54 protein-coding genes and 1 tRNA gene (1 of these 55 only partly in view) are annotated in these 55,860 nt (G+C 70.6%); 29 read left to right on the top strand and 26 right to left on the bottom strand.

Features of this window, described 5'->3' with window-relative positions:
• The 4 genes from PYR72_RS21955 to PYR72_RS21940 all read right to left on the bottom strand — a co-directional run.
• Window positions 1-582, bottom strand: partial view of an RHS repeat-associated core domain-containing protein gene (locus PYR72_RS21955; RefSeq protein ID WP_275460485.1) — the beginning only. It extends 5,619 nt beyond the left edge of the window; the window shows 582 of its 6,201 coding nt (coding positions 1-582); it begins with the start codon at window positions 580-582; its stop codon lies beyond the left edge, outside the window.
• 508 nt (window positions 583-1,090) lie between these two features.
• Window positions 1,091-1,918 (bottom strand): glycoside hydrolase domain-containing protein, encoded by an 828-nt coding sequence (locus tag PYR72_RS21950; protein WP_275456887.1) that lies wholly within the window; start codon window positions 1,916-1,918, stop codon window positions 1,091-1,093.
• A 569-nt stretch (window positions 1,919-2,487) separates the two neighbouring features.
• Window positions 2,488-3,069, bottom strand: a complete 582-nt coding sequence (locus PYR72_RS21945; protein WP_275456886.1) for an HD domain-containing protein — start codon at window positions 3,067-3,069, stop codon at window positions 2,488-2,490.
• A 13-nt stretch (window positions 3,070-3,082) separates the two neighbouring features.
• Entirely contained in the window at window positions 3,083-4,198 is a 1,116-nt protein-coding gene (locus PYR72_RS21940; protein WP_275456885.1) for a helix-turn-helix transcriptional regulator, read from the bottom strand.
• Between the two features lie 308 nt (window positions 4,199-4,506).
• Between PYR72_RS21940 and PYR72_RS21935 the strand changes: the two genes are divergently transcribed.
• The 5 genes from PYR72_RS21935 to PYR72_RS21915 all read left to right on the top strand — a co-directional run bounded on the left by PYR72_RS21935 (window position 4,507) and on the right by PYR72_RS21915 (window position 8,284).
• Complete coding sequence (locus PYR72_RS21935; protein WP_275456884.1) at window positions 4,507-4,914, top strand: ATP-binding protein; 408 nt, start codon at window positions 4,507-4,509, stop codon at window positions 4,912-4,914.
• A 392-nt stretch (window positions 4,915-5,306) separates the two neighbouring features.
• A complete protein-coding gene (tgmA, locus tag PYR72_RS21930; RefSeq protein ID WP_275456883.1) occupies window positions 5,307-5,534 on the top strand; it encodes a putative ATP-grasp-modified RiPP in 228 nt (75 codons plus the stop codon).
• A complete protein-coding gene (gene tgmB / locus PYR72_RS21925) occupies window positions 5,531-6,502 on the top strand; it encodes an ATP-grasp ribosomal peptide maturase (protein ID WP_275456882.1) in 972 nt (323 codons plus the stop codon). Before tgmA ends, tgmB begins: the two co-directional genes overlap by 4 nt.
• Before the next feature lie 2 nt (window positions 6,503-6,504).
• Window positions 6,505-7,662, top strand: a complete 1,158-nt coding sequence (locus PYR72_RS21920) for a protein-L-isoaspartate(D-aspartate) O-methyltransferase (protein ID WP_275456881.1) — start codon at window positions 6,505-6,507, stop codon at window positions 7,660-7,662.
• 76 nt (window positions 7,663-7,738) lie between these two features.
• Window positions 7,739-8,284 carry a flavoprotein gene (locus tag PYR72_RS21915; protein WP_275456880.1) on the top strand — a complete coding sequence of 182 codons (546 nt, stop codon included), beginning with the start codon at window positions 7,739-7,741 and terminating at the stop codon, window positions 8,282-8,284.
• Here the strand turns inward: PYR72_RS21915 and PYR72_RS21910 are convergent, their stop codons facing one another.
• The 4 genes from PYR72_RS21910 to PYR72_RS21895 form a co-directional block, all read right to left on the bottom strand.
• Window positions 8,285-10,000: a mobilization protein gene (locus PYR72_RS21910; protein ID WP_275456879.1), complete on the bottom strand. Its 1,716-nt coding sequence runs from the start codon at window positions 9,998-10,000 to the stop codon at window positions 8,285-8,287.
• Window positions 9,997-10,650: a plasmid mobilization relaxosome protein MobC gene (gene mobC, locus PYR72_RS21905; RefSeq protein ID WP_275460484.1), complete on the bottom strand. Its 654-nt coding sequence runs from the start codon at window positions 10,648-10,650 to the stop codon at window positions 9,997-9,999. Before mobC ends, PYR72_RS21910 begins: the two co-directional genes overlap by 4 nt.
• A gap of 172 nt (window positions 10,651-10,822) precedes the next feature.
• Entirely contained in the window at window positions 10,823-11,707 is an 885-nt protein-coding gene (locus PYR72_RS21900; RefSeq protein WP_275456878.1) for a DUF2637 domain-containing protein, read from the bottom strand.
• A gap of 203 nt (window positions 11,708-11,910) precedes the next feature.
• Window positions 11,911-12,993, bottom strand: a complete 1,083-nt coding sequence (locus PYR72_RS21895) for a DUF3631 domain-containing protein (RefSeq protein WP_275460483.1) — start codon at window positions 12,991-12,993, stop codon at window positions 11,911-11,913.
• A gap of 514 nt (window positions 12,994-13,507) precedes the next feature.
• Here PYR72_RS21895 and PYR72_RS21890 point away from each other — a divergent pair.
• The 3 genes from PYR72_RS21890 (at window position 13,508) to PYR72_RS21880 (ending at window position 16,070) form a co-directional block, all read left to right on the top strand.
• Entirely contained in the window at window positions 13,508-14,023 is a 516-nt protein-coding gene (locus PYR72_RS21890; protein ID WP_275456877.1) for a helix-turn-helix domain-containing protein, read from the top strand.
• A 157-nt stretch (window positions 14,024-14,180) separates the two neighbouring features.
• Window positions 14,181-14,525 (top strand): helix-turn-helix domain-containing protein, encoded by a 345-nt coding sequence (locus tag PYR72_RS21885; protein WP_275456876.1) that lies wholly within the window; start codon window positions 14,181-14,183, stop codon window positions 14,523-14,525.
• A 27-nt stretch (window positions 14,526-14,552) separates the two neighbouring features.
• Window positions 14,553-16,070, top strand: a complete 1,518-nt coding sequence (locus PYR72_RS21880) for a LacI family DNA-binding transcriptional regulator (protein ID WP_275456875.1) — start codon at window positions 14,553-14,555, stop codon at window positions 16,068-16,070.
• A gap of 73 nt (window positions 16,071-16,143) precedes the next feature.
• On the opposite strand, the gene PYR72_RS21875 is transcribed toward PYR72_RS21880, so the two are convergent.
• The 3 genes from PYR72_RS21875 to PYR72_RS21865 are packed head-to-tail and all read right to left on the bottom strand — an operon-like array spanning window position 16,144 to window position 17,451.
• Window positions 16,144-16,503 carry a GntR family transcriptional regulator gene (locus PYR72_RS21875; protein ID WP_275456874.1) on the bottom strand — a complete coding sequence of 120 codons (360 nt, stop codon included), beginning with the start codon at window positions 16,501-16,503 and terminating at the stop codon, window positions 16,144-16,146.
• Window position 16,504: 1 nt separating this feature from the next.
• Window positions 16,505-16,990 carry a hypothetical protein gene (locus PYR72_RS21870; protein ID WP_275456873.1) on the bottom strand — a complete coding sequence of 162 codons (486 nt, stop codon included), beginning with the start codon at window positions 16,988-16,990 and terminating at the stop codon, window positions 16,505-16,507.
• Complete coding sequence (locus PYR72_RS21865) at window positions 16,987-17,451, bottom strand: DUF1648 domain-containing protein (protein WP_275456872.1); 465 nt, start codon at window positions 17,449-17,451, stop codon at window positions 16,987-16,989. The genes PYR72_RS21870 and PYR72_RS21865 overlap by 4 nt, the downstream gene beginning before the upstream one ends.
• A gap of 316 nt (window positions 17,452-17,767) precedes the next feature.
• On the opposite strand from PYR72_RS21865, the gene PYR72_RS21860 reads away from it, so the two are divergent.
• The 4 genes from PYR72_RS21860 to PYR72_RS21845 all read left to right on the top strand — a co-directional run bounded on the left by PYR72_RS21860 (window position 17,768) and on the right by PYR72_RS21845 (window position 20,459).
• Complete coding sequence (locus tag PYR72_RS21860; protein ID WP_275456871.1) at window positions 17,768-18,376, top strand: sporulation delaying protein family toxin; 609 nt, start codon at window positions 17,768-17,770, stop codon at window positions 18,374-18,376.
• 120 nt (window positions 18,377-18,496) lie between these two features.
• On the top strand, window positions 18,497-19,096 hold the full coding sequence (locus PYR72_RS21855) for an SdpA family antimicrobial peptide system protein (RefSeq protein ID WP_275456870.1): 600 nt from the start codon (window positions 18,497-18,499) through the stop codon (window positions 19,094-19,096).
• A complete protein-coding gene (locus tag PYR72_RS21850; protein ID WP_275456869.1) occupies window positions 19,093-20,142 on the top strand; it encodes a sporulation-delaying protein SdpB family protein in 1,050 nt (349 codons plus the stop codon). The genes PYR72_RS21855 and PYR72_RS21850 overlap by 4 nt, the downstream gene beginning before the upstream one ends.
• Window positions 20,142-20,459 carry a hypothetical protein gene (locus PYR72_RS21845; RefSeq protein ID WP_275456868.1) on the top strand — a complete coding sequence of 106 codons (318 nt, stop codon included), beginning with the start codon at window positions 20,142-20,144 and terminating at the stop codon, window positions 20,457-20,459. Before PYR72_RS21850 ends, PYR72_RS21845 begins: the two co-directional genes overlap by 1 nt.
• Window positions 20,460-21,096: 637 nt before the next feature.
• On the opposite strand, the gene PYR72_RS21840 is transcribed toward PYR72_RS21845, so the two are convergent.
• From PYR72_RS21840 to PYR72_RS21830, 3 genes are all read right to left on the bottom strand, one after another.
• Window positions 21,097-21,170 (bottom strand) — tRNA-Pro (locus PYR72_RS21840).
• 29 nt (window positions 21,171-21,199) lie between these two features.
• Window positions 21,200-22,033: a Pr6Pr family membrane protein gene (locus tag PYR72_RS21835; protein WP_275456867.1), complete on the bottom strand. Its 834-nt coding sequence runs from the start codon at window positions 22,031-22,033 to the stop codon at window positions 21,200-21,202.
• A 145-nt stretch (window positions 22,034-22,178) separates the two neighbouring features.
• Window positions 22,179-23,108: a metallophosphoesterase gene (locus tag PYR72_RS21830; protein WP_275456866.1), complete on the bottom strand. Its 930-nt coding sequence runs from the start codon at window positions 23,106-23,108 to the stop codon at window positions 22,179-22,181.
• 383 nt (window positions 23,109-23,491) lie between these two features.
• Here PYR72_RS21830 and PYR72_RS21825 point away from each other — a divergent pair, with 383 nt between their 5' ends.
• Window positions 23,492-23,959, top strand: coding sequence for a GatB/YqeY domain-containing protein (locus PYR72_RS21825; protein WP_275456865.1), 468 nt, complete (start codon window positions 23,492-23,494; stop codon window positions 23,957-23,959).
• 167 nt (window positions 23,960-24,126) lie between these two features.
• On the opposite strand, the gene PYR72_RS21820 is transcribed toward PYR72_RS21825, so the two are convergent.
• The gene (locus PYR72_RS21820; protein WP_275456864.1) at window positions 24,127-26,448 is read right to left on the bottom strand and encodes a transglycosylase domain-containing protein; all 2,322 of its coding nucleotides are present in this window, start codon (window positions 26,446-26,448) and stop codon (window positions 24,127-24,129) included.
• A gap of 688 nt (window positions 26,449-27,136) precedes the next feature.
• Here PYR72_RS21820 and wblA point away from each other — a divergent pair.
• Complete coding sequence (wblA, locus tag PYR72_RS21815) at window positions 27,137-27,475, top strand: transcriptional regulator WblA (protein ID WP_013001830.1); 339 nt, start codon at window positions 27,137-27,139, stop codon at window positions 27,473-27,475.
• 366 nt (window positions 27,476-27,841) lie between these two features.
• On the opposite strand, the gene PYR72_RS21810 is transcribed toward wblA, so the two are convergent.
• Both PYR72_RS21810 and PYR72_RS21805 read right to left on the bottom strand, forming a co-directional pair.
• Window positions 27,842-29,308 (bottom strand): ArsA family ATPase, encoded by a 1,467-nt coding sequence (locus PYR72_RS21810; RefSeq protein ID WP_275456863.1) that lies wholly within the window; start codon window positions 29,306-29,308, stop codon window positions 27,842-27,844.
• Complete coding sequence (locus tag PYR72_RS21805; protein WP_275456862.1) at window positions 29,305-30,282, bottom strand: ArsA-related P-loop ATPase; 978 nt, start codon at window positions 30,280-30,282, stop codon at window positions 29,305-29,307. The genes PYR72_RS21810 and PYR72_RS21805 overlap by 4 nt, the downstream gene beginning before the upstream one ends.
• Before the next feature lie 129 nt (window positions 30,283-30,411).
• Here PYR72_RS21805 and PYR72_RS21800 point away from each other — a divergent pair, with 129 nt between their 5' ends.
• The 4 genes from PYR72_RS21800 (at window position 30,412) to PYR72_RS21785 (ending at window position 32,914) form a co-directional block, all read left to right on the top strand.
• On the top strand, window positions 30,412-30,570 hold the full coding sequence (locus tag PYR72_RS21800) for a DUF4177 domain-containing protein (RefSeq protein WP_005476015.1): 159 nt from the start codon (window positions 30,412-30,414) through the stop codon (window positions 30,568-30,570).
• Window positions 30,567-31,034, top strand: a complete 468-nt coding sequence (locus tag PYR72_RS21795; protein WP_013001826.1) for a RidA family protein — start codon at window positions 30,567-30,569, stop codon at window positions 31,032-31,034. The genes PYR72_RS21800 and PYR72_RS21795 overlap by 4 nt, the downstream gene beginning before the upstream one ends.
• 61 nt (window positions 31,035-31,095) lie before the next feature.
• The gene (locus tag PYR72_RS21790; protein WP_275456861.1) at window positions 31,096-31,968 is read left to right on the top strand and encodes an NUDIX hydrolase; all 873 of its coding nucleotides are present in this window, start codon (window positions 31,096-31,098) and stop codon (window positions 31,966-31,968) included.
• 115 nt (window positions 31,969-32,083) lie between these two features.
• Window positions 32,084-32,914: an MBL fold metallo-hydrolase gene (locus tag PYR72_RS21785; RefSeq protein ID WP_275456860.1), complete on the top strand. Its 831-nt coding sequence runs from the start codon at window positions 32,084-32,086 to the stop codon at window positions 32,912-32,914.
• A 331-nt stretch (window positions 32,915-33,245) separates the two neighbouring features.
• Here the strand turns inward: PYR72_RS21785 and PYR72_RS21780 are convergent, their stop codons facing one another.
• Window positions 33,246-33,920 carry a Crp/Fnr family transcriptional regulator gene (locus tag PYR72_RS21780; RefSeq protein ID WP_005476003.1) on the bottom strand — a complete coding sequence of 225 codons (675 nt, stop codon included), beginning with the start codon at window positions 33,918-33,920 and terminating at the stop codon, window positions 33,246-33,248.
• A gap of 326 nt (window positions 33,921-34,246) precedes the next feature.
• Between PYR72_RS21780 and nth the strand changes: the two genes are divergently transcribed.
• The 3 genes from nth (at window position 34,247) to PYR72_RS21765 (ending at window position 37,414) form a co-directional block, all read left to right on the top strand.
• Window positions 34,247-35,230 carry an endonuclease III gene (gene nth, locus PYR72_RS21775; protein WP_343245533.1) on the top strand — a complete coding sequence of 328 codons (984 nt, stop codon included), beginning with the start codon at window positions 34,247-34,249 and terminating at the stop codon, window positions 35,228-35,230.
• A gap of 133 nt (window positions 35,231-35,363) precedes the next feature.
• A complete protein-coding gene (locus tag PYR72_RS21770; RefSeq protein WP_275456859.1) occupies window positions 35,364-36,095 on the top strand; it encodes a CoA pyrophosphatase in 732 nt (243 codons plus the stop codon).
• A gap of 119 nt (window positions 36,096-36,214) precedes the next feature.
• On the top strand, window positions 36,215-37,414 hold the full coding sequence (locus PYR72_RS21765) for a MarP family serine protease (protein ID WP_275456858.1): 1,200 nt from the start codon (window positions 36,215-36,217) through the stop codon (window positions 37,412-37,414).
• 81 nt (window positions 37,415-37,495) lie between these two features.
• Here the strand turns inward: PYR72_RS21765 and PYR72_RS21760 are convergent, their stop codons facing one another.
• The 6 genes from PYR72_RS21760 to PYR72_RS21735 form a co-directional block, all read right to left on the bottom strand.
• Window positions 37,496-37,675 carry a hypothetical protein gene (locus PYR72_RS21760; protein ID WP_275456857.1) on the bottom strand — a complete coding sequence of 60 codons (180 nt, stop codon included), beginning with the start codon at window positions 37,673-37,675 and terminating at the stop codon, window positions 37,496-37,498.
• Window positions 37,676-37,856: 181 nt separating this feature from the next.
• A complete protein-coding gene (locus PYR72_RS21755; protein ID WP_275456856.1) occupies window positions 37,857-38,819 on the bottom strand; it encodes an alpha/beta hydrolase in 963 nt (320 codons plus the stop codon).
• Entirely contained in the window at window positions 38,816-39,295 is a 480-nt protein-coding gene (locus PYR72_RS21750; protein WP_037724274.1) for a phage holin family protein, read from the bottom strand. Before PYR72_RS21750 ends, PYR72_RS21755 begins: the two co-directional genes overlap by 4 nt.
• A gap of 51 nt (window positions 39,296-39,346) precedes the next feature.
• On the bottom strand, window positions 39,347-40,750 hold the full coding sequence (gene nhaA / locus PYR72_RS21745; protein WP_275456855.1) for a Na+/H+ antiporter NhaA: 1,404 nt from the start codon (window positions 40,748-40,750) through the stop codon (window positions 39,347-39,349).
• A 145-nt stretch (window positions 40,751-40,895) separates the two neighbouring features.
• On the bottom strand, window positions 40,896-42,854 hold the full coding sequence (acs, locus tag PYR72_RS21740) for an acetate--CoA ligase (protein ID WP_275456854.1): 1,959 nt from the start codon (window positions 42,852-42,854) through the stop codon (window positions 40,896-40,898).
• Window positions 42,855-43,024: 170 nt separating this feature from the next.
• Window positions 43,025-45,499: a SulP family inorganic anion transporter gene (locus PYR72_RS21735; protein ID WP_275456853.1), complete on the bottom strand. Its 2,475-nt coding sequence runs from the start codon at window positions 45,497-45,499 to the stop codon at window positions 43,025-43,027.
• Window positions 45,500-45,763: 264 nt separating this feature from the next.
• Between PYR72_RS21735 and PYR72_RS21730 the strand changes: the two genes are divergently transcribed.
• A complete protein-coding gene (locus PYR72_RS21730) occupies window positions 45,764-47,077 on the top strand; it encodes a hypothetical protein (RefSeq protein WP_275456852.1) in 1,314 nt (437 codons plus the stop codon).
• Between the two features lie 92 nt (window positions 47,078-47,169).
• On the opposite strand, the gene PYR72_RS21725 is transcribed toward PYR72_RS21730, so the two are convergent.
• Window positions 47,170-48,150 carry an ATP-binding protein gene (locus PYR72_RS21725; RefSeq protein WP_275456851.1) on the bottom strand — a complete coding sequence of 327 codons (981 nt, stop codon included), beginning with the start codon at window positions 48,148-48,150 and terminating at the stop codon, window positions 47,170-47,172.
• Between the two features lie 99 nt (window positions 48,151-48,249).
• On the opposite strand from PYR72_RS21725, the gene PYR72_RS21720 reads away from it, so the two are divergent.
• A complete protein-coding gene (locus PYR72_RS21720) occupies window positions 48,250-49,083 on the top strand; it encodes an oxidoreductase (protein ID WP_275456850.1) in 834 nt (277 codons plus the stop codon).
• 394 nt (window positions 49,084-49,477) lie between these two features.
• Here PYR72_RS21720 and PYR72_RS21715 read toward each other — a convergent pair whose 3' ends face one another.
• Window positions 49,478-50,302, bottom strand: coding sequence for an HAD-IB family hydrolase (locus PYR72_RS21715; RefSeq protein WP_013001810.1), 825 nt, complete (start codon window positions 50,300-50,302; stop codon window positions 49,478-49,480).
• 637 nt (window positions 50,303-50,939) lie between these two features.
• Here PYR72_RS21715 and ssd point away from each other — a divergent pair.
• The 6 genes from ssd to PYR72_RS21685 all read left to right on the top strand — a co-directional run bounded on the left by ssd (window position 50,940) and on the right by PYR72_RS21685 (window position 55,812).
• On the top strand, window positions 50,940-52,034 hold the full coding sequence (gene ssd, locus PYR72_RS21710; RefSeq protein ID WP_275456849.1) for a septum site-determining protein Ssd: 1,095 nt from the start codon (window positions 50,940-50,942) through the stop codon (window positions 52,032-52,034).
• Window positions 52,035-52,101: 67 nt separating this feature from the next.
• Entirely contained in the window at window positions 52,102-53,340 is a 1,239-nt protein-coding gene (locus tag PYR72_RS21705) for a TadA family conjugal transfer-associated ATPase (protein WP_275456848.1), read from the top strand.
• Complete coding sequence (locus tag PYR72_RS21700; protein WP_275456847.1) at window positions 53,334-54,194, top strand: type II secretion system F family protein; 861 nt, start codon at window positions 53,334-53,336, stop codon at window positions 54,192-54,194. Before PYR72_RS21705 ends, PYR72_RS21700 begins: the two co-directional genes overlap by 7 nt.
• Complete coding sequence (locus PYR72_RS21695; RefSeq protein ID WP_275456846.1) at window positions 54,191-54,979, top strand: type II secretion system F family protein; 789 nt, start codon at window positions 54,191-54,193, stop codon at window positions 54,977-54,979. Before PYR72_RS21700 ends, PYR72_RS21695 begins: the two co-directional genes overlap by 4 nt.
• 256 nt (window positions 54,980-55,235) lie before the next feature.
• Window positions 55,236-55,409, top strand: a complete 174-nt coding sequence (locus tag PYR72_RS21690; protein ID WP_275460481.1) for a DUF4244 domain-containing protein — start codon at window positions 55,236-55,238, stop codon at window positions 55,407-55,409.
• Window positions 55,396-55,812 (top strand): TadE family type IV pilus minor pilin, encoded by a 417-nt coding sequence (locus PYR72_RS21685; RefSeq protein ID WP_275456845.1) that lies wholly within the window; start codon window positions 55,396-55,398, stop codon window positions 55,810-55,812. The genes PYR72_RS21690 and PYR72_RS21685 overlap by 14 nt, the downstream gene beginning before the upstream one ends.
• Window positions 55,813-55,860: the final 48 nt, after the last annotated feature.

The following is a 55,860-nucleotide window of genomic DNA, read 5'->3' as shown; positions in this document are numbered from 1 at the left end:
GGGACGCTTCTTGATCTCGACGAACTGCTCGAAGCCGGTCCGCGTGGCCTCGACCACCACATCCGCACCCGGTACGGCGTTGACGTACTCCGCCCGCGTCCCGTCGAGCTTGGGCTGAGGCAGACCGCCCTTCCACTGGAGGGTGATCTGCTGGTCGCTCTCGCCGAGGGTCACCAGGTCGGTGGCCTTGGCCGCACGCGCGGCCTTCAGGGAAGCGGCGGGCTTCCCCGTCTTGCCTGCCAGCCGCAGCCCGCGCGGGTGCGCCTTGGACTCGACGGCCCCGTCCTCTTCCTGGACCAGGTCCAGGTCGACGTTGCGCCACTGTCCCGTGACGTCATCCCTGAACCGGACAGGCCCGGCGGTGAGTTCGGTGGTGAGCGAACCGTCCTTGTTCGCCCATGTCGTAGAGGTCTCCGTACGTGCCGACAGCGCCTCGACCCGCTTGCCGGACAGCCGCGCGGCAACCCGCGCCGACGGGATGTCCGCCGCCTGTGCGGTCGCCGACTTCTTCGGCGTCTTGGAGATCGGGGCCGCTGGGGCAGCCGCCACCGCTAACGCGCTGTCCAGCAGCGTGACCGCCAGGGCCAGAGACAGGCTTCCCGCTATCCAGCGCGTACTTCTCCCCGGCCAGGGAGGTCTGCGTCTGAGCGACGCAGGCTCGTGAATCGTCATGTTCCCCGTCATTCACTGTGTTCGAGACATCACAGATGTGATGCCTCCGTGAAATTACCTCGGGCAAAAAGGCGGCAATGAATGCCAAGGGATCGCAAAAAGGGAACCGCTTGCTTCCTGTTGGGAGTGATATATGTCACCGCGTGGCGATTCCTCGGCCGTGCACCTTCGGGCGACGCCCGGCCGCGTCTCCGTCAAAAAAGCGTCGAACCGCATCGGACGGATCGCGGTCAGTCGGCTGGCTCGACGCCGCATCGCGGTGGCACAGATCAGTGCTGCCCGCGCCCGGGGCGGTCCACAGGGACGGCCGCCCGGCCCGAAGAACAAGCACCGGGCCGAGCGCCACGACCTCGGCAAGACCGTCAAACGTGCCGGGTCGGTCAAAAAGCACCAAGCCCGCCGAGGCCAAACGCCAGGCTTATCCGATCAGGGCAACGGGGGCGTCCCAGGCGTTGCGGTCGACGGTGATGGTGTAGCCGCCGCGGGTCTCCTTGCTGTTGACCATGTACTGGTGGGCACGGCTGTGGTTGGTGTACAGCTTGGGATCCCAGGGCCAGTCGGCGGTGGTGGTGTTCTTGTTGTTCCACAGCGCGTACCAGAGGTTGCCCGGCAGGTCGGTCCGGTCCTTCGCGGTGGCGATGGCCTTGGCGCTGGAGCTGCTGAAGCCGTAGTAGCCGGCGCGGTACGTCTTCGCCCGCAGGGTCTTGGTGAAGGAGCGCACGTACGTCAGAGTGGCGTCGTTGCACGCCTTGTTCGTGATGTCGTACGACTCCATGTTGAGGTAGATGGGGCTGCCTGGCTTCATGCCGAGGGCGGCGGCCCTGGCGACCGCGTCCTTGGCGTTGCTCGCCCCGAGGCTGGCTGCCGTGGAGGCGGTGAACCTCTCTGGGTTCCTGCTGGTCTGGCAGGGGGGCTGGGCTCCGACGTAGAGCGGGATGAGCTTGAAGCCGACACCGCTGACCGACTTCACCCAGGACGGGGTGAGGTTGGGCTGGGCGCAGCCGCGGTTCTTGCCGCCGATGTAGACGGCGGCGGCGCCGTAGAAGCCGGTGTTCCAAGCCTTCATCGCGGCGAGGGAGGGTGCCGTGCAGGTGTCGAATGCCCGGCCCGTGTATGTCTTCTGCGCAGGCCAGCTCGTGGCGGCCATGGAGGTCTGCGCCGCGATCCCGGCGCCGGCGACTACGACGACGCCGGTCGCGGCCCACGCGATGTAACGGCCTCTCTTGGACAGCCGGTGACTGGACATTCCCACCCCATTCGGATCACGGCCCGCAGCCGCGCTTGGTGCACCGGAAGGCATGCGCGCGGTGACACACCATGAGGTGTGGCTGCAGCGTTCGGCGCTTTCCACGGCGGCGGTAGAGCTCCGGCAGTCGGAGCGTTCCGCACCCTATCCAAGACCTGTCCGCTGATTGGTGGCGGAGGGCGGCAACGCTGGGTTCGATGGCCTCCGCGCAGCTGACGGTGGGCTTCGAGATCCTGGTCTCGAAGCCCACCGTCGAGAAGGTGCGGTTTTCGGTGGGCAGTCCGACCCGGGCGCGGACGGTGGGATCGCGTCGAGCGCAAGGAGCAGCTGAGCGAAGTCGCTACGGTTGCCGGCGGTCGGCAGGACCGCAGCTTTCCTTGTGCGCCGGCGTGTTCCGCCGGCCAACGTACTGACACGGGGGTGGCGGGGCGGGCAGTGACGTGCCGTGTGTCCAGCGGCGTGCCGTAGCCCCTCCGCCGGTAGAGGCGCGCGACGCAGCGGAGGGGACGCCGGCCCGGTGTGGGGGCAACGTCTCGTGGGGCAGGGGGCTCGCCGGTAGCGGGCGCGGGTCAGCGTTGCTTCTCCCCGAGGGCTGCGCGCAGCCAGTCCAGAGAACCGGTCGCCAGGACCGCGTCGGCGAGTTCGTTGGCCGATTTCGTGGTGAGTCGGCCGCGGCTGTTGTCGATCCAACGCTGGGCGTGCTCGTAGCCCTGGGCCTTGTACTCGATCCCCTGGATCATGCACTCCAGCTTGTCGGCGTCCCGGGCGCAGATGGCCTCCTGGGACTCCTTGGCCTCGTACTCGGCGACGAGCTCGCGCACTGCGGAGGCCAGGACCTCGGGCATACCCGCGACCTGGTCGTCGGTGACCGCGCGCGGGTCCGCCTGAGGCGCGTACTTCTTGCCCAGGTGGTTCACGTCCCCGGTGCGGGTCTCCTGCGAGTCGTGCCACACCGCCAGGTAGGCGGCCCGCGCGGGGTCGGCGCCTTCGAGCTTCGCGATGATCGTCGCGAGGAGAGCGGTGCGCCATGAGTGCTCGGCGACTGACTCCGGATCGCGTACGCCGGCCATCCACCAGCCGGTGCGCTTGGTCTGCTTCAGCGTCCCCGCCTCGTAAAGAAAACGCGCTACCGCGGTCAGGTCTTCGGCCACCGTCGGACTCCTCTCACGCCTCGGCGAGGCGGATCGCATACCGGATGCTCTCCAGCTCCCGGCGCCCGCGCGCCGAAAGCTCCTGGCTATCCAACATCACGGGCAGCCTGTCGCGCAGGACACGGTCTGCTGCGCCGGATCGCAGCAGGTTGGGCCGTACCCGGAGCAGGGACCACACGGAGTGGATGTTGAGGTCGACATAGCCGTGATGCGGCGCGAGACCGTGAGCGAGGTGGGCGAGGAGTCTGTCCCCAGGCCACGGCCCCGGGGTGCGGGCGGCGATGAAGTCGTCACTCAGCTCCAGATGCGCGGTCTCGCCGATCCAGTACGCCCAGTAGTTCAGGTTCGCGGCTTCGCCGGCATCGTCGTCGATGAGGGCGGTGTCGATGAAGTGGCTCATGCGGTCCCGGTCTCCTTGCCGGGCCGAGACGGCGGCAACGGACCTGGAGTTGAGCCAATGCGTGAGCCAGTCGCCGGGGCGTTCGGTGGCCTGCTGGTGGGCGAGCCACTCCGACGTGTCGGCTTGGTCGTCGTACCCGGAGAGGTAGAGGGCCTGGCGGCGGAGCAGGAACTGGTCCTCACTCCGGGCCTGCTCCGCGGTTCGCCGCATCCGCGTGAAGAACAGTGCCCGGTCGGCAGCCGACAGCTCCGGCCCGGCCGGCGCGGGTCCTCGGCGCTTGCGGGGCGGATCGGGCAGGTCGCGGACGGGCTGTGGTGGTACGTGGTTGAGGGGCCACGCGAGGACCTCGACGAGGTCGCGCTGCATCACCCAGGCCCCGAGCGGGCTTTCCTCGACTTCGGTCTCGGCGTCGAGAGCCTCGGCGAGGAGGACGTCCGCCTCCAGGGCGCGGTCCAGGGCTTGCAGGAGCGCGGGGGCAGTGCCCATCTGCATCAGCCGGTGACGGTGCACGAGCATCTGCCCGACCGGCACGGCGGTCAGGGGGCGGCGGCCGGACTCCCACCCCGCGATCGTGTCAGCGGACACCCGCAGTTGCTCGGCCGCTTCCTCCTGGGTGCGTCCCTGCTGCTCTCGGATGACCCGGAAGACGTAGCCGGCGATGACGCCCACGCGTGGGCGTCCAGATGATCCCTGACTGCCGGTCAGGGTTTGTCGCGAACTCGACCGCATGAACAGACCCTTTCCCCGGTGTTCGCAGCAAACCACTTGTACTCGCGGTCACTTCAAGCAGTGATCACGGTTCACTACCGTCGTATGCATCACCGAACGAGCCTAGTAGGGCGGTTGTCACGGTGGGCTTCGTTACCGAGGCTCCCGAGTCAACCTCCATAGGCGACAACGTCGAAGGGCTGCTGCTCACCCCGGCCACGGGGCCGGACCGAGCAACGGCGGGCGTGCGTCCTTCGCACACAGCCCTGACGGCCGGTGGTGGGGCTACACACGGAACGCGAGCACCCCCGAGGGACGCGACGATGACCATGACGGCTGCAACGGTGGGACCACAGCGCTACCAGGAGCGGTACGCGGCGAGGCTGGAAGCCGCCGCTCAGGCGCGTCGGGACATAGCGCTGGTGCTGGAGACCTGGGGCCTGCCTCAGCTGGTAGACGTAGCCGAGCAGGTCGTCACGGAGCTGGTGGCCAACGCGGTGGAGCACACCGACGCCGCCACGGTCGGTGCCTCGATCACACGGACAGGCAAGGAGTCCGCGCGGATCGTTGTGACCGACACGTCCCGCACCAGACCCACCCCTGGCGCGCCGTCCCCGAACGATGAGCACGGCCGCGGACTACTCCTCGTCGAAGCTCTGGCCCACGACTGGGGCAGCGAGCCGGTGCACGGCGGGAAACGCGTCTGGGCAGAGCTGCGCGCGGACAGCACGTGGTGACCTCTCCTCCCACGGCCACCTTGCCGCGCGTCGAACGGCTCACTCCGCGGCAGCAGATGGCCGTGGACTGTGCGCGCTGCGCCCGCTGGTTGGGGATGGCCGGCCAGGTGTGGGGCGAAGTGCGCCACCGGGGCCTGCTGTTCCGGCTCTGGATCTGCGCACCCGAATGCCCACCGTCCCTCGCCTGCGGCGTTGCATGAGCCGTCGCCCGTCGCCCGTCGCCCGTCGCCCGTCGCCCGATGCCCGGCGCCGGGCGGCGCACAACCCGCTCTGCGTCTGCGTGACCGGCTTCCCGACCGGAGCGGAGCGGCCCCGCGAGACCCTCGGCCGTGCCCTCGCGCACGGCCGAGTCAGAGAACAGTCCGAGCACCAGCAACCACAAGGAGGCACCCATGCCCACGGCAACGCTCGTCCCGTTCGGCGCCCGCGCCGAACGCACCCCGTACACCGTCACCCTGGAGGCGGGATCGTTCGTGTACGACCCGGCCCGGCAGGTCAACGTCCTGACCGACGGCTCCGGCACCCTGTGGAGCCGCTCCACCTCGCTGGCCGGTAGCTGCACGAACACCAACTGGGACAGCAAGAACGACGACACGGCCGACCCGTACCTGATGCGGTGAGACAGCACCTGTCCGGCGGCCCGGTGCTGGTCGTCACCAAGGAACTGGACCCCGCGGCGGACCTGGTGGTCGACGAGCTGACGATCCGGCGTGTGCCGGTGATGCGGTTCGACATGGGGGACTTCCCTCTGTCCATGTCCCTGTTCGTCGAGCACGCCGCAGCACCCTGGACGGGGGTCCTGGCTGACGAGTACCGCTCCGTGCGGCTGGAAGAGGTGAGGGCCGTCTACTACAGGCGGCCCCGCCTTCCCGCCGTCTCCGACGGGCTGCAGGAGCCGCACCGCACGTGGGCCAACGAGCAGGCGCTTGCCGGACTGCTCGGCACGCTGTACGCGCTGCCGGTGACGTGGGTCAACCGGCCGGATGTGGACGGCATCGCCTCCCACAAGCCCGGTCAGCTCCCCGTCGCGGCGGCGCACGGGCTCCGCACGCCTCGCTCGCTGATCACCACCGACCGGGAAGTGGCCAGGAAGTTCTGCTACGAGATGCGCGGTCCGGTGATCTGCAAGCCGCTCATGGGCGGCCCACTGGAGTACCCGGACGGCCACCGCACCGGGGTGCCGACTCATGTGGTCGACCCCGACACGATCGATGACTCCGTGTCCCTGACAGCGCACCTGTTCCAGGAGTGGGTGCCCAAGACCCACGAGGTGCGGCTGACCGTCGTGGGCAAGGAGATGTTCGCGGCCGAGATCCGCGCGGGCAGCGACGCTGCTCGGGTGGACTGGCGCAGCGACTACGACGCCCTCACCTACGACGTGTGCCAAGTCCCGGACGACGTACGGGCGGGCGTGCTGAGCTGGCTGGAGCACTTCCGTCTCAACTTCGGCGCGTTCGATTTCGGCGTCACCCCTGCCGGGGACTGGGTGATGTTCGAGTGCAACCCGTCCGGAGAGTGGTCCTGGATCCAGAACAAGACGGGCCTGCCCATCGCCACGCACATCGCTGATCTACTCGCCGGGGGATGACCATGACGACACACACCGAAGAACGCGCCACCCAGTTGCGCACGGCGCTGGCCGACGTCCTGGAGGCCAACGGGGAACTGTCCGACCCGACATGGCGGAAGGTGTTCGAGGCCGTTCCCCGCCATCCGTTCGTGCCGGAGTTCTGGACCCTGGCCGGCGGCGAGCAGCGGCACGTGACCTCCGCCGACCCCGACTGGCTGGACCTGGTGTACTCGGATGACGCGCTGGCCACGCAGCTCACCGACGGTGTGGCCACATCGTCGTCAACAGCCCCCGGCCTCATGCTCGTCATGCTCCAGGCCCTCGACGTCGCCGATGGTCACCGCGTGCTGGAGATCGCGACCGGCACCGGCTACAACGCGGCACTCCTGTCCGAACGGCTTGGTAGCCACCAGGTGGTTACGGCCGAGGTCGACCCGGGGCTGGCGCGGCTGGCGGGAGCGCGGCTGCGGCGCTGCGGATACACCCCGCTGGTGCAGGCCGGGGACGGCCGTGACGGCTACCCGGCCAGGGCCCCGTACGACCGGCTGATCGCCACCTGTGGTTTCACCACGATCCCGACGGCCTGGCTGGAGCAGGTGCGGCCCGCCGGCCTCATCGTGTGCCCTGTCGGCTGGGGGACCGTGTGCCTGGTCGTCGCCGACGATGGCCGCGCCGAAGGCCGGTTCCTGCCCGGTGCTTCATACTTCATGGCCGTACGCGACGCCGGTGCCACCGGCGCCCCGGCACACCCAGGCAGGCCGAGCGCGACGAGCGGCCGACTCACCGGCCTGGACCTGGCCGAGGTCGCCGGCGACGATGCCTTCCGCTTCGTGCTCTCGCTGGTCACGCCGGACACGGCTTTCGCTTCGGAACGCGATGGCGACGGCCGGGTGACGGCCGTGGAGTTGTGGGGTGCTGACGGCGCGTGGGCGCGCGCCGAGGACGGTGGCGTACGGCAGGCCGGGCCGCGTCTGCTGTGGGACGCGGTAGAGGCGGCACACGAGCTGTACGTCGAGAACGACCGGCCTGGCCGGGAGCGCTTCGGAGTGACCGTGACCGCCGAGGGGCAGCGCCTCTGGCTCGACGTCCCCAGCCGTCCCGTACCGGTTGCCCGTGCCGTGGCCCAGGACGGCGGTAGGTCCTCGGAGAGCCCAAACTGCCGTACAGCGGCCACGTGAGTGGGCGCTTCCATGGCCGCCGGCGACTGTCGCCGCCCCCTGCCGGACCTGCACCCCCGTCAACTGGGAGTCCCGCGTGAGTGATCAGCCCGACAAGCCGTTCCTCCAGATCGTGGTCTGCGCGGCCGGGGTCGCCGCCGACGTCGGCCGGCTGATCAGCGCAGCACAGGAGCGGCACTGGGACGTCGGGGTCGTCGCGACCCCGCAAGGGCTCGGCTTCCTCGACGCGGAGGCAGTCGAGGCCCAGACCGGCCGCCCCATCCGCTCGGCCTGGCGGTCGCCGGGGGAACCGCGGCCGACTCGGCCTGCGGATGCGATCGCGGTCGCCCCGGCGACCTTCAACACGGTCAACAAGTGGGCGGCAGGGATCTCCGACAATCTCGCGCTGGGCATCCTGTGCGAAGCGCCCGCCATGGACATCCCGATCGCTGTGCTGCCGTACCTGAACTCGGCCCAGGCCGCCCATCCCGCATACCGGCAGAGTCTGGAGCGGCTGCGCGAGATGGGCGTCCTGATTGGCTCGTACGAGCCGCACCGGCCGAAGGCCGGCGGCGGGGCCGACCGTTATCGCTGGGAGGAAGTGCTGGAGCTGCTCGCCTCCAGATTGTCGGTGCGGTCGTGATCAGCGCCGCCGTGCTTGTGGCGGTGGCGGTTGCGGGGCCGGGGCGGCGGCTGCTTCGTGGGCCGGAGGGTTGGGGCGCTGTGCTGCGCTGTCGGCCCAGGCTGGGCTGTGGGCCTGTGCTGCGCGGCTTTGTGCGCTGGGTGCCGGCCGTGCGCTGAGGCGCTCGACGCGCCAGGTCAGGACCCGTGCGGGGCGGCGGTTGTCGTCCAGGGCCCGTTGGTCGGCGGCCTGCTGGAGGAGCTGCTCCGGGTCGTGGCCTGCGGCTTCGGCTTCGGCGAGGGCAGCGGTGAGAGCGTCGAAGGCGGGGTCTTCGATGACTTGCTCCACGTGATCGGGCACGGCCCGGCGTATCTGGCGGATGTGTCGGTCGACGGCCTGCTGGGGCGGCCGGTGCTGGGCGAGGGCGGCCAGGGGTGCGGCTGCGGCCTGTTCGTAGGCGGCCTGGAGGTGGAGCAGGGTCTGCTGGGCGGCGCCGACCTGCTGGTCGTGGTGGCGGAACTGGTGCCAGCGGGCGGCAGCGATGACGACGAGGGTCGCGGCGTCGAGGAACATTGCCAGGGCGGCGCCGTCCTTGGGCGCGGGCTCGCGGAGCATGGCGCGTACGGCGCCGCGCAGGGCACGGGCGTGATGGTGTTCGGCCCGGATGCGGGAGCGGGTGGCGCGCTCGAACGCGGACGCCGCCTCACGGAGCTGGGGGCGCAGGTGCTGGGGTGCGAGAAGGGGAAGAGCGTCGAGCGCCTCGCCGAAGACAGCGAGGTGGGCCTGGGCGGCTTCGGCATCGCCCTGGGCGAGGTGGTGGGGGATGCGCTCGGTGGCGGCGGTGGCCTGGTGCCAGGGGTTGGGCCTGTGTTGGCCCAGCTGGTCGGCGGACTGCGGTTCGATGTTCGCCAGGCGTTCTTGGATCTTGGGGAAGGACAGGTCCGGAGCGAGTTTGGAGCCGGAGTACCAGATGGGGCCGCCTGCGTCGTCTGCGAGTGCGACCTTGTAGCCGCGTACGTCGCCGGAGGGGAAGTGCACGATCTCGACGAGGATGCCGTCGATGTGGCGGAGCAGGTGCACGAACTCCTCCATGCTGGAGGCTGCGGCCACGACGGTGCGGACGGTGGCGCGCAGTCGCTCGGGGGCGGTCTTGTCCTGACCGGCGCGGCGGGCCTTCTCCTGCTCGGCGCGGGTGGGCCGCTTGGCGGCCGTGCGGTCCCCGCGTACCACTTGGAACAGGCCGTATTCCTTCTCGATGGCAGCGAGTTCACGGTCGGCGGTGAGGTAGTCGTTCCAGTGGCGGGCGGTGCGCAGGTCCGCCCGGACTTTGGTGGCGGCGATGTGGATGTGGTCGGGTGCGTGGCGGACGGCGACCCAGCGGCAGCCGTCCGGGTCGCCGTCGGGTGCGATGCCGGTGGCGGCAACGACGCGGCGGGTGATGTCGGCCCATTCGTCGTCGCTGAGGTGGCGGTCGGTCTCGGCAGCGCGGATGGAGCAGTGCCACACGTGCTTCTCGGGGGCGCGGCCCAGTCGCCTGGCTTGCTTGACGTGCAGGTCAAGGTCGGCCACGAGGAGCCTCCTGGTGGCGTCGGCGTCCTCGGAACGGCCGGGGTCGGGGGCGAAGCCGTCCCAGGAGGCGACCAGGTGCGGGTCGATGTGGTTCTTGGCCTTCTCCGTGTCGAACAGGTACCGGATCAGGCCCGCGGTCTCCTTGCCGTTGCTGATCTTCGCGATCACCGGGCCGCCTTCTTGGAGACGGCCTCGTTCGAGGCTGCCGCGATGTGGCGGACTGTGGCGCCGACGGCGTCCAGGGTGCGCTCGGCCTGGGTCAGGAGTGCGGTGTCCACAGGGTGTGGATGGCCTCCGGAGTTGAGCTTCTTGGCGATCTGGTTGATGTTGTGGCCGATCTTGGCGACTTCGCCACGGAGGGCGGTCAGCTCGTCGATGTAGTCGTCGAGCGGGGTCCGCTGGCCGGGTAGGGCGAGGTCGCCCTGGACGTGGGCCATGACGACAGCGCCGACGTAGTGGGCGCCGGCGATGTTCAGCGACCGCGCCATGGCGCGGATCTCGTTCTTCTCGTCGACGCTGTAGCGGGCGTCGACCCGCTCCTTGCGCTGGCCGTTCGGGTCGGGCTTGCGGCGTCGGGCGACACGGTGCAGGGCGGCGGCTTCGGCGGCACGCGGCAGTTGGGCGGCGGGGGTGTCGGCGGGCTGCTGTTTCCCCTCGGGCGCCCCCCGGCGCCCGAGTGCCTCCGCCACCACCGGGGCGGAGGCGTCCCCGTGGGGCCGGCCTGTGGACGGTCCAGCGGGATACCTTGCTGGCCGGGTGGCTGGAGTGGTGGTCATCTCCTGCTGGGTGGTGCGGCCTTCGTGGTGCGGGTGGTGCATGGGGTCGGCCTCCATGGGGCGGTGGTGACTGTTCGCCTGGTCAGGGCTGAAGTGCACGGGGTGGTGATGCCGCGTCGACCCGTTGCGGGGCGGTCACCCGTCCCCGCGCTGACCTGCGCGGGGACGGGTGGTGCGAGTCGAGCGGGACGAGCGCTGGGGCGGCCGAAGGGGCTCAGAGGGCACCAGCGGGGGCTTCGTCGAGGGCGTCCTGCCGCCGTAGGGCGGCCTCGTCGAGTTCGGCCTGCAGGACGTCCTTGATCGCTTCCGCGTCGGCCCTGCTGAGGGGAAGGCCCCTGCTGCGGATCGCCGTTTCGATGTGGCGGCGCGAGGCACGGCCTCCACGTCCCAGCGGCGCGGTTCGGGCGATGGCGAGGAGTTCGTCGGACACGGTCTGGCGCTGCTGGTCTTCCGGCTCGGGCTTCGGCACGTCGGCGGCGTCCTGTGCCACCTCGGCGGAACCCCGCGCCACGTCGGCCTGCCGGTCCGCCACGTCGAGATCCGTGGGCTTCGGCTGACCGGAGTCGTCGTCGGTAGGGGCAGCGGGGCGGGCGTCATTGTGGCTGCGGTTGGCAGGGTTGTGGCGTGCGGTGGCGTCGGCTTCCTGGGGGTGAGGTGTGGGGTGGCGTCGGATGACGAGGTAGAGGTGGACGGCGCCGGCCAGGGCGAGCGGGGCGAGGGCGGACAGGGCGCCGACGGTGGCGTTGTCGAGGTGCAGTCCGGTTGGGCGGGTCTGCTGGTTGAGGCGGATGGCGTGTACGGCGTTGGCTCCGATGCTCACCCCGGTGGCCAGGCCGACGAGTGCCCCTACGTACAGCCGGGAGTGCAGCGGGGCGGTGCGCAGCATGAGCTGGGCGCCGATGCCGATGGCGATGAAGCCGTCGATCACGAGCGGGAAGGTGTAGGTGAGCAATCCGCGGATGTGGATGGCGACGGCCATCTGGCGCAAGGCGTCGTAGGAGAGGGCGAAGGCCACCGCAGCGAGCAGGGCGATGCCGAAGCGGATCGCGGCGGTACCCGGTACGGCGGAGGGCGCGGTGGCGGCGGTGCGGGAGGTCAAGCGGAAGCACTCCAGGTGGGGTTCGGCGGCGGTCACGGCGCAGGACGCGTGGCGGCCGTGAGGCGCGGCGACTCGTACCACCCGTTGCGTGCCTGGTCAGGGCAGGTACGGGAGGCATGGCGATGTCGGGTTGACCCGTTGCGGGCCGGTCACCCGTCCCGGCGCTGACCTGCGCGGGGACGGGTGTGACGGGTCAAGTCGGGTCAGGCTGCGGTACCGGTGGCGGATCCTGACGCCTCGCCAGGATCGGCTTGTCTCGCCGTTTCGGCCGCCGGTGCGGGGCAGTAGCGGGCCCAGGCGTCGAGGAACTGGTTTCGGGCGTAGCCCTTGGCCTGGACACCGCCGGGGAAGCGGTGATTGCCCGGCCGGATGCCGTAGTCCTCCAGGAGAATCCCGAGGCGGCGCGAAGTCAGCCCGGTAGGGCCGTACTCGGCCCACGGCGCTTCCTCGTCGCTGTTGAGCTCTTCGAGCAGGCGGCTCGTGCGCAGCGCGGCGGGGTCGCGCTCGGCGGTGAAGACCCGGCGGATGTCGATCAGGATGCGGGTGCGCAGCCCTGTGTCCGCGTCCTTGCCCGACTCATGGTCGGTCATCACCCGGCAGGCCGCACGGGCCAGCGTGGGCCAGTCGCCTCCGGCGAGGTCGGCGACGATCACCAGAGGCTCCCAGGTGTCGGCTGCGCGGTCCTCGACCGGCATGTCCGGCTCGACGTCCATCGCCTCGGCGCGCAGAGGCTGGAGCCAGGCAGTGAGGCGGTCGCGGACGGCATGCAGAGCAGGGGTGTCCCGCCCGGTGCGGAACGCCGCGACGGTCTCGCCCGGTGCCCGGCGGCGCATCCGGATGACCACCGACCGGTCCATGATCGTGTCGGGCAGGTCACCGATGCCCGCCAGAGCGGCCATGGCGAACGTCGGGAAGGCGACCGGCGTGTGTTCCGGGCCGGTGACGCGCAAGGTGGGCCGGTTGCGCTGGTGGCCGGCGTTCAGCAGGCCACGCAGGTCCTCGTTGCGCTCAGCCGCCTTGGCGCTGCCGAACAGTGTGTCGGCCTCGTCGACCAGGAGCGTGGGCGGATCCTCGGCGGTGATCGAGCGGAAGATCGCCGCAGGGCTGGCGTTGACCGTGATCAGCGGTGCGTGCACGGTCTCGGTGACCACGTCGAGCAGCCGCGACTTGCCGCACCGCTTGGCCGGACCGACCACCGCCAGGCGCGGCGCGTGCTGCCACGCGGGCTGTATGTGGGTGGCCGCCACCCACAGGGTCACCGCGGTGAGGGCCTCCTCGCTCGGCATCACGACGAACCGCTTGATCCGGGCCCGCAGGTCAGCCAGTATCCGCGCCCCTTCAGACCCGTCCGACACAGGCACGACATCGGGTCCGTCGTCGCGGACCTCGTCCGCGGGCGGCGCGGTGTGAGTTGGCTGCTGCTCGGTTGCGGTAGCCGGTGGGCTCGGCGGGGTGCCGTCGGCCTGGAGGGATGGCGTATTCGGCTGAGGTTCGGTCATACTTGGCATCAGCTCCTCTGCTCGCGGGCCATACGGGACGGCAATCCCGGCCTCGCGGGTTGATCGCTAGGGATGGCGGTTGAGAGGTTTGCGCTTGGCCCCCGGTGACAGCCGGGGGCTTTTTGCTTGCGGCTCTATGAGACGTGGGTCGTGAGGGCTCCTCGGGCTACTGCGGTGGGGACTACCAGTGTGCCACATCAATTGCCGATTGCAGAAGTGTTCTGCATCTCGCAGGAAGCGTGCTACTGTGGTGGGGTTGCTGCATATGGCAGTGACTCGCTACGGATAGAAGGAGGTGGCTGTGACCGACGAAGACGCCCCGCAGGGCGTGTTGCTGAGCGGCGAAACGAACGTCGCGGTGCGCATCAAACTGGAGCGCGAGGCGCGAGGCTGGAGCACCAACGCCCTGTCCGACCGCCTGAACGAGGCCGGCTTCGAGATGAACCCGTCTGCGGTCTGGCGCATCGAGAACGGTAAGCGCCGTATCAACCTCGACGAGGCCATCGGCTTCGCCGAGGTCTTCGGCCTCGACCTGCGCAATCTCGTCGGCCCCCCGCAGCTTGCCGCCCAGGCCCGCGCCATGGAGCTCATCGACGCCGTCGTGGACGCGTTCCGCGAAACCCAGCGGGCCAACGCCGCCTTCACCAAGGCGCGGGATGCCCTGGACACGTACCTCGCCGAGCACCCCGACATCCGCGAGGAAGCGGACGTGATGGTCTCCAACGCCATGGCCGAGGCGTCCACCAAGCACCTGCTGGAGACGTACGGGCCGCCGTCCGGCGAGCACCGTGACACCGGCTCCTCCGACGAGGCATAGCCTCCGACTCCTGCTACCGTCCTGGGCCCGCAAACCCCCAGCACGGGCATCTCACCTCCTCATCCCAAGCGATCGACCGGCGGGCCGGTGTTGCCGCACCCATGCCCGCCAGAAGAGGACTCACCCCTTGCGCCAACCTGCAATACCCCCTGTCTCCGTGCCGACTCCGCGCGCCGACTCCGCTCTCCCGCGCCTCTATCTCCCCGAGGAAGTCGCGGCCGTCCTCGGCTGCTCCTCCTGGTGGGTCAAGGACCGCGCCCGTCGGCGGCTCATCCCCTTCACGCGGGTCGGTCGCGCCTACCGCTTCACCGGCGAGCACCTCGCCGAGATCATCCGCATGCACGAGGCCCGCCCTGCCTCCCCGCAGCAGCCCTCGGCGGCTGCTCCCGCTCCCAAGGCGCCCACTCCCCAGCCTTCCCCGAGGTCTGCCGCGACCCCGGCTCGCCTGCGCGCCCGGCCACCACGCCGAACACGCCAGGGCGAGTTCGGGACCGCCGCGTAACACGACGACGAGGAAGGGGAGGGGTACGTGGGTTTCGCGGAGAAGCGCGGAAACTACTGGCGCGGCCGGTACAAGACCGCGCCCGGCAAGCACAACACGGTCGTCGACGGGACCGGCAAGGCGATCCGGTTCGCCACCAAGGGCGAGGCCCAACGGGCGGCGGCCGAGGCAGAGAACAAGTACCGGCGTGGCGACTGGCGCGACCCGGCACTCGGCCAGGAGACCTTCGGCGAGTACGCGAACCGCTGGTACGAGGCCCAGGACCTGGCCGCCTCAACCATGCAGAACTACCGCCGCCACATCGAGGAGCACCTGCTCCCCGAGTTCGAGGACAAGGCGCTCGCCGGCATCCTGCGGACGGACGTCGACCTGTGGGAGAAGAAGGAGAAGGCCGTGTATGCGGCCTCCAGCGTCAAGACCTGGCGCTCGACACTCCACCTGATCTTCGAGGACGCGATCGACGAGGGCCTGATCACGTCGAACCCGGCGGCCAGGCGGCGCGGGCGCGGCAAGCGTGCTGGCCGCTCCCGCGACCGCGGCCCGGAGAAGGTCGTCACCGACCCCCTCGGCATCCTGCTGACCGCCGAGCGGGCCGCCCTGCTCTCCGGCCGCGACGACGAGTTCGTCGCCGTCGTCCTCAAGGGCTACACCGGTATGCGGTGGGGCGAAATCGTCGGCCTGGAAACGGAGTTCGCCCGGCCCGGTGCCGTGCGCGTCGAGTGGCAACTGTACGAACTCGACACCGGCGAGTTCGTCCGCTGTCCGCCCAAGGACGACAGCTACCGCACCATCGACGCGATGGACTGGCTGTCGGCCCTGGTCGCCAACCATGTCGCCCGTACGAAGCCGACACCCTGTCCGTGTCACGGCAAGACCTACGTCTTCCGGGGGCAGGGCGCGGCTCGTACCGGCGGCCACCAGGGCGCGAAGCTCGCCGATGTCGCACGCCGCGCCGAAGTCTCCACGGGCACGGTGTCCAACGTCCTCAACCACCCCGACCGAGTCACCGAAGACAAGCGGGTGAGGGTGGAGCAGGCCATCGCGGACCTGGGGTTCGTGCGGGGCGGCATGGTGCCGGAGCACGCTGCCCACTGGCGCCGAAACGGCTTCGCGACGTGGCTGTTCACCCCGGCGGTCTCCGGCTGGTACCCGAAGAAGGCACCGCAGGAAGCCCGCCCCGTACCGCTGCTCGGCGAGCCGTGGCCGGGCGTCCCGGCCCGAGGACGCGGGGCCAGCAACCGGGCCGATGCCTGCTGGCTCCCGATCGCCAAGGGCCTTACACCTCATGGCCTCCGCCACACCCATCGGACCGTGATGGAGGACCTCGGCACCGAGAAGGTCCTCATGGACCAACGTATGGGCCACATCGACGGCTCGGTCTCTGCGCGTTACGCCCATGTCACCCCCGGTATGCGTCGGCGCCTCATGCTCGGCTTGACCCAGCAGTGGGAGGCAGCACTCGACACCCGCCTGGCCCTGTGCCCGAGGTCACCGGTGCGCGCGCTCAACGACCTTCTGCGTGTACGCGCGGTCGCCCTCCGGTAGCCCCGCGGTGTCCCGCAACACTGTTGCGGGACACCGCGCGCCAAAGTCGCTCGAACGGCCCCTGCACGTCTCGTCAGGCGGTCGGCTTGAGGTGCTCCGTGACGAGTTGGAGGATGTCGGCGCCTGCCATCCCTGTTCGTTGAGCGAGGTGGATGAAGTGCTGGCACGCCTCGATGACCAGGGCTTGGCTGGGGGCATCGGCGGTGACTACTGCTACGCGCCCAGGGCGGAGTTCGATGAGTCGCTCGTCCTTAAGGATCTGGTAGCCGCGCAGGACGGTGTGCATGTTGATATCCAGGCTGCGGGCCAAGGCGCGGGCGGGAGGTAGGCGATCGCCTTTGCCGAGCTTGCCGCTGGCCATGTTGCGGCGTACGGAGGCCGCGATCTGCTCCGCGAGACTCTGGGGCGAGGAGCGGTCGATGGTGACCAGCATGTCAGCGACCTTTGCGTCCGTGCGCGAGGAGTTGGTTGGTGAGCTGTGCGGCGGTGTCGGCGTCGTCGATGGTGATGACGAATTTGTTTCCGTTCGTGAGGGTGAGCCACAGGGCATCGCCTTCGCGGAGCGAGATGGAGCTGAGGCCGGGGTTCCAGCGGTAGCCCCATCCGCCGATCTCGGTGGGCCGGGTCCAGCGGCCAGAGGCGCTCTGGATGCGGTCGAGGGAGAAGTGCCGTCGCAAGAACGGGACGAGAGCCGATCCGGCGGTGACGCCGCGGGGGGAGACAGTGACCCGGATGGCGCCGGTGATGAGGAAAGCCACGGAGATGAGCAGGAGCCAGAGGGCGGCGGTCCGGTGCGGGGGGTCGGCGGCGGCGATGACGGCCAGGCCGATTGCCGAGACGATGCCGGTGGCGAGCATCCAGCCGCTGGCCAGCGACCGGTGCCAGACCGTCACTTGCAGCGGGGTAGCGTCCCGGCTCATGCACGCCTCCGGGAGATGAGCCAGGCGGCAGCGCCTACGGCGACGCCGACAGCGACGGCCACGGGCAGCTGGTAGAGGGGCAGTTGCACTGTGCGCCCGTCGGAGTCACTTGCGCTCCACATGGCCGCGATGAGGAGGTAGGCGGTTGCGCCGGCCAGGCCGCAGGAGAAGGTGCACAGCGACCTGGTCGTCGTGAGAGCGGACCTGGCGGAGAAGCCTGCAGCGATGACGCCGACGACTTCGATGACGAACACCAGCATGTATAGGCCAAGTGCCGTGGCGGGGGAGCTGTAGCCGTCGGCGGTGCCGTCGAGGGTGAAGTGCGTAGCCATTTTGTCAGGGAACGAATCCCGGAACAGCAAGAACGCGATGACGGTGGCTAACGCCCCTGCGGCGAAGGGCGCGGCTACCAAGCCTATGCGGCGGGCGAGGCCGACGGGCGTCGTGCGGGTCGTGGACATGAACATCGGTCCTATCTGTGAATCGCGTCACTGAGATTGTTCGCATCGTAGTAGAACGATCCTAGCTTTCGCTCGATCCACTTACCCGGCCCCTTTGCACTCCACACCCAACTCGAACGCATTGGCTTGATGACCCACCGTCAATCCGTAAAGGCGTTGACCAACCCCTATCGAACATTTGTAGCGTTCACTCGACCGCGCCCAGTGGTTGCGCTGAGTGATCACTGTGGCATCTCCAGAAACAGGCGAGCTATCCATGCACAGACGCGCAAGCGTCGCTATCGCCGCCGTTGCCGTCCTCGGACTCGGCGGAGCTGTGGCACAGCAGGCCGTCGCCACACCTGCGGCAAGCCATGCAGGCTCGTCCTTAGCGTCCGCCTCTCTGCCCAAGGCCGAGGCCACGCAGGACGGCCGTGCTCTCTTCGAGGGCCTGGCCTTCGCTCAGGGCTCCGTGGCAAAGGACCTGGCCGACTCGGGTAAGTTCGTGGACGTCGCCGCGCTCCGCAAGGAGAACAGCACCGCCGAGCAGAGGCAGGCCGCAACCGCTCTGCTGGACAAGATCCAGAAGGAGCGGCCGGGGTTCTTCAGCTCCTTCTCGCAGAAGCTCCGCTCCGGGGACCCGCGGAAGGTGGAAAGCGGTGTTGCTGAAGCCAGCAACATCTTGAAGTCGATGGCGGACGCAGCGGAGCCCAAGGCCGCTGACGCCGGCACCGGAACGGGCAGGTGCGCCACTGTCGTGCTCGCCGTCAACGTACTCGTCGCCGTGAACCTGGGCGGTGCGGTCAACGTCTCGGTCGCCGTCAACATCCAAGCGGCCGGCAACGTGGTGAACGCCCTCAACTTCTGGTCCTCGTCCGCACAGGGCGAGAGCACTCTGACCAGGGACGAGCAGATCGCCGAGCTGACGCAGGTCCTGGCGGCCTAAGCGCGCTTGAAGGCGGCGGGTCGTCCTCCATGGCGCCTGGCGGTCGGCCCGCCGCCCCTCGTTCTCCGCTTCTGTACGCAGGCCCCGCGCTTTGCCGACCAGTCAAGGGCACCCCTTCTCATGCGTCTCACCGACAGAATCCAGCTGCGCTCCCACCGCCCCGGCCATTCGGTTGCGGTGCCACACGCCTGGGTCACAGCGATCACCGTGGTCTGGGTCATCGTGTGCCTGTATGTGGCCCAGAGCTTCTTGCCGCACAACGTCATCTCGCTTCCCGGGCAGGGCAACACCAAGAAAGTGGCGACAGTCGTGGCCCCCCAGGGCTGGGCCTTCTTCACCAAGTCCGCGAAGGACCCCCAGTACGCCCCGTACCGTATGACCGACGGGGCATGGCGCAGTGCGGCGCTCACCCCGCACTCCAGGCCGTCGAATGTCTTCGGGCTCGACCGCGCCCCCAGATCTCAGGGCATCGAAGTGGCCCTCCTGTTGCATCAGGAGAATGTCCGGTGGACCTCGTGCGAGGAGATCGCCTCGGTTACGGCCTGCTTGGAGCATGCGGCATCTCGGGCAACGGCGACGACCAACCCGTCGCCGGCTCCGACCCTGTGCGGACGGGCGGCCGTGGCGGAGATGCGGCCGGTCCCCTGGGCCTGGCGCCACCTCTCCCCTGAGCGGCACACCCCCGAACGCGTCGCCGTCTGGGATGTGAGGTGCCCGTGAACCAGCGTCACATCCTGCTGCCCTGGACCAACGTCTACGGGCTCGCCCGCACTCTCGTGGCCCTGGGCACCGCCGGAACCCTGGCCGCATCGAGTGCCGAAACCCTGTTCCGGCCCGTGGCCACCATCGGCGACTACCCCGGCTGCGCCTCCACTACCGCAGCCAGCCTCTTCTGCCTCGCGCCCGACGACTACACCCAGCTGACCTGGCTCAAGTGGGCGTGCGTCGCCGCACTTCTGATCGTTGCCTCCGGTTGGCGGCCCAGGCTCACCGCGCTACCGCACGCGTATGTCAACTACAGCGTCTTCTCCGGTATCGCGATCGTCGACGGCGGCGACCAGATCGCCTTGATCCTGTCCGTACTGTTCGTACTCCCGGCCCTCGGGGACAAACGCCGTTGGCACTGGGAACAACCCTCGGAACAGCCGCTGGAGACACGCGCCAGCCAGCAGGTACTCGCGATCATCGGCACCAGCGGACTGATCATGCTGCGCGTGCAGATGGTCATCGTGTATCTCCAGGCCGTTGTCGCCAAACTGCCCCATCCCGAATGGCAGGACGGCACCGCCATGTGGTATTGGGGCAGCAACTTCGACTTCGGTCCTGCCCCGTGGCTCGACACCCTCGTCGCACCGGTCATCAACAGCGCTCTGGGAGTTGCGTTGATGACGTGGCTCCCTCTGGTGATCGAGGGCAGCCTGGTGATCTCCCTACTGCTACCGCAGCGACTGCGGTGGTGGGCCATGGGAGCCGGTCTCCTCTTCCACCTCTCCATCGCTCTCATGATGGGCCTGTGGAGTTTCGCCCTGGCCATGTCCGGCGGAATCCTCGTGCTCTGCCTGCCTCTCGGCTCAACCATTCAGTTCCGTACCGCCAAAGGCGGCCACGCGGGGCGGTCTACGTCCTGGCAAGGGACCGGGTCCGAGTACCTCGACCAGCACGCCGATCGGTCCGCTGCCTCACACCTCCCGGCCAACCGGCCGGGCGGCCACAGTCCGACAACTGACGTCCTGTCTCCGAAAGCGAACAAGGAGGAACTGATCTGATGCGTACACGCGTTTGGATCACCGCAGTAGCTACCATCAGCGCTCTGATCGCCGCCGCTGCCTCAACTACAGCGGTGGCCGCCGAGTATGGAGTCGCCGACACCTCTGGCCTGGTTCGTCCTGCAGCATGGGCCCCGCCGCAGGGATACGTCTACGAGGCCGCATGGCTGTCGACCTCGAGCTCCCAGGCATACTGTGAATCCCAGGGAGAAAAGGGAATCTCCGAAGGGCGCTGGACCGCCTACGCGTGCCTCAAGGAATATCGCGGAGGTACGGACATTCCGCTTCTCTTCCAGGTGCTGTACGTGAAGAAGTGACCTGACAGCGATGTGCACCGGTCTCGTCCTCTGTGGTCATCAATGCGCTAGTCGGCGGACGGGACCGGCGCCCGGCCCTGCCGGTCTCCACGTCGACCAGCGCTACGCAGCTGCACGGCGCAAGCGCTGTAGATCAACTACTGGCGGCACCTACTTGGCGATGCCCGCACGTCTACAGCGTCGCAGCCTGATCAAGGGACAGGCCGCGATGATTAGCGTCGAGGCCCTTTCCGTCTCGGGGTACGAAGGCTCTCCAGACCCGAAACAAAGCCTCCGTGCCGAATAGGGACAGGCAGGCCCGGCCTCGTGGACCGGGTGAGCGGCGCTATGCGCTCGGACGACGCATGCGCCATCGCCTGGGAGAGTGGGGGGAGGCAAGCTCCGCGAGGCCCAGCTCGCTCGGCTGCGGGAGGAGGACCCCAGCGCTGGCTGACCTCGCGCTCTGGCCCACCTCATTCGCTCGTGCGCTCGATGGCATCCTCGTGATGTTCCAGGCACCGCCTCCACGGGAGGAGTGGGATCCGCCCGGGAGCCGGATCCCGAAGTCGGCTCCCAAATGGCTCCCAAAATGGCCCCCGGAACCACTCAGGGGCCCGACCCGCTAAGCGGATCAGGCCCCTGACCTGGTACTTCACTGTCGGGGTGGCGGGATTTGAACCCACGACCTCTTCGTCCCGAACGAAGCGCGCTGCCAAGCTGCGCTACACCCCGATTGTCACTGCTTGTCGCGGCGACGTCGTTTACTTTAGCCCACCGGTGGCCGGAGACGAAATCCGGTTTTCGGGGCGTCGGTCGGGGCGGTCCGGGCGGCCCCTGCGGGGGTGTACCGGGTCGGGGCGGAGGTGGTCGACCACGACGAGGAGGAGGGCTAGGGCGTAGAAGGCGAGGCCCAGGAGCAGGGCGTTGCCGAGGACGCTCTTGTAGCCGTGGCGGTCGACGTCCAGGAAGGGGTAGAGGTACGGGGCCGGCCAGTCGGGGGTCACGAGGGCGGCTCGGCCGAGGGTGAACGCCAGGAATCCCAGCGGGTAGAGCAGCCATGCCGCCGCGTGGCTCAGGCGTGGCGGTGCCGGGCGGGTCAGGAGCAGCCAGTCCACCACCACCGCGAGCGGGATCGCCGTGTGGAAGGCCACGTCCGTCCACGCGAGCCAGCCGGTGGGCGCCGCCGGGGCGCCCGTCGACGTCATCGTCATGGAGAAGGGCGTCGCGTCCCTCGTGAGGACCAGGTGGTGGACCACGGCCGTGATGACGGCGTAGAGAACCGTGCCGAGCGTCAGCCAGGACGGCAGGGGGCGGCGGGCGAGCCACGCGCCGCGGGCCGAGGCGGCGAAGACCAGCGCCACCAGGGCCGTGCTCTGGACCGCGAAGTGGCTGAACGCCCGCAGCGGGCTGCCCAGCACCATCTCGATCACCACGGCCGCTGCCGCCGCCAGTGCGACCAGGGCGCGGTACGCCGCCGCCGGCGCGCGTCGTGTCGGTGTCACCACCGCCGTCGCGGGCACGACGGATGTCACCGGTGCGGGGATGCCCGAGATCGCGGGCAGGTCGGGGATGTCCCTGGGTATCGGTGCGGTCATGCGCTCACGCTAGGGCGCCCCCGCGAAACGGGCCATTCGGGATGATCCGTACGAGGGGATGTTTCGTCGCCGTCGCCGGACCACTCCGCCTGTGGCGGCTTCGGCTCTGCTGCCAGCGGCTCGCCCGTCCCCCTGCCCCCTACCTCTACCGCTTCCGCGCCACCAGCGTGAGCAGCGATGCCTCCGGCGGGCACGCGAACCGCACCGGGGTGTAGCGGCTCGTGCCGCAGCCGGCCGACACGTGCATGTACGCCGTGCGGCCGTCGGCCGTGTGTGTGGAGAGGCCCTTCACGCGGTCCGTGTCGAGGTCGCAGTTGGTGACGAGGGCGCCGTAGAAGGGGATGCAGAGCTGACCGCCGTGCGTGTGGCCGGCGAGGACGAGGGGGTAGCCGTCGGCGGTGAAGGCGTCGAGGGCACGGAGATAGGGAGCGTGCACGACGCCCAGGGAGAGATCGGCGGAGTCGGACGGGCCGCCGGCCACGCGGGCGTAGCGGTCCCGCTTGATGTGCGGGTCGTCGAGGCCGGTCAGCTCGACCGACATGCCCTCGATCTTGAGAGTGCCGCGGGTGTTGGTGAGGTTGAGCCAGCCCCCTCCGTCGAATCCGTCCCGGAGGTCCTCCCACGGGTTGTGGACGGCGCCGACCACCGGCTTGTTGCCGTTCAGGCCGTGGCGGCCCTGGACCTTCTCCAGGAGATACCGGGCGGGGTTGCGCAGGGTCGGGCCGTAGTAGTCGTTGGAGCCGAAGACGTAGGCGCCCGGGAACTCCATCAGCGGACCGAGGGAGTCCAGTACCTCGGGGACGCCCTCGGGGTCGGAGAGGTTGTCACCGGTGTTGATCACGAAGTCCGGGCGCAGCCCGGCCAGGGACCGCAGCCAGCGCTGCTTCTTGCGCTGCCCGCTCACCATGTGGATGTCGGAGACCTGGAGTATGCGCAGCGGACGCATGCCCGGTGGCAGCACCGGCACCGTCACCCGCCGCAGTCGGAAGGAGCGGGCCTCGATACCCGCCGCATACACCAGACCGGCGGCACCGACCGCCGCGATCCCCAGAGGTACTCCGTATCGCGCTTGCATGTGTCCATCGTGTCAGACCCCGTCGACCCCGAGCGCACGCCTGTGGACAACCGCCGGCCGCCCACCCCCGCCCGCCAACTCCCCCTGTGGACAACCCACTCCGGACTGTCCACACGACCCAGGTCCGACCCAGGCCCGAGCAACGTCCGACCCAGGTCCGGCCGACGTCCGCTCCCGTCCGACCCAGGTCCGGCCGACGTCCGCTCCCGTCCGGCCCAGGTCCGGCCGCCTCCGACTCGCGTCCGACCGAGGTCCGAGCCGTCTCCTGGCCCTCCCCCGAACAGAACCCGAGCCCTCACCACCCCGCGCCCGACCTCCCCCCACCGCACACACCAGCGAAATCAAGGCGCGCTCTCCGCACCACACCTGCGACAATCGGCCCCATGACCACGCTCAAGTCGAAGCTGCAGGAAGACCTCAACGCCGCCATCAGGGAGCGCGACGAGCTCCGCTCCTCGACGCTCCGGCTGACCCTGACCGCGATCACCAAGGAAGAGGTCGCCGGCAAGGAGAAGCGCGAGCTCTCCGACGACGAGGTGCTCCAGGTGATCACCAAGGAGGCGAAGAAGCGCCGCGAGGCCGCGGACGCCTTCGCCCAGGGCGGTCGCCCCGAGTCGGCCGAGCGGGAGAAGGCGGAGGGCGCGCTGCTCGCCGAGTACCTGCCCAAGCAGCTGTCCGACGAGGAGCTGAAGCAGATCGTCGTCCAGGCCGTCGAGGAGGCCCGGGCCGCCGGTGCGGAGGGCCCGCGCGCGATGGGCCAGGTCATGAAGATCGTCAACCCGAAGGTGGCCGGGCTCGCCGAGGGCGGCCGCGTCGCCGCCCTCGTCAAGCAGCAGCTCGCGGGCGCCTGAACAGCCCCGGCAGCGGTCCGGGCGACGCGGCCGTCCGGCAAACGGTCCGGGCGACGCGGCCGTCCGGCAAGCGGTCCGGGCGACGCGGCACAACGGCGGTGGGGGCGCCCCTTCTCAAGGGGCGCCCCCACCGCCGTACTCACTCACCCGGCCGGTGACGGTGGCCGTCAGCCGAAGCGGCCTCCGTTGCCGTTCCCGTTGTTCCCGCCGTTCGTCTGCCCCTGGATGAAGTTCTCCGGGAAGCTGAACTCCGGGGTCGGGAAGGTGTTGCCGCCGTCGGCGCCGCCGATGAAGCCGCCACCGTTGCCGCGGTTGTCACCGTTGCCGTTGTCGTCGTTGTTCCCGTTCCCGTTGCCGTTCCCATTGCCGTCGTTGTCGTCGTCCCCGCGGCCGCGCTCCGGCCGGTCCTCGGGGAGGTAGACCTTGTTGAAGTCGGGGCGGGGCTTGCCCTCCAGCGCGCCGGTCATCATGTCGCGCCAGATCGGGCCGGGGACCTTTCCACCGAAGACCTTGCCGTATCCCACACCGCCGATGCTGATGTTCACCATCTGGCGCTCGTGCGCGGGGTCGCCCACCCAGACGGCGCCGGCCATGTTCGGGGTGTAGCCCACGAACCAGGCCGCGTAACGGCCGTCCGTCGTGCCGGTCTTACCGGCGCTGGGGCGGCTCGGTCCGAGGCCGGCCTCCGTACCCGTACCGTCCTCGACCACGCCCTTGAGCAGGGCGCTGATGGTGTCGGCGGTGTTCTCGGACATGGCCCGCGAGCAGGTCGACTTCGGGACCTCCAACGACTTCGACTTCTCGCCGACCCGCTGTGTGATGGACTCGATGGCGACCGGCGTGCAGTACATCCCGCGCGCGGCGAAGGTCGCGTACGCGTTCGCCATGGTCAGCGGGGACATCTCCTGCGTGCCGAGAGCTATCGACGGCGCCTGGTCGATCTTGCGCCCGTCGGCCCGCTCGACGCCCATGCTCTTGGCCATCTTCGTCACCGGGCAGATGCCGATGTCCGCGATCATCTGCACGAAGTAGGTGTTGACCGACAGCGCGGTCGCCTTCCGCAGGGAGTACGGGCCGACCTCGCTCGCGCTCTCGTTCTCCAGCTTCGCGGCAGCGGTGCCGGTGCCGTTGCGCCAGGTGCCGCCGCCACAGGTGGAGATCGGGCTCGGATAGGGCATCTGGTACGGCGAGGGGTAGACCTTCCCCGGGGACATGCCGTCCTCCAGGGCCGCCGCGGCGACGATCGGCTTGAACGTCGAACCGGGCTGGTAGCCCGCTCCGCCGCCCATGGACTCGTCCACCGAGAGGTTTATCGTCGTCTCGTTCTTCTTGGTGTCGAGTCCGTACGGCCTCGACTGCCCCATGGCGAGGATCTTGCCGGTGCCGGGCTCCACGATGGTGGCGGCGGTGGCGACCTCGTCCTTCTGGTAGACGTGCCTCTTGACGGAGGCCTGGACCGACTTCTGGGCCTTCGGGTCCATCGTCGTCCGGATCGTCAGACCGCCCTGGTTCCAGATCTTGGCCCGGGCCTCCTTGGACTTTCCGAACATCGGGTTGGTCAGGAAGACCTCGCGCACGTAGTCGCAGAAGAAGCCCGCGCCCTTGACGGCCGTGATGCAGCCGTTCTTCGGCTTGCTGATGTCCAGCCCGAGCGGCTTCTCCGTGGCCTTGTCGGCCTCCGCCTGGGAGATGTCACCGAGGTCGGCCATGCGCTGCAGCACGGTGTTACGCCGCTTGGTGGCTTCCTGGGGGTCGTTCACCGGGTCGTACCGGCTGGGCGACTGCACGATTCCGGCGAGGAGCGCGGCCTCCTCCACGTCCAGGTCCTTGGCGGACTTGGAGAAGTAACGCTGGGACGCGGCCTCGACGCCGTACGCCTGCTGACCGAAGAACGTGATGTTCAGGTAGTTCTCGAGGATCTTCTTCTTGCTGAGTTCCTCTTCGAGCTGGATCGCCTTCTTCAGCTCGTTGATCTTCCGGCCGAGGGTCTGCTGGGTGGCCTGCGCGACCAGCGTCGGGTCGTCACCGGCCTCCTCCACCGCGACGTTCTTCACGAGCTGCTGCGTGAGGGTGGACGCGCCCTGGGCGACACCGCCCTCCCGCGCGTTCCGGTTGAGCGCCCGCAGGACGCCCTTCAGGTCGATCGCGCCGTGCTGGTAGAAGCGGGCGTCCTCGATGGCGATGATCGCCTGCTGCATGTACGGCGAGATCTCCTTGAGATCGACCACCGTACGGTCGCGGCTGTACACCGTGGCGATCGTGTCGCCCTTGCTGTCGAGGATCGAGGTGCGCTGGCTCAGCGGCGGCTGCTTGAGGTTGGCGGGGAGCTCGTCGAACCCCTCGACCGACCCCTTGGCCGCCAGCCCCAGGGCGCCGACCGCGGGCAGCGCGATGCCCGCCATGACGGCACCGGCGAGCACGCTGACACCTAGGAACTTGGCGGCCTGCTGTGTGGCGGACAGACCACCACCCGAGCGCTTGTTTGGCATGAGGGCAGCCTAATCCGTAGCGACGGCCGTTCCGAAGGAGCCGGTGGGTCGAGAGGGGTACGGGTGCCGGATCGTGACATCCGGTGTCCGCCACGTGGGGTGGCGTGTGCGGGAACCACCGCATCACAGGGCGGCGCGTGCGCGGGGGTGGCGCGTGCGCGAGGCGGCCGCCGAACCGGGGCCGGCGTGGCGCCGGAACCTCCGTGGCGTGGCCCCGGCCCGTCTGCGGCGTGGCGCCGGAACCTCCGCGGCGCGGTGCCGCGGAGGCGAAGAGAACATGAACGGTTGTCTACGTTCCCATTCGCCGGACACGCGCGCAGGCGTTGGCCTAAGCTGCTCTCAACTGTCACAGCCATAGGCCCTTGTATCAAGTACGTCCAGCGAGCCCGAATCGTTCTGACGTTCTTCCGATTTTTTTCGAGTGCCGTGTCCGAATACACCTCGTGTGTCATTCAGTGTCCGTTGTGACGCATGTCAACCATCCCGTTCTGCCGGGAAAGTCACGTATGCCCTCAGGTCACTCCCGCGGGTGATCTGCCGCTTACGCATAGTCCGTTCGGGCCATTCAAGATTGGGCCCGAAGGGGGTGTTGCGCTGTGCCCACCTTCCGTAACGTCCTCAACTGGCGGCGGTGAATATGCCGCTGCCGCCGTGGGGGAGCCTCGATTCGGGAGAGGACGGCGCCGGTATGGGCTGGGTAACCGACTGGAGTGCGCAGGCTGCCTGCCGCACTACCGATCCGGATGAACTGTTCGTTCAAGGAGCAGCGCAGAACAGGGCCAAGGCGGTGTGCACCGGATGCCCGGTGCGGACGGAGTGCCTGGCGGACGCGCTGGACAACCGCGTCGAGTTCGGCGTGTGGGGAGGAATGACGGAGCGTGAGCGTCGCGCACTGCTGCGCAGGCGTCCGACCGTCACGTCTTGGCGCAGGCTGCTGGAGACCGCGCGCACGGAGTACGAGCGTGGCGCGGGCATTCTGCCGCTCGACGATGACGAGATCTACGAGAACTACGCGGCAGTGAGCTGACGGCGACGGCCCCTCCGGGCCACGTCGGTCGAGGGCGCCCTTGAGGTGTCGGCGCGTCGGGCAGGTGTGCCGGCTCTCGGGTGCCCCGAGGCGTGGATCAACGGACGGGCCGTGGTGCGGCCTTGGTGGTCTTACGGAGACGGATCACGAGGGCGGCCACTGGGCGGACCAGGGAACCTCCTGGTTGGTCGCACACCACCGTCACTTCTGCGGTCGTACGATCCTGCCGTCGTGCTGGGTCGTGCTGGGTCGTGCTGGGTCGTGCGGAGGCGGCTGGTGCGGGCTGTCGGCAGGCGTGGACGGTAAGCCCGGGGTTCGATCAGTCGTCGGCCGGTCAGCCGTCGGTTCCGTCGGCTGTCGATTCCGTCAGTCCTCGGAGACAGGCAGCTCCGGCCTTATGGCCGCGAGCCGGTTCCCGATGTCGCGCAGGCCCGCCAGGTCGTGGACATCGCCGGGCAGGGCGGCCACCTCGGCCACGGCCACCTCGGGATGCAGCGCGGTGAAGCGATCACGGGTGCGCTGCTCTCGGGAGAGCATCCGCATCCGCTCGGCGTGCAGTCTGAGCAGGCCCGACGTGAGCTGTTCCACAGTCAGGTCCGGGGCGGGGGAGCCGTCCTCGGTACCGGTCGTGGCGGGAGAGTCGGAACTGGCAGGACTTGCTGGACTGCCTGCACGGTCTGGACTGTCTGCGTGGTCCGGACTGTCTGCTTGGTCTGAGCTGCCGGAACGGTCTGAACTGTCTGAACGGTCTGAACTGCCTTGCGTGTCGGGAGAGTTACGAACTGCTTTCCCGTCCACCTGATCCACAATGCCGGGCTCTTCAAGATTTTCCGCGGCGGCGAGCGCACGCTCCGCGGACAGCTGGGCCGCGCCGCTGCCGTGCACCCGGTTGAGCACCAGCCCGGCCAACGGCATGTCCTCGGCCGCCAGCCGCTCCACGAAGTACGCCGCCTCGCGCAGCGCGTCCCGCTCCGGCGCGGCCACCACGAGGAAAGCCGTGCCGGGCGCCTGGAGCAGCTTGTACGTGGCGTCCGCGCGCGTACGGAAACCGCCGAACATGGAATCCATGGCGGCCACGAACGTCTGTACGTCCTTGAGCAGCTGACCACCCAGCAGCTTGCCCAGGGCCCCCGTCATCATCGACATGCCGACGTTCAGGAACTTCATCCCGGCCCGCCCGCCGACCTTCGCGGGTGCCAGCAGGACACGGATCAGCTTCCCGTCGAGGAACGAGCCGAGCCGCTTGGGGGCGTCCAGGAAATCCAGCGCCGAGCGGGACGGGGGCGTGTCGACGACGATCAGGTCCCACTCGTCCCGGGCCCGCAGCTGGCCCAGCTTCTCCATCGCCATGTACTCCTGCGTGCCCGCGAAGCCCGCCGAGAGCGACTGGTAGAAGGGGTTGCCCAGGATCGCGGAGGCACGGTCCGGGTCCGCGTGCGCCTCGACGATCTCGTCGAAGGTGCGCTTCATGTCGAGCATCATGGCGTGCAGCTCGCCGTCCCCGTCGATGCCCTTCACCCGCCGCGGGGTGTTGTCCAACGAGTCGATGCCCATGGACTGGGCGAGCCGCCGGGCCGGGTCGATGGTGAGCACGACCACCTTGCGGCCGCGCTCGGCGGCCCGCACCCCCAGGGCCGCCGCCGTGGTCGTCTTCCCCACGCCGCCGGCGCCGCAGCACACCACGATGCGGGTCCGCGGGTCGTCCAGCAGGGGGTCGACCGCGAGGGGGCGGGTCGAGCCGATCACGCGGTGTCCCTCGGGGGAGTGGGCCGCTTCGTGTGCGGCGGCATCCTGTGCGGTGGCCTCGTGCGCGTTGGCCGGGTCCGGAGTCATGAGATTCCTTGCTGACGCAGTTCCGTGGCCAGTTCGTACAGGCCCGCCAGGTCCATTCCCTCGGCGAGCAACGGCAGTTCGTGCAGCGGCAGGCCCAGCTCACCCAGAACGCCCCGCTGTTCGTGCTCCAGGGTGTACCGCTCGGCGTACTCCTCGGCCTGCGCGAGCAGCGGCTCCACCAGACGCTCGGCGTTGCCGCCGCGCCGCGCGCCGCCCAGCCCCGCCGTGGACAGGGACTTGGCGACGGCCGTACGCGGCACCGTGCGCGCGAACTCCAGCTCGTCGGCGTCCAGCAGCTCCGGCCGCACCATGTTGACGACGACCCGCCCCACCGGCAGCTGGGCGGCCCGCAGTTCGGCGATGCCGTCGGCCGTCTCCTGGACGGGCATCTCCTCCAGCAGCGTCACCAGATGCACGGCCGTTCCGGGCGATTTCAGGACCCGCATGACGGCCTGGGCCTGATTGTGTATCGGGCCGATCTTGGCCAGGCCCGCCACCTCGTCGTTGACGTTCAGGAAGCGGGTGATGCGACCGGTGGGCGGCGCGTCCATCACCACGTGGTCGTACGTGAACCGCCCGCTCTTCTCCTTGCGGCGCACCGCCTCGCAGGCCTTGCCGGTCAGCAGCACGTCCCGGAGGCCGGGCGCGATGGTGGTGGCGAAGTCGATGGCGCCGAGCTTCTTCAGGGCCCGGCCCGCCCCGCCGAGCTTGTAGAACATCTGGAGGTAGTCCAACAGGGCCAGTTCGGGGTCGATGGCCAGCGCGTACACCTCCCCGCCCCCGGGTGCCACCGCGATCTTCCGCTCCTCGTACGGCAGTGCCTCCGTCTCGAAGAGCTGTGCGATGCCCTGTCTGCCCTCGACCTCGACCAGGAGGGTGCGTTTGCCCTCGGTCGCGAGGGCGAGCGCGAGTGCGGCGGCGACCGTGGTCTTTCCGGTCCCGCCCTTGCCGCTGACGACCTGGAGCCTGCTCACGTATTCGAGCCTAACCAGTCGGCGCGCGGCATACGCGGGAGGCTGTGGACAACTTCTGTTCCGCCCGCCCGCCGACCGAGGCGTATCCCGTGCCCGGGCGGCGGCCGGGCAACGGATAAGGTCGGCCGCATGACCAAGTGGGAATACTCAACCGTGCCGCTGCTCGTCCACGCCACGAAGCAGATTCTGGACACCTGGGGCGAGGACGGCTGGGAGCTCGTCCAGGTCGTGCCCGGGCCGAACAACCCCGAGCAGCTGGTGGCCTACCTGAAGCGGCCCAAGCCGTGAGCGCCGTCGAGGCCAGGCTCGCGGAGCTGGGGCTGAGGCTGCCCGAGGTCGTCCCGCCGCTGGCCGCGTACCAGCCGGCGGTCCGGTCCGGTGTGTACGTGTACACCGCCGGACAGCTCCCCATGGTGGACGGCAAGCTGCCCGTCACCGGCAAGGTCGGCGCCGAGGTCACCCCCGAGGAGGCCAAGGAACTCGCGCGTACCTGCGCGCTGAACGCCCTCGCCGCCGTGAAGTCCGTGGCGGGCGACCTGGACCGTGTCGCGCGCGTGGTGAAGGTCGTCGGCTTCGTGGCCTCGGCCTCCGACTTCACGGGTCAGCCCGCCGTGCTCAACGGCGCGAGCGAACTCCTGGGTGCCGTCTTCGGCGACAAGGGTGTCCACGCGCGCAGCGCGGTCGGTGTGGCCGTGCTCCCGCTGGACGCGCCGGTCGAGGTGGAACTCCAGGTGGAGCTCACCGTCGCGTAGCGACCGCCGGGACCGCGGAGGCTCACTCGAACATCCGCCCGTGACGAGTTAGCCTCCGCCCATGGCAAACGGGCAGTGGTACCCACCCGAATGGCCGGACCGCATCCGCGCACTGGCGGCCGGCACGCTGACACCGGTGACCCCCAGGAGGGCCGCCACCGTCATGCTGCTCAAGGACACGGCCGACACGCCGGTCGTGCACATGCTGCGCAGACGCGCCTCCATGGCCTTCGCCGGGGGCGCGTACGCCTATCCCGGCGGCGGTGTGGACCCCCGCGACGACGACCACCAGATCGGCTGGGCGGGCCCCACGCGCGCGTGGTGGGCGTCCAGGCTCGGTGTCGGCGAGAACGACGCCCAGGCGATCGTCTGCGCGGCCGTGCGGGAGACGTACGAGGAGGCGGGCGTGCTGCTCGCCGGGCCCGATCCCGAGACCGTGGTCGGGGACACCACGGGCGACGACTGGGAGGCGGACCGCGCGGCGGTGGCCGCACGGGAGCTGTCCTTCGCGGAGTTCCTGGAGCGCAGAGGGCTGGTCCTGCGGTCCGACCTGCTGGGTGCCTGGGCCCGCTGGATCACCCCCGAGTTCGAGTCCCGCCGCTACGACACCTGGTTCTTCGTGGCCGCGCTCCCGCAGGGGCAGCGCACCCGGAACGCCTCCACGGAAGCCGACCGCACGGTGTGGATCCGGCCGGGGGACGCGGCGGACGGCTACGACAAGGGCGACCTGCTGATGATGCCGCCCACCATCGCGACCCTGCGCCGGCTCGCGGAGTACGACACGGCCGCCGCCGCGCTCGCCGCCGCGCCCGCCTGCGACCTGACCCCCGTCCTCGCCGAGGCCCGTCTCGCGGACAACGACGACGTGGTCCTCTCCTGGCCCGGCCACGCCGAGTTCACCAAGCGGATCCCGGGCGGCGGGGACTCCGGATGACGGACGAGACCACCCTCCCGGGCCGACCGGACGGCGAGGCCCCGCCCCCGCGCGCGTCCCGCCCCCTGCCGTGCACGCCCCGCATCCCGTCCGTTCCGCTGGAAGGCACCCGCGCATGACCGACGCAGCAGCTCTCCCCGGCCGGCCCAGGGGCGGTGTCCTGTCCGGGCCCGCCACCGCGCGCGCGGTCAACGTGCTCGCGCCGAACGCGTCCCCGATGACACTGGACGGGACCAACACCTGGATCGTCTCCGAGCCGGACTCCGACCTGGCGGTCGTGATCGACCCCGGCCCGCTGGACGACGTCCACCTGCGCAGGGTCGTCGACACGGCGGATAAGGCCGGCAAACGGGTCGCGCTGACCCTGCTCACGCACGGCCATCCGGACCACGCGGAGGGCGCCGGTCGCTTCGCCGAGCTGACCGGGACGAGCGTCCGGGCCCTCGACCCCGCCCTGCGGCTCGGCGACGAGGGACTGGGCGCGGGTGACGTCGTCTCGGTCGGCGGTCTGGAGCTGCGGGTCGTACCCACTCCCGGGCACACCGCCGACTCGCTCTGCTTCCACCTCCCGGCCGACCGTGCCGTGCTGACGGGCGACACGGTCCTGGGACGCGGGACGACGGTCGTGGCCCACCCCGACGGCCGTCTCGGCGACTACCTCGACTCCCTGCGCCGGCTCAGGTCCCTCACGGTCGACGACGGCGTCCACACCGTCCTGCCCGGCCACGGGCCCGTCCTGGAGGACGCCCAGGGTGCCGTCGAGTTCTACCTCGCCCACCGCGCCCACCGGCTCGCCCAGGTCGAGACGGCGGTCGAGAACGGCCACCGCACCCCCGACGAGGTCGTCACCCGCGTCTACGCGGACGTCGACCCCTCCCTGTGGCCGGCGGCGGAACTCTCGGTCCGGGCACAACTGGAGTACCTGACCGAACACGGCCTGATCTGACTCCGTCCCTGACTCCGTCCCTGACCCCGCCGTCCGCCTGAGCGGCCCTCTCCGGCCCCGCGCCCGACGAACAGCACCTCGGGCGCCCCCCAGGCATCCACGGCCCCAGAGGCCCCTCCCAGGGCCGCCCAGGGGCGTTCATCCGTCCGCCGGTCCGGGTGCTGCCGTGCCAGGAGATCGAGGTCACTGCACCCCGGACGGGCACAACGAACTGGGCCCGCCTCGCGAACGAGACGAGCCCATCGACGTACTGACGGTCCTGCCCATGGTGTTCGGACAAGCGTGCGGTCTGGCCGGTGCCCCAGAAGCTCCGGCCGTCACACGCCCCGCGTCAGCGGGACCGCTTGGCCAGTCGTTCCACGTCCAGCAGGATCACCGCGCGGGCCTCCAGTCGCAGCCACCCACGCTGCGCGAAGTCCGCCAGAGCCTTGTTCACGGTTTCCCGCGACGCGCCCACGAGCTGCGCCAGCTCTTCCTGGGTGAGGTCGTGCACCACGTGGATGCCCTCCTCCGACTGCACACCGAACCGCCGGGAGAGGTCCAGCAGCGCGCGAGCGACCCGCCCGGGCACGTCCGAGAACACCAGGTCGGACATCTGGTCGTTGGTCTTGCGCAGTCGGCGTGCGACCGCCCGGAGCAGCGCCGCGGCCACCTCGGGACGCGCGTTCAGCCAGGGCTGGAGGTCGCCGTGGCCGAGGCCGAGCAGCTTGACCTCGGTCAGGGCCGTGGCGGTCGCCGTACGCGGGCCGGGGTCGAACAGCGACAGCTCGCCGATCAGTTCACCGGGGCCGAGCACGGCCAGCATGTTCTCGCGGCCGTCGGGCGACGCGCGGTGCAGCTTGACCTTGCCCTCGGTGACCACATAGAGGCGGTCACCGGGGTCGCCCTCGTGGAAGAGAGCGTCACCGCGCGCGAGGGTCACCTCACTCATGGAGGCGCGGAGCTCCGCGGCCTGCTCGTCATCGAGCGCCGCGAAGAGCGGGGCGCGCCGCAGAACGTCGTCCACGAGTTCTCTCCTTGTCGACCTGCTCAGGGGATCTTGCTCCCCGTACTACCAGGGGACCGTGTTCCCCATCTTGCCGGACGGACCAAACAGTGTGATCTGTCACAAGGATGCCGCACACATGTCCCGGGGTAAGCGTCAGGGGTCCAATTGGGGGCCGATCTTCTGGGCCCGGGGCGGATGTCGGTGCCGGGCTTTAGGCTGGCCGGGTGTCCAAATCGCCGGTGAGAGCACAGGCCAAGGGGGCTGGGCGGGTGGTTGCACGTCGCGATTCCGCTGTGGGCGAACAGGGCTCCACAGGAGCGAACAAAACGGCAAAGGCGACGAAAGTGTCCGATCCATCAATGGTGGAGAACTCCGCCCAGAAGACCGCGGCCCCGGTGAAAAAGGCCACCCCGGAGAAAAGGGCCACCGCTCAAAAGCCGACGGCTATGAAGAAGGTGGCTACGAAGAAGGCGGCGGCGAAGCCCGCAGAGAAGGCAGCCGTGAAGAAGACGGCGGCAAGTCGGACGGCGGCGAAGAAGACGGCAGCGAAGAACGAGTCCCGGACCGCCCTCGTCCGCCGAGCCCGCCGTATCAACCGCGAACTCGCCGAGGTGTACCCGTACGCGCACCCCGAGCTGGACTTCGAGAACCCCTTCCAGCTCGTCGTGGCGACGGTCCTGTCCGCGCAGACGACCGACCTGCGGGTCAACCAGACGACACCGGCGCTCTTCGCCAAGTACCCCACCCCCGAGGACCTGGCCGCGGCCGTCCCGGAGGAGGTCGAGGAGATCCTGCGGCCCTGCGGTTTCTTCCGGGCCAAGACGAAGTCGGTCATGGGACTGTCCAAGGCCCTGGTGGAGAACCACGGCGGTGAGGTCCCCGGCCGTCTCGAAGACCTGGTCAAGCTGCCCGGCGTCGGCCGCAAGACCGCCTTCGTCGTGCTGGGCAACGCCTTCGGCCGGCCCGGTATCACCGTGGACACGCACTTCCAGCGGCTCGTACGGCGCTGGCGGTGGACCGAGGCGACCGACCCGGACAAGATCGAGGCGGCCATCGGCGGGCTCTTCCCGAAGAGCGAGTGGACGATGCTGTCGCACCATGTGATCTTCCACGGCCGCCGCATCTGCCACGCCCGCAAACCGGCCTGCGGCGCCTGCCCCATCGCGCCGCTCTGCCCGGCGTTCGGCGAGGGCGAGACCGACCCGGAGAAGGCCAGGAAGCTGCTGAAGTACGAGAAGGGCGGCTTCCCGGGCCAGCGTCTGAAGCCCCCGCAGTCCTACCTCGACGCGGGCGGCATCCCGGCCCCGCCCCTCGGAGCCGCCGGATGACGGGCGCCACGGAACGGCACGGCACGCCCCCTCCCCGTCCCGGTACCCGCCACCCACACGAGGGACATGAGGCACGAGTGGAACGATCAGCGGTCTCCCGGGCGTTGGGACCGGAAGAACGACGGGGGTGGCGATGACACGCGCGAGCCGGACGGACGGCGGCACGGACACCGACAGCGGGCACCGCACACAGGGCGGACACGTGGGCCTGGACCGGGCGGGCCTGCCCGCGTGGCTGGACCCGGTCGTGCACGCCGTCGACACGGTCGAGCCGCTGCAGCTGAGCCGCTTCCTGCCGCCGGAGAACGGCTCGGGCCGGCAGTCGGCGGTCCTGATCCTGTTCGGCGAGGGGCCGGGCGGCCCCGAGCTGCTGCTCATGGAGCGCTCCGGCTCGCTCAGATCGCACGCCGGCCAGCCCTCGTTCCCGGGCGGCGCCCTCGACCCCGAGGACGGCGACCCGCGGACCGACGGCCCGCTGCGGGCCGCCCTGCGCGAGGCGGAGGAGGAGACCGGCCTCGACCCCGCGGGAGTCCAGCTCTTCGGCGTGCTGCCCAAGCTGTACATCCCGGTCAGCGGCTTCGTCGTGACGCCCGTCCTCGGCTGGTGGCGACAGCCGACCCCGGTCCGGGTCGTCGATCCGAACGAGACGGCCCGCGTCTTCACCGTCCCCGTGGCGGATCTCACGGATCCGGCCAACCGCGCCACCGCCATTCACCCCCGCGGCTACGCAGGCCCGGCATTTCTGGTCGAATCGGCCCTCGTGTGGGGGTTCACGGCCGGAGTGATCGACCGTCTGCTGCACTACGCGGGCTGGGAGCGCCCCTGGGACCGTGAGAAGCAGGTCCCGCTCGACTGGCGCTCATGACAGGGTGGCTGCCGTGCTGCGTCGTCCGGGGCCCGTTGCGTCTCCCTGTCGCCGCGCGGCGGACCGGTCCCCCGGTCGGCCTGTAGTGCTGGCGAAGTGACGAGGCGAGGCTTGAAGCGGTGAACGTGCTGGACATCCTGTTGCTGGTCGCCGCGGTCTGGTTCGCGATCGTGGGCTATCGACAGGGCTTCGTCGTCGGCATCCTCTCGGTGATCGGCTTTCTGGGCGGTGGCCTCGTCGCGGTCTACGCCATGCCCGTCGTCTGGGACTGGATGACCGACAACTCCGAGGTCAGCACGGCCGCCGCCGTGGTCGCGGTGGTCATCGTGATCGTCTGCGCCTCGGTGGGCCAGGCCTTGACCACCCACCTCGGCAACAAACTCCGCCGCTACATCACCTGGTCCCCGGCCCGCGCCCTGGACGCCACCGGCGGCGCCCTCGTCAACGTGGTGGCCATGCTCCTGGTCGCCTGGCTGATCGGTTCCGCCCTCGCGGGGACGACGCTGCCGACGCTCGGCAAGGAGGTCCGCGAGTCCAAGGTGCTGCGGGGCGTGGCGGGGGCCCTGCCCCACCAGGCGGACACCTGGTTCGCGGACTTCTCCTCGGTCCTCACGCAGAACGGCTTCCCGCAGGTCTTCAGCCCGTTCTCCAACGAGCCGATCACCGAGGTCCAGCCCCCCGACCCGGCGCTCGCGAGCAGCCCGGTCGCCCAGCGCGCCAAGCGATCCATCGTCAAGGTGATGGGTACCGCGCAGAGTTGCGGCAAGGTCCTCGAAGGCACCGGCTTCGTCTTCGGCGAGCGCCGGGTGATGACCAACGCGCACGTGGTCGGCGGAGTGGACGAACCCACGGTCCAGATCGGCGGCGAGGGCCGCAAGTACGACGCCAAGGTCGTCCTGTACGACTGGGAGCGCGACATCGCCGTCCTGGACGTGCCGGGCCTGAAGGCGCCCGCACTGCACTTCACCGGCAAGGACGCAGTCAGCAGCGACGACGCGATCGTCGCGGGCTTCCCGGAGAACGGCGCGTACGACATCCGCCCCGCGCGCGTGCGGGGGCGCATCACGGCCAACGGCGCCGACATCTACAAGCGCGGCACCGTCCACCGTGACGTCTACTCGCTGTACGCGACCGTCCGTCAGGGCAACTCGGGGGGCCCGCTGCTCACGCCCGAGGGCAAGGTCTACGGCGTGGTGTTCGCGAAGTCCCTCGACAACCCGGACACCGGCTACGCCCTCACCGCGGACGAGGTCCAGGAGGACATCGCCAAGGGCCGTACCGCCAACCAGCAGGTGGACAGCGACAGCTGCGCCCTCTGAGGCCGGGCGGGTCCTGTGCGGTGAAGTGCCGAGCGGGTCGCACCGCGGCGGTGAGGTGCCGGGCGGGTCGTCCCGCTGGGGTCAGGGACGGGAATGGCGCAGCCGGGCCGAGACCCAGCGGGCCCGGCGACGCAGGATGCGCGGAATGCCCAGCCGGGGATCGGTGTCCCGCACCTGCGGGGCGCCCCTCTGGTGGGAGCTCAGGCCCGCGGCCGAGCGGCGGTTGCGTGCTGCGTCACTGTAGTCGTGCGTCCAGCCCATACCCCGACGTGTGCCCCCGCCCCAAGGTCCATAACCGCCCCCACGCCCCCCAATTGGCCTATGCGCCGGGCATGTAACTGTTCGTAGAACAGCCGTTCACATCGGGGCGGCGGGAGGCCCCGGGCGGGGCTCACGGGCACCGCTCACCGACACTGCTCTCGGGCCCGCTCCGGGGCACGGCTCACCGGTCGGGCTCGGGGTCCTTCAGCCAGTTGATGAGCTCGGCCGAGAACGCCACCGGGTCCTCCTCGTGCGGGAAGTGCCCCAGACCGTCGAACAGCCGCCAGCGATAGGGCGCTTCGACGTACTCCCCGGACCCGGCCGCGCTGCGCGTACGCATCACCGGGTCGAGTGAACCGTGCAGATGGAGGGTGGGCACCCGGACCGGCCGCTTCATCCGGCGGTTGAACTGGATGCCGTCCGGGCGGGCCAGGGACCGCACCATCCATCGGTAGGGCTCGATCGAGCAGTGTGCCGTCGACGGGATGCACATCGCCCGCCGGTACGTCTCCACGGCCTCGTCGTCGGGCAGGCTCGGCCCCGACCAGTCGCGGATCAGCCGGCCGACCAGGGCGCCGTCGTCGGCGGTGAGCCGGCGCTCGGGAATCCAGGGCCGCTGGAACCCCCAGATGTAGGAACCCGCCGACGTCTGCTTGACGTCCGAGAGCATCGCCGACCGCCACCGCCGAGGATGCGGCATCGAGGACACCGCGAGCCGGCGGACGAGCTTGGGACGCATCACGGCGGCCGTCCAGGCCAGATAACCGCCCAGGTCGTGGCCGACCAGCGCGGCATCGGGCTCGCCGAGGGACCGGACGACCCCGGTGATGTCCAGGGCGAGGTTCGCGGGGTCGTAGCCCCGCGGTGTGCGGTCGCTGCCGCCGACCCCGCGCAGGTCCATCGCCACGGCCCGGAAACCCGCGTCCGCGAGGGCGACCAGCTGGTGCCGCCAGGTCCACCAGAACTGCGGGAAGCCGTGCAGCAGCAGCACCAGCGGCCCGTCGCCCACTTCCGCGATGTGGAAACGCGCGCCGTTGGCCGCCACGTCCCGGTGGATCAGCCCCTTGGCGCCGGGCACGTCGAGCCGTACGGGGGACGCGGGCTGATTCGAGGGGGCGGCCGGGGCGGTCGCGGGGTCGGTCATGACGTCGAGCGTGCCACAGCCTCGACGACGTCGTCGGCCGGGGCGGGCCGACGGGGGTGGGGCTTGGCGTTCTGCAGCACGCCCGCCGTCTCCTTCATGGACGCGGCGACCTTCTGCGGGCCCTGGCCCTTCTTGGCCTTCTTCGAGAAGACCACGCCGATGAGCGTCAGCACGACGGCGATCACGACGTTCGCCGCGAACGACAGCAGGAAGCAGATCGCCAGGTTCCACTCGCTCCAGGTGCGGATGCCGTACGCCAGCGCGAAGCTCAGCATGGGCAGGGAGAAGAGCAGGACCGCGCCGGCCGCGGTGAACGCCCCGCCGCCGATCACCCCGCGCTTGACGTCCTGCCTGAGCTGGGCCTTGGCCAGCGCGATCTCGTCGTGCACCAGCGCGGACATCTCGGCCGTCGCCGAGGCGAACAGTTGGCCGACCGTGCGTTCGGCTCCGACCGGGCTGCCGTCGGGTGCGCTCATCGGGGTCTCCCTCATATGCGTTTGTACGGTCCTGTCTGCGGTCCTGTCAGATCATGCCGGACCGTCGTCGCCGTCGCCTGCCCCGCCCGCCACTTCGGCAAGCCTGCGGTGCTCGGCGGCCTTGCGTTCGTAGATCGCCGCCATGCGCAGGTGGTACTCCGGGTCGTCCTGCTCGTAGACGTCCGGGATGCCGTCCTGGTCGTCGTCGCGCTCCTCCGCGGCCCACAGCGCCTGGTACTTCGCGTTCCTCATCTTCAGCAGCACGCTCGCGAGGACCGCCGCGACGAGCGAGCCGGTGAGGACGGCCGCCTTGACGCCGTCGGTGAGCACCGGGTCGCCCTCGAAGGCCAGTTCGCCGATGAGCAGCGACACGGTGAAGCCGATCCCGGCGAGGGAGGCGACCGCGAAGACGTCCGGCCAGACCAGGTCCTCGGAGAGGGAGGCCCGGGTGAACCGGGCGGTCAGCCAGGTCCCGCCGAAGATCCCGACCGCCTTGCCGACGACCAGCCCGAGCACCACCCCGAGCGTCTCCGGCTGGGTGAAGACCTTGCCCAGCGCCTCGCCGGAGACCGCGACCCCCGCGCTGAACAGGGCGAACAGCGGCACCGCCACACCGGCGGACAGGGGGCGCACGAGGTGCTCGATGTGTTCGCCGGGGGAGCGCTCCTCGCCCTCGCGCCGGGTGCACCGCAGCATCAGCCCCATCGCGACCCCGGCGATGGTGGCGTGCACACCGCTGTTGTACATCAGCGCCCAGATGACGAGCGCGAGCGGTACGTAGACGTACCAGCCGCGTACGCCCTTTCTGAGCAGCAGCCAGAACACGGCGAGGCCGGCGAACGCGCCGCCGAGGGCGGCGAAGTCGAGGCCGTCGGTGAAGAACACCGCGATGATCAGGATCGCGCACAGGTCGTCGACGACGGCGAGGGTGAGCAGGAAGGCCCGCAGCGCGTTCGGCAGGGAGGTGCCGATGACGGCGAGCACGGCCAGCGCGAAGGCGATGTCGGTCGCCGTGGGCACCGCCCACCCGGACAGCGAGCCGCCGCCGGCGAGGCTGGTGAGGGTGTAGACGAGCGCGGGCACGGCCATGCCGCACAGCGCCGCCACCACGGGCAGCGCGGCCGTCCTCGGGTCCTTGAGGTCACCGGCGACCAGTTCGCGCTTGAGTTCGATGCCGGCGACGAAGAAGAAGACTGCGAGCAGGCCGTCGGCCGCCCAGTGCGCCACCGACAGGTCGAGGCCCAGCGCCGCGGGACCGAAGTGGAAGTCGCTGACGCTCGCGTAGCTGTCGTGCAGCGCGGGGACGTTGACCCAGACCAGCGCGGTCACCGCGGCCAGGAGCAGCAGACAGCCGCCGACGGTCTCGGTGCGCAGCGCGTCGGCCACGAAGGTCCGCTCGGGCAGGGAGAGCCGGCCGAGGACCTTGCGGGTGGGGGTGGTGCGGGACGCGGCCACGGGGGAGACCTCCGGTCGGGACAGCACGGATCACTCGCCGACCAGACTTCCCGGCACACCTGTTCCTTAGCTTAGCTAAAGGGCACCCCGCGCGCTCGTCGCGGGGTGCCCTTCGGGGTCGTGCGGGCCCGTCGAACCGGGCGGGTCAGTCCTCGCTCGGCGCCGCCGGCAGCTTGGCCTGGATCAGGTCCATCACCGTGGAGTCGGTCAGCGTGGTGACGTCGCCGAGCTGCCTGTTCTCCGCCACGTCACGCAGCAGACGCCGCATGATCTTCCCGGAGCGCGTCTTCGGCAGCTCCTGCACCGGCAGGATGCGCTTGGGCTTGGCGATCGGCCCGAGGGTGGCGCCGACGTGGTTGCGCAGGTCGGCGACGAGGCTCTCGTCCTCGGCGTTCGCCGTGCCGCGCAGGATCACGAACGCCACGATCGCCTGACCGGTGGTCTCGTCGGCCGCCCCGACGACGGCCGCCTCGGCCACGGAGGGGTGCGACACGAGCGCGGACTCCACCTCGGTCGTCGAGATGTTGTGGCCCGACACGAGCATCACGTCGTCGACGCGCCCGAGGAGCCAGATGTCCCCGTCGTCGTCCTTCTTCGCCCCGTCGCCGGCGAAGTACTTGCCCTCGAACCGCGACCAGTACGTGTCGAGGAACCGCTGGTCGTCACCCCAGATGGTGCGCAGCATCGAGGGCCACGGCTCGGTCAGGACCAGGTAACCGCCGCCGCCGTCGGGGACCTCCCGCGCCTCGTCGTCCACCACCGTGGCGGAGATGCCCGGCAGCGGCGTCTGCGCCGAGCCCGGCTTGGTCGCCGTCACGCCCGGCAGCGGGGAGATCATCATCGCGCCGGTCTCGGTCTGCCACCAGGTGTCCACGATCGGCGTCGTGTCGGCGCCGATGTGCTTGCGGTACCAGATCCACGCCTCGGGGTTGATGGGCTCACCGACCGAGCCGAGCACCCGCAGACTGCTGAGGTCGAACTTCGCGGGGATGTCGTCGCCCCACTTCATGAACGTGCGGATGGCCGTGGGCGCCGTGTACAGGATCGTCACCCCGTACTTCTGCACGATCTCCCAGAACCGGCCCTGGTGCGGGGTGTCCGGCGTGCCCTCGTACATGACCTGCGTCGCGCCGTTGGCCAGCGGCCCGTAGACGATGTACGAGTGGCCGGTGACCCAGCCGACGTCGGCCGTGCACCAGTACACGTCCGTCTCCGGCTTGAGATCGAAGACGGCGTGGTGGGTGTACGACGTCTGGGTGAGGTAGCCGCCGGAGGTGTGCAGGATGCCCTTGGGCTTACCCGTCGTGCCGGACGTGTACAGGATGAACAGGGGGTGCTCGGCCCCGAACGCCTGCGGGGTGTGCTCGCTGCTCTGCCGGTCGACGATCTCGTGCCACCACACGTCACGCGTGTCGTTCCACGCGACGTCCTGTCCGGTGCGGCGGACGACGAGGACGTGCTCGACATTGCCGGCCCGGTCGGCGGCGTCGTCGACGGCGGGCTTGAGCGCGGAGGGCTTGCCGCGCCGGTAGCCGCCGTCGGAGGTGATGACCACGCGCGCGTCCGCGTCCTGGATACGGGTCGCGAGCGCGTCGGCGGAGAAGCCGCCGAACACCACGGAGTGCGCGGCGCCGATCCGGGCGCACGCGAGCATCGCCACGGCCGCCTCCGGGATCATCGGCAGGTACACCGCGACCCGGTCGCCGGCCCGGACACCCAGCTCCAGCAGAGCGTTGGCCGCCTTGCTGACCTCGTCCTTCAACTGGCCGTAGGTGAGGGCCCGGCTGTCCCCGGGCTCCCCCTCGAAGTGGATGGCGACCCGGTCGCCGTGGCCGGCCTCGACATGCCGGTCGACGCAGTTGTAGGCGACGTTGAGTTCGCCGTCCTCGAACCACTTGGCGAACGGCGGATTCGACCAGTTCAGCGTCTCGGTCGGCTCCTTGGCCCAGGTCAGCCGCCGGGCCTGCGCCGCCCAGAAGCCGAGCCTGTCCGCCCTGGCCTGCTCGTACGCCTCCGCCGTGACGTTGGCGTTCTCGGCCAGGTCGGCAGGCGGCGCGAAGCGGCGCTCCTCCTTCAAGAGGTTGGCCAGGCTTTCGTTGCTCACGACATCTCCCTTACGGTGCTTTGCCGGGGCGACCGTTGTGTCCCAGGCCACAGCTCATCAGACCCGGACCCCCGATGACAAGGGCCTTCCTCTGATTGGTTTAGACCTGTGGGCGGGTGGCCCCGCGGCTAGGACGCCACCCGTTCCCACGGACCCGGACGGAGATCGGTTCACGCGCGGGTGTCGTGCAGGACCGTTCCGGTCGAGCCGGGCGTCCCGGTCGGGTCTGCCTTACCCGCCGTATGCGCCGGGTCTGCCGTACCTGCCGGGTCCGTCGTACCTTCCGGGGCCGACGTACCTGCCGGGTCCGTCGTCGCGGTCGTGGGGGCGACCCGGTCGAAGACTCCGCCGTCCGGAGCCTCCTCGGTGAGCAGATACGCCTGCGCCTCTCCCACGTGGAAGTACATCCCGTGCAGTTCGAGCCCGCCGTCGCGCAGGGCACGGGCGACGGAGTCGTGGGCTCTCAGGTGTTCCAGTTGCTGAATGACGTTGGTCAGGCACAGCTGTTCGACGGCATCGGCCGGTTCGCGGCCTGCCAGGCGGGCCCAGGGGCGGTTCTTGTCGGTCGCGCGGTCCAGACTGGGCCTGCCGTGCCGCAGCCAGCGTTTGAGGGGGGACTGCGTGCCGTGCGGGTCGGTCTTGAGCAGGGCCTGCATCGCTCCGCAGCCGGAGTGCCCGCAGACCGTGATCGACCGGACGTGCAGCACGTCCACGGCGTACTCGATCGCCGCCGCCACCGAGTCGTCGCCGCTCTCCTCGCCGGGCAGCGGCACGAGGTTGCCTACGTTGCGTACGACGAAGAGGTCGCCCGGACCGCTGGAGGTGATCATCGACGTGACGAGCCGGGAGTCGGCGCAGGTCAGGAACAGCTGCGAGGGCTGCTGCCCCTCGCGCGCCAGCCGGGCCAGCTCATCCCGGACCAGCGGGGCGGTGTTCTGCTGGAACGCGCTGATCCCACGCGCCAGTTGATGCCCGCGCGGCCCCTCGGCCGCCTTCTCCCGGGGTGTGCCCGCGGCCGGGGTCGTCGGGGCCTCGCACTGGTGGTTGCGCCACGGTGTCCAGGGCCGGCAGCGGCAGCCGGCCGCCGAGGTGCCGGCGGGTTCGGCGATCCGGGTGCCGGCGCGTCCGGTGATCTCGACGGAGCCCCCGTGCGCCTGGTGTGCCTGCTGCCAGTCCTGCAGCGACTCGTACGCCGCGTGGTCCATGAACGATCCGTCCAGCTCCACGACGGCGGGCGCCGAGCGCGGGACCTGGTGCAGGGCGCGGCTGAGGCGCGGCACGGCGAGGAACGTCAACTGGCCGCGCACATGGACGTGATGGACCCCGTCCTTCTCCACGTGCGTGATGCGCGTACGGGTGAGGCGGTGCAGGGCGACGCCGACGGCCACGGCGATGCCGAGCGCGACCCCCTCCAGGACGCCGAGGGCGACGACACCGAAGGTGGTGACGGCGTAGACCAGCACCTCGCGGTGACGGGTCACCGTGCGGATGTGGTGCAGGGAGACCATCTGGACGCCGACGGCCATCACGAGGGCGGCGAGTGAGGCGAGCGGGATCAGCTCCAGGCAGGGGACCAGGAACAGGGCGGCCGCCACCACCCAGACGCCGTGCAGCATCGTGGAGTGCCGACTGGTGGCGCCGGCGCGGACGTTTGCGGTGCTGCGGACGGCGACGCCGGCGATGGGCAGGCCGCCGAGGATGCCGGAGACGACGTTGGCCGCGCCCTGGCCGCGCAGCTCCCGGTCGAGGTCCGAGCGCCCCACGTCGGTCCGTCCCGCCGCCAGCTTGTCCATGGCGACGGCCCCGAGGAGCGACTGCACGCTGCACACCAGGGTGGTGGTGAGCACGGCGGCGAGGATGCCGAGCACCGGTCCGTCGGGCACGCCGGCCAGGGCATGGCTCCGCCAGGACGGAAGGTCGACCTTGGGCAGGCTCAGGGCGGCGATCGAGGCGGTGGCCGTGGCACCCGCGACGGCCACGAGGGCGGCCGGGACGATACGCAGCCGCCGCCCGACGCGGCCGGGCAGGTGCGGCCAGGCGAGCAGCAGGACAAGGGTGAGGACGCTCACGGAGACCGCGGCGGGGTCCAGATGGGCCAACTGGGCAGGCAGGGCGCCGATGTTGGCGCTGACCGAGCTCTGCGGGGTGCCGCCGAGCACGATGTGGAGCTGGGCGACGGCGATGGTGACACCGATGCCGGCGAGCATGCCGTGCACGATCGCGGGGCTGACGGCGAGCGCCGAACGGGCCACGCGCAGCTGGGCCAGGCCCAACTGCGCGAGGCCGGCGAGGACGGTGATGGCGCAGGTGGTGCGCCAGCCGTACTGGTGGATCAGGTCGGCGGTGACGACGGTGAGGCCCGCCGCCGGTCCGCTGACCTGCAGAGGGGAGCCGCCCAGGCGCCCGGCGACGAGACCGCCGACGGCGGCGGCGACCAGCCCGGCCTGGAGCGGGGCGTCGGTGGCCAGGGCGATGCCCAGGGACAGGGGGAGTGCGATCAGGAAGACCGCGATGGAGGCCGACAGATCGGCGGCCGGGACACGGAACCGGCGACGCGGTCCCTTCGGGGGGCTGTGCGGCTGGTGATCACGCTCCGTCCGGTTGGGGTCCGGGTCGGTGGCGTGGGTGGGGACGCAGGCGGACATGGTCTCCCGTCTCCTCCGGGGCTGCGCGGTCGCGTGGGTCGCGGCCGTGGGGCACGGCGTTTCAGTGGCGGGAATTCTCAACGCTCAGTAAACGAATCGTAATGCAGAGTAAAGGATGTGCAAGAACATTAGCCGCAAATGGGTCATTAGATCACTCAGGAGGATGAATGAAGCATTTCATCGGCTTGTCGTATTAATCATGATCGGAACTCTGTGCGACCTTGGCCGCTCTGCTCCCGAGCCAAGGAAGAAGGTGGGCGGACCATGGCCGTCACCCAGAGGATCACCGCCGGTGTCACGCTCGCCGCGACCTGCGCCGCGGCGCTCGCCGGATGCGGAATCGGTGAGCCGGCGGGCACCACCGGCTCATCCGGCACCGGCAGAACGGGGAAGGAGGACCGGCAGGGCGTGTCCGCCACGAAGGAGGGTGTGCCGGCCCCGCCGAAGACGGCGGTCCGGCTGATCGGCGACGGCTCCACCGCGTACACCGGTGTGCAGCCCCACCTCCCGAGGCCCGCACGGCTGAAGCCCGGTCAGAAGCCCCCGCAGTTCGTGGTGTTCTCCTGGGACGGCGCGGGGGAGGACAGCCAGCGGCTCTTCTCGCACTTCCGCAAGGTGGCACGGGCCAACAACGCCACCATGACGTACTTCCTCAGCGGCGTGTACATGCTGCCGGAGGAGAAGCGGGATCTGTACCGCCCGCCCCAGCACTCCCCGGGCCGCTCGGACATCGGCTTCAACGACGTCCGCGGAATCAAGGACACCGTGGACCAGCTGCGGGGCGCGTGGCTGGAGGGCAACGAGATCGGCACGCACTTCAACGGCCACTTCTGCGGTGCCGGGGGCGGGGTCGGCGAGTGGTCGGCCGAGGAGTGGAAGAGCGAGATCGCCCAGGCCAAGGCGTTCGTGAAGGCGTGGAAGACCAACACCGGCACGGACGAGGCCGAGCCGCTGCCCTTCGACTACGACAAGGAGCTGATCGGCGCCCGCACGCCCTGCCTGGAAGGCCGGACGAACTTCATGCGCGCGGCCCGCGAACTCGGCTTCCGCTACGACACCAGCGGCGTCAAGGACCAGGTCTGGCCCGAGAAGAAGGACGGGCTGTGGGACTTGTCGATGCAACTCGTCCCCGTCCCGGGCCGCGACTTCGAGACGCTGACCATGGACTACAACTTCTACGTCAACCAGTCCGGGGCCCGGGCCGGGGCGGCGGGGCAGCGGGAGCACTGGGGTGATCAGTTCCGCGACGGTCTGCTCGCGGGCTTCGAGCGCGCCTACGAGGGCAACCGTGCGCCCCTGATCATCGGCAACCACTTCGAGTCCTGGAACGGCGGCGTCTACATGCGTGCCGTCGAGGAGACGATCGAGGCGGTCTGCGGCAAGCCCGACGTGCGCTGCGTCTCCTTCCGGCAGCTGGCCGACTGGCTCGACGCCCAGGACCCGGAGGTCCTGGACAGACTGAGCACCCTGAGGGTCGGGCAGGCGCCGAAGAGGGGCTGGAAGAACTTCCTTTCCGCCGGACCGGCACCGGCCCCGAAGGGGGTTCCGGGCGCTCCGGCGGCCAGGCCGAAGGACTGAGCGGCGCCGGCGCGGGGGTGGAGGCGGCCAGGTCGGAGCCCCGGGCCGGGCCAGGGCAGGGGTCGGCCCTGCGCTGAACGGGCGCCCGGTGCTCAGACCCTGGCCGCGACGTCCTCGGTGAGCACGAACTCGGGGTCGATCTGCGCGGCCAGATCGGACCCCGTCCGCTCGTTGCCCCAGCTGCTCGCGTTCTTCAGGTGGAAGTGCGCCATCTGCCGGGTGTAGCGCTCCCAGTCGCGCAGCTCGTACGTGGCGTCGGCGGCTCGGTGCAGCGTGCGCAGGGACTCCCGGTTGGGCGCCTCCAGGCGCTCGAAGCGGGGCGGGCGCCCCTTCTCCAGGGCGCGCACCCAGTCCGAGTGCCCGAAGGCCACCAGCAGGTCGTCGCCGACCTCGGCACGGAGGAAGTCGAGGTCGTCGTCGCCCCGCACCTTGTTGCCGACTACCTTCAAGGCGACGCCGTAGTCACTGGCGTACTCCTTGTACTGGCGGTAGACGGAGACGCCCCTGCGGGTCGGCTCGGCGACGAGGAAGGTCATGTCGAAGCGCGTGAACATGCCGGACGCGAAGGAGTCCGAACCGGCCGTCATGTCGACCACCACGTACTCGTCGCGGCCGTCCACCAGATGGTTCAGGAACAGCTCCACCGCACCCGTCTTGGAGTGGTAGCAGGCGACCCCCAGGTCGGCGTCGCTGAAGGGGCCCGTGACCATCAAACGGACGGCGCCGCCGTCGAGTTCCACCGGACGGGCACAGGCGTCGTAGATGGCGTTGGGCTCGCAGATCCGCACCAAGCGCGAGCCGTCGCCGGGCGGACTGGTCTTGATCATCGTCTCGGCGGAGGCGATCCGGGGGTTGGAGCCGCGCAGGTGGTTCTTGATCAGTGCCAGCCGGTCGCCCATCGCGGGCAGTTCGGCGGCCTCCGACTCGTCCAGGCCGAGGGCGGCGCCCAGGTGCTGGTTGATGTCGGCGTCGACGGCGACGACCGGGGCTCCGGAGGCGGCGAGGTGGCGGATGAACAGGGAGGACAGCGTGGTCTTGCCACTCCCGCCCTTCCCGACGAAAGCAATTTTCATGTTCACTAACGGTAGTGGGGTGAGTGCCGGGGGTGTCCGTGCGGCGACGGAAGACCACTCCTTCGAGGGTCGGTGCCGAGTGCGCGTACTGTCGTACTCATGAGTACGACTGGTGCGGCCGCCGATCCGCTCGCGGCCCTGGCAGAGCTTCCCGGCGTGGCCGAGTCCGTGGAGTCGGTGCGCAAGGCTGTCGACCGCGTCTACGGCCACCGCGTCATGCGGCGCCGGAGCAACGCGGTCACCTCCGAGGCGGCCCTGCGCGGCGCGCGCGGCTCGGCGGCGCTGTCCGGCGCCGACTGGGCCCTCGAAGAGGTGCGCCGCCGCACGGACTTCAGCGGCCAGGACGGGGACGGCGAGGCCCGCACCATGGGCGCCGCGCTGCGGTTGAGCGCCGAGGCGGGCCAACTGCTGTCGATCTGGCGGCAGTCCCCCCTGCGGGTGCTGGCGCGGTTGCATCTGGTGGCGGCCGGCCATGACGACGCGCGCGTGGGACGGCCCCGGCAGGACGGGGAGCAGGTCGACGAGCCCCTGATCGAGCTTCCGCTGCCGGGTGCCGCCGAGGTCGCCGGACGTCTCGACGGCCTCTCCGAGCTGATCATCCGGGGCGGTTCCGCCCCTGCCCTGGTGACCGCCGCCGTCGTCCACGGCGAACTGCTCGCCCTGCGGCCCTTCGGCAGCCACAACGGTCTCGTCGCGCGCGCGGCCGAGCGCATCGTCCTGATCGGCAGCGGGCTGGACCCCAAGTCGGTGTGCCCGGCGGAGGTCGGCCACGCGGAACTCGGCCGCGCCGCCTATGTGGCCGCCCTCGACGGCTATGTCTCCGGCAGTCCGGACGGCATGGCCGCCTGGATCGCCCACTGCGGCAGGGCCGTCGAACTGGGTGCGCGCGAGTCGACGGCGGTGTGCGAGGCACTGCAGCGCGGAGCCGCCTAGGCGCGGTGGGGATCGGGGGACCCGACTGCCGGGTAAACGGGCGGAGAACCCCCGGAAAAGGGTTGCGGCGGTACGAGAATTCGTACCGCCGCTGGCATGTTCACCTGGTTACCAAGCGTCCTCGATATATGCCCATCAGGCCGGGATCTATGGCCCGTGACCTGGTGCGGCTGGCCCGTAATCGACGGGTCGACGTCGCGTGGGTGCCTGGTGTTCATGCTAGGTCCGTGGGGCCAAAATGAGTTTTTAAAGGTGATCCTCTCGGATGTCCTTTGGTCTCGCGGGCCTTGAATCCTTTCTACTCCAGGATCGGGACAAGCGGAACCCCTCGATGTGCTTCTTTACTTTTAGGTTCAAACAGCGTGAATCGACCGTGGCGATGAGGCCACCCGGGTCAGGCCGTCGCGACCCGCCGCCGGCTCGCGTACCAGACGAGCCCGGCGGTGGCCGCCGCGGCGCCTATGGCGGCGGCCGCGAGCAGGGCGGGACGCGGTGGCACGGCCAGACGCTGCTTGAGGCGCACCGGGCGGTGGAAGTCGAGGATGGGCCACCCGCGCGCGAGGGCCTCCCTGCGCAGGGTCCGGTCCGGGTTCACCGCGTGCGGGTGCCCCACGGCCTCCAGCATCGGCAGGTCGGTCGCCGAGTCGCTGTACGCGTAGCAGTGCGCGAGGTCGTACTCCTCGGACTCGGCCAGGTCCCGGATCGCCTGGGCCTTGGTCGGGCCGTAGGCGTAGTACTCCACTTCCCCGGTGAAACAGCCGTCGTCGCCGACGACCATCCGGGTCGCCACCACCCGGTCGGCACCCAGGAGCTCGCCGATCGGCTCGACCACCTCGGCGCCGGAGGTGGAGACGATGACGACGTCCCGCCCGGCGGTGTGGTGCTCCTCGATGAGGGAGGCGGCCTCGTCGTAGATGATCGGGTCGATCAGGTCGTGCAGGGTCTCGGCGACGATGTCCTTCACCTGCTGGACGTTCCAGCCGCGGCAGAGCGCGGACAGATACTTCCGCATGCGCTCCATCTGGTCGTGGTCGGCGCCGCCCGCGAGGAACACGAACTGGATGTACGCCGTCCGCAGGGCGGCTCTGCGGTTGATCAGGCCGCCTTGGTAGAACGACTTGCTGAAGGTGAGCGTGCTCGACTTCGCAATGACCGTCTTGTCCAGGTCAAAGAAGGCCGCTGTGCGGGGCAAGGAGTGGTTTTCCACGACGCCGAGCATATGCGCCCGCCATTCGGGCTAGTGTGGGGCGCGTGGGTTTGCCTGAGAGGGCTCTCGGGTACACCATGGAAGTCACGGATCGTTCGCGACCGTGCTAACGCGGCCCGGCTCCTCCCCCCCCGAGTCGGCCGTGGAGACGACCCCCACTCTCCCCCCCGGTGGGGGTCGTCGCATGTCCGCATGTGTTTCTCCCTCCGCGACCCGGCCCACGAAGCCTCTCCGAGCCTCGTGGGTTTTTCTGTGCCTCAGCGCAGGATACGTCACTCTCCGTAGTTGTGGGGCTGCGCTGTGGAAGTCGTTCCGGAGTCGCCTGTTCGGGTGACGGAGATATTCACAGCCATCGAGTTGTCCACAGATTTAGACCATGATCCACATCATTTCCGAGATCGCCGCACCGTGATTCCAGCGCATCCCGGCGGCGGCCTCTTCACGGCCGGTTCCGTTTCCGGATGCGTGGGGCCGGTATCCGCCGGCCGCCTGGACGGCGGTCGATCACCGGCCCCCGCACAGGAGTTGACCACGGGCGCCCGCGACACGGATCACATGGATCACGTGGATCACATGGATCACATGGATCACATGGAATACGCGGATCACGCGGAGCGCCCCGGGCGAAGCAGTGAAGGGGCTGGGAAACATGGCGGGAGCCATCACCGACGACCGGCCGCCCGCCGCCGAGGGGCGGCAGGGCCGGCCGTTGATCGTCACCGAGGACGTGGAACTGCTGGACGACCTGCTGCGCCTCTGCGCGGCGGCGGGCGCCCGGCCGGAGGTCCACCACGGGGTGCCCGAGGGCCGGGGCCGGTGGGAGGCGGCGCCTCTGGTGCTCGTCGGGGACGACGCGGCGCGGCGGCTGCGCGGTGCCACGCGCCGACGAGGAGTCGTCCTCGTCGGCAAGGACCAGGACGACTCCGGTGTCTGGCAGCGGGCCGTGCAGATCGGAGCCGACCACGTCCTGATGCTGCCCGACGGCGAGCAGTGGCTGGTCGACCGCATCGCCGACGTGGCGGAGGGCGTCGGCCGGCCCGCGCTCACCGTCGGCGTGATCGGCGGCCGGGGCGGGGCCGGCGCGTCCACACTGGCCTGCGCTCTCGCCGTCACCTCGGCGCGACAGGGCACGCGCACCCTTCTCGTGGACGCCGATCCGCTGGGCGGCGGCCTGGACGTGCTCCTGGGCGGCGAGAGCGCCGACGGACTGCGCTGGCCCGCCTTCGCCGCCTCGCGCGGCCGGGTCGGCGGCGGCGCCCTGGAGGAGTCGCTGCCGGAACTGCACTCCCTGCGCGTGCTGAGCTGGGACCGGGGCGACGCCGTCGCCGTCCCGCCCCAGGCCGTCCGGGCGGTCCTCGCCGCGGGCCGGCGGCGAGGCGGAGCAGTCGTCGTCGACCTGCCGCGCCGCATCGACGAGGGCGTCGCCGAAGCACTCGCCCAGCTCGACCTCGCTCTCCTGGTCGTCCCCGCCGAACTGCGCGCGGTCGCCGCCGCCTCCCGTGTCGCCTCCGCCTTCGGCATGGTCCTGCGCGATCTCCGGGTCGCGGTCCGCGGGCCGTACGCCCCCGGCCTCGGCGACCACGAGGTGGCCCGCCTGCTGGGGCTTCCGCTCGCGGGCGAGGTGCCCACCGAGACCGGTCTGCCGGACGGCGGCAGACCACCGGGCGGCGCCCCGCGCGGACCGCTCGCGCGCTTCTGCGAGGGCTTCTGGGAGCGGGTCGCGGTCAGGGGTGAGGCGGCGTGAAGCGCCTGCCCGGAGAGCCGCCGGGGCCCGCGACGTGCCCCCGGTCGCCGGTCGGAGGTGCGGGCGAATGAGCGGGATGCCCGACGACAGCCTGCTGGACGGGGTGCGTCAGTGGCTCGTCGAGAGCGGTGCCGAGCCGACACCGGCGCGGGTCGCGCAGGCGCTGCGGGAACGGGGACGTGTCCTCGGGGACGCCGAGGTGCTCGGAGCGGCGGAGCGGCTGCGGTCGGAGCTGGTGGGGAGCGGACCGCTGGAACCGCTGCTCGCCGACGCGTCGGTCACCGACGTACTGGTGTCGGCGCCGGACCGGGTGTGGGTGGACCGGGGCGGCGGCCTGGAACTGACCGGGATCTCCTTCCCGGACGCGGCCGCCGTACGACGGCTCGCGCAGCGCCTGGCAGCCGTCGCCGGACGCCGGCTGGACGACGCCCGGCCGTGGGTGGACGCCCGGCTCCCGGACGGCACCCGGCTCCACGCGGTGCTCCCACCGGTGGCCGTCGGATCGACGTGCCTCTCCCTGAGAGTCGTCCGGCCCCGCGCCTTCACCCTCGCCGAACTGGTGACGGCGGGCACGGTGCCGCCCGGCGGCGACCGCGTCCTGCGGGCGCTGATCCGCTCCCGGTTGTCGTACGTCATCAGCGGCGGGACGGGCACCGGGAAGACCACGCTCCTGAGTGCGCTGCTCGGCCTGGTCGACCCCGGCGAGCGGATCGTGCTGGCAGAGGACTCGGCGGAGCTGCGGCCCGACCATCCGCATGTGGTGCGGCTGGAGGGCAGACCGGCCAACCAGGAGGGTGTCGGACTCGTCGAACTGCGGGATCTGGTGCGCCAGGCACTGCGGATGCGCCCGGACCGCCTGGTGGTCGGCGAGGTGCGGGGCGATGAAGTCGTCGCGTTGCTCGCCGCCTTGAACACCGGCCACGAGGGCGGCTGCGGGACGCTCCACGCCAATGCCGCCGGCCAGGTGCCGGCCCGGCTGGAGGCGCTCGGCACGGCCGCCGGGCTCGACCGGGCGGCGCTGCACAGCCAGTTGGCGGCCGCGCTGTCGGTGGTCCTGCACCTCGTACGGGACCGGGGCGGGCGACGGCGGATCGCCGAGGTGCATGTGCTGGAGCGGGACGGGTCGGGGCTGGTGAGGACCGTGCCGGCGCTCCGCTGGGGCGAGGAGGCGTTCGTGTACGAGCGGGGCTGGGAGCGGCTGCGGGGGCTGATCGGGGAGGGGCTGCGCGGCGCGGGTGGCGGGGTCCCGGACGGGCTGGAGGGTCCGGACAGGTCGAACGGGCTGGAGAGGAAAGGGCAGTGGTGACGGGGGTCGGGGAGATGACGGTCGGGGCGGTGGCCGTGGCCTGTGCGGGGGCGGCGGGCTGGATGTCGGACGGGACACGCGGCGCCGGGGTGCGCAGGGCGCGGCTGCTGCTGCCGGGAGGCGGACCGGTGGGGCCACCGCCCTGGGCCCGGGTGACCGCCCGGGCGCGGCGGCTGGGAGCCGAGTGGTGGGCCCCGGCGGCCGGACTGGTGATCGCGGTCCTGGGAGCCTCGGTGCTGCCGGTCCTCGCGGGGGCGGCGGCCGTGCCGGTGCTGAGGCGGGCGCGGCGGGCGGCGGAGGAGAGCAGGGCCCGGCAGCGGCGGGGCGACGCGGTGCTCGCGCTGTGCTCGGCGGTCGCCGGTGAGGTACGGGCCGGGCGGCAACCGGGTGCGGCGCTGTCCCGGGCCGCGCGGGACTCCGGAGGGCTGGGGGATGCCGGGGCGGCTGTACTGGCGGCGGCTCGGTTCGGCGGTGACGTGCCGGGTGCCCTGGCGCACGCGGCACGGCAGCCGGGCGCCGAGGGGCTGCTGGGACTCGCCGCGTGCTGGCGGGTGGCCGTCGACCGGGGTGCGGGCCTCGCCGCCGGGCTCGACCGGCTGGAGGGTGCCCTGCGCGCCGAGCGGGACCAGCGGGCCGACCTGCGAGCCCAGTTGGCCGGCGCCCGCTCGACGGCGGTGATGCTCGCCGGGCTCCCGGTCCTGGGGCTTCTGCTCGGCAGCGCGCTCGGCGCCGATCCCCTGCACGTGCTGCTGCACAGTCCTGCCGGGCTGGGCTGTCTGTTCGTCGGGGCCGTGCTGGAGGGCGCGGGTCTGTGGTGGGCGCTGCGGATCGTGCGGGGAGCTGAGGCGGCGTGAACGGTGAGGTCGTCCACAGGCTGGGGATGGTGGCCTGCGGGGTCGGTGGACTGTGGTGGCTGGCCCGGTCGCTCGGCACCGCGCGGCGTGAGCGGAGGCTGCGGGCTCGGTTTGCGGCCGTGCTGACCCCCGCCGCCGGTCCGCCCCGGCGGAGCCGCGTCCCCCGGGACGCGGTGCGGCGGTGGCTGCCGGTCGGCGGGGCGGTCTGCGCGGGGTGGGTGCTCGTCGGAGGCGTCCTGGGGCTGGTGGCGGGCCCTGCCGCCGGAGTCGGGGCCTGGCTCTGGCTGCGGAGGGCGCGACGCGAGGGCGCCGATGCGGGCCAGGCGTACGACGCCGCGGAGGTATCCCGCCAACTGCCTCTCGCCGCCGACCTGCTGGCCGCCTGCATCACGGCCGGAGCGAGTCCCGTGGTCGCCGCCCGGGCGGTGGGGGAAGCCCTGGGCGGGCCGGTGGGCGAGAGCCTGGCGAAGGGCTCGGCGGAGGTGCGGCTGGGGGGTGAACCGGCCGAGGCCTGGCGTGGGTTGGCGTCCCTGCCCGGCGCCGGGGCGCTGGCACGACTGCTGGAACGCGCAGACGAGTCCGGTGTACCGGCCGCGTCACCTGTCGCCCGCCTCGCCGCCGAGGCCCGTGCGGATCGGGGCCGTTCGGCGACGGAGCGGGCCCGCCGTGCCGCCGTGATGATCACCGCGCCGGTCGGGCTGTGCTTCCTGCCGGCCTTCATCACCGTGGGAGTGCTGCCCGTGGTCATGGGGCTCGCGGACGGGCTGTTGGGAGGTGGTGCCTGAAGCCGGCCGCCTGGTCGGCGGCGACGGCGATCAGTGGTGCTCGGGTGATCGCGTGATCGATAGGGATCAGCGGTGTCGTGTGGCCGTCGGTGGCCATCGGCAGCAAGACAACGAAACCTCACGGGGGTTGAAAGTGAACAGTTCGTCGAAGTCGTCGAAGTCGTCGAAGTCGCTGAAGTCGTCGCGGGCGTCGAAGGCGTTGGGGTCTGTCCGGGCGGCGGCGGAGGTGGTCCGCGCGTGGCTCGTGTGTGCCGTGATGTGCCGGGTGCGGGCGGCGCGGAGGGACGCGGGAATGGTGACCTCCGAGTACGCGGTCGGGATCATCGCGGCGGTGGCCTTCGCCGCGGTGCTCTACAAGGTGGTGACCAGTGGGCAGGTCCAGGAGGAGCTGCAGCAGATCGTCGGGCGGGCCCTCGATGGCGGGGCCTGAGCGGCGCGCCAGGCGGGGGCGCGGCGGGGCGCTGGGCGGCGACGGCGGGTTCGTGACGGCCGAGGCGGCCATGGTCCTGCCCGGGATGGTGCTGGTCGCGACGGCGCTCGTGTGGGGCCTGTTCGCCGCCTGCGCGCAGATCCAGGTCGTGGACGCCGCCCGGGCCGGCGCGCGGGCGGCAGCCCGGCAGGACCCGTCGGCCACGGTCGTGGCGACCGCCCGGCACACGGCGCCGGACGGGGCGGAGGTGACCGTGAGCCGGGAGGGTGACCTCGTCCGGGTCGTGGTCTCGGCCCCGGTGCCGGGGCCGGACGGGCTGGGCATCGACGTGAGCCATGCGGCTGTGGCGCTGGCGGAGGAGACGGTGGGGGCGGTCGGCGGGGAGGGGGTGGGGGCCGGGTGAGCACGTCCTCGTGGCTCTACGGGCGGTCGCGGACCGCCCGGCCGGACC

Source organism: Streptomyces sp. VNUA24 (assembly GCF_029167005.1).
GTDB lineage: Bacteria > Actinomycetota > Actinomycetes > Streptomycetales > Streptomycetaceae > Streptomyces > Streptomyces scabiei.
This window is presented reverse-complemented; position numbering and strand designations above follow the sequence as displayed.

Excerpts from the sequence above, each read along its gene's own strand:
- PYR72_RS21950 (WP_275456887.1), bottom strand. The coding sequence starts at position 1,918 with ATGTCCAGTCACCGGCTGTCCAAGAGAGGCCGTTACATCGCGTGGGCC.
- PYR72_RS21940 (WP_275456885.1), bottom strand. The coding sequence starts at position 4,198 with ATGCGGTCGAGTTCGCGACAAACCCTGACCGGCAGTCAGGGATCATCT.
- PYR72_RS21935 (WP_275456884.1), top strand. The coding sequence starts at position 4,507 with ATGACGGCTGCAACGGTGGGACCACAGCGCTACCAGGAGCGGTACGCG.
- tgmA (WP_275456883.1), top strand. The coding sequence starts at position 5,307 with ATGCCCACGGCAACGCTCGTCCCGTTCGGCGCCCGCGCCGAACGCACC.
- PYR72_RS21920 (WP_275456881.1), top strand. The coding sequence starts at position 6,505 with ATGACGACACACACCGAAGAACGCGCCACCCAGTTGCGCACGGCGCTG.
- mobC (WP_275460484.1), bottom strand. The coding sequence starts at position 10,650 with ATGCACCACCCGCACCACGAAGGCCGCACCACCCAGCAGGAGATGACC.
- PYR72_RS21895 (WP_275460483.1), bottom strand. The coding sequence starts at position 12,993 with ATGCCGAGCGAGGAGGCCCTCACCGCGGTGACCCTGTGGGTGGCGGCC.
- PYR72_RS21875 (WP_275456874.1), bottom strand. The coding sequence starts at position 16,503 with ATGCTGGTCACCATCGACCGCTCCTCGCCCCAGAGTCTCGCGGAGCAG.
- PYR72_RS21870 (WP_275456873.1), bottom strand. The coding sequence starts at position 16,990 with ATGAGCCGGGACGCTACCCCGCTGCAAGTGACGGTCTGGCACCGGTCG.
- PYR72_RS21865 (WP_275456872.1), bottom strand. The coding sequence starts at position 17,451 with ATGTCCACGACCCGCACGACGCCCGTCGGCCTCGCCCGCCGCATAGGC.
- PYR72_RS21855 (WP_275456870.1), top strand. The coding sequence starts at position 18,497 with ATGCGTCTCACCGACAGAATCCAGCTGCGCTCCCACCGCCCCGGCCAT.
- PYR72_RS21845 (WP_275456868.1), top strand. The coding sequence starts at position 20,142 with ATGCGTACACGCGTTTGGATCACCGCAGTAGCTACCATCAGCGCTCTG.
- PYR72_RS21835 (WP_275456867.1), bottom strand. The coding sequence starts at position 22,033 with ATGACCGCACCGATACCCAGGGACATCCCCGACCTGCCCGCGATCTCG.
- PYR72_RS21830 (WP_275456866.1), bottom strand. The coding sequence starts at position 23,108 with ATGCAAGCGCGATACGGAGTACCTCTGGGGATCGCGGCGGTCGGTGCC.
- PYR72_RS21825 (WP_275456865.1), top strand. The coding sequence starts at position 23,492 with ATGACCACGCTCAAGTCGAAGCTGCAGGAAGACCTCAACGCCGCCATC.
- PYR72_RS21820 (WP_275456864.1), bottom strand. The coding sequence starts at position 26,448 with ATGCCAAACAAGCGCTCGGGTGGTGGTCTGTCCGCCACACAGCAGGCC.
- wblA (WP_013001830.1), top strand. The coding sequence starts at position 27,137 with ATGGGCTGGGTAACCGACTGGAGTGCGCAGGCTGCCTGCCGCACTACC.
- PYR72_RS21810 (WP_275456863.1), bottom strand. The coding sequence starts at position 29,308 with ATGACTCCGGACCCGGCCAACGCGCACGAGGCCACCGCACAGGATGCC.
- PYR72_RS21800 (WP_005476015.1), top strand. The coding sequence starts at position 30,412 with ATGACCAAGTGGGAATACTCAACCGTGCCGCTGCTCGTCCACGCCACG.
- PYR72_RS21790 (WP_275456861.1), top strand. The coding sequence starts at position 31,096 with ATGGCAAACGGGCAGTGGTACCCACCCGAATGGCCGGACCGCATCCGC.
- PYR72_RS21785 (WP_275456860.1), top strand. The coding sequence starts at position 32,084 with ATGACCGACGCAGCAGCTCTCCCCGGCCGGCCCAGGGGCGGTGTCCTG.
- PYR72_RS21770 (WP_275456859.1), top strand. The coding sequence starts at position 35,364 with ATGACACGCGCGAGCCGGACGGACGGCGGCACGGACACCGACAGCGGG.
- PYR72_RS21760 (WP_275456857.1), bottom strand. The coding sequence starts at position 37,675 with ATGGGCTGGACGCACGACTACAGTGACGCAGCACGCAACCGCCGCTCG.
- PYR72_RS21755 (WP_275456856.1), bottom strand. The coding sequence starts at position 38,819 with ATGACCGACCCCGCGACCGCCCCGGCCGCCCCCTCGAATCAGCCCGCG.
- PYR72_RS21750 (WP_037724274.1), bottom strand. The coding sequence starts at position 39,295 with ATGAGCGCACCCGACGGCAGCCCGGTCGGAGCCGAACGCACGGTCGGC.
- PYR72_RS21735 (WP_275456853.1), bottom strand. The coding sequence starts at position 45,499 with ATGTCCGCCTGCGTCCCCACCCACGCCACCGACCCGGACCCCAACCGG.
- PYR72_RS21730 (WP_275456852.1), top strand. The coding sequence starts at position 45,764 with ATGGCCGTCACCCAGAGGATCACCGCCGGTGTCACGCTCGCCGCGACC.
- PYR72_RS21725 (WP_275456851.1), bottom strand. The coding sequence starts at position 48,150 with ATGAAAATTGCTTTCGTCGGGAAGGGCGGGAGTGGCAAGACCACGCTG.
- PYR72_RS21720 (WP_275456850.1), top strand. The coding sequence starts at position 48,250 with ATGAGTACGACTGGTGCGGCCGCCGATCCGCTCGCGGCCCTGGCAGAG.
- PYR72_RS21715 (WP_013001810.1), bottom strand. The coding sequence starts at position 50,302 with ATGCTCGGCGTCGTGGAAAACCACTCCTTGCCCCGCACAGCGGCCTTC.
- ssd (WP_275456849.1), top strand. The coding sequence starts at position 50,940 with ATGGCGGGAGCCATCACCGACGACCGGCCGCCCGCCGCCGAGGGGCGG.
- PYR72_RS21705 (WP_275456848.1), top strand. The coding sequence starts at position 52,102 with ATGAGCGGGATGCCCGACGACAGCCTGCTGGACGGGGTGCGTCAGTGG.
- PYR72_RS21690 (WP_275460481.1), top strand. The coding sequence starts at position 55,236 with ATGTGCCGGGTGCGGGCGGCGCGGAGGGACGCGGGAATGGTGACCTCC.
- PYR72_RS21685 (WP_275456845.1), top strand. The coding sequence starts at position 55,396 with ATGGCGGGGCCTGAGCGGCGCGCCAGGCGGGGGCGCGGCGGGGCGCTG.